This is a genomic window from Vreelandella sp. L-15 (genome assembly GCF_056857635.1).
This window is the reverse complement of the sequence record NZ_JBSXNN010000081.1, coordinates 1-57,671: the sequence shown is the minus strand read 5'-3', so window position 1 is coordinate 57,671 and position 57,671 is coordinate 1. Positions and strand designations below refer to the sequence as shown.

Annotated in this window: 50 protein-coding genes and 1 pseudogene (1 of these 51 running past the window's edge); 18 read left to right on the top strand and 33 right to left on the bottom strand. The window is 55.7% G+C overall.

The annotated features are described in order from the left end of the window. The 4 genes from phoR to AC13CY_RS12350 form a co-directional block, all read right to left on the bottom strand. A protein-coding gene (gene phoR / locus AC13CY_RS12365) for a phosphate regulon sensor histidine kinase PhoR (RefSeq protein ID WP_054640736.1) crosses the window boundary here: on the bottom strand, positions 1–459 show its beginning. Its footprint begins 834 nt before the window's first position; 459 of the gene's 1,293 nt are visible here — the first part of the coding sequence; its start codon is at positions 457–459; its stop codon lies beyond the left edge, outside the window. A 2-nt stretch (positions 460–461) separates the two neighbouring features. Next, entirely contained in the window at positions 462–1,151 is a 690-nt protein-coding gene (phoB, locus tag AC13CY_RS12360; RefSeq protein WP_054640735.1) for a phosphate regulon transcriptional regulator PhoB, read from the bottom strand. Between the two features lie 109 nt (positions 1,152–1,260). Beyond that, complete coding sequence (gene ubiA / locus AC13CY_RS12355) at positions 1,261–2,151, bottom strand: 4-hydroxybenzoate octaprenyltransferase (RefSeq protein WP_062374510.1); 891 nt, start codon at positions 2,149–2,151, stop codon at positions 1,261–1,263. A gap of 38 nt (positions 2,152–2,189) precedes the next feature. Further along, entirely contained in the window at positions 2,190–2,762 is a 573-nt protein-coding gene (locus tag AC13CY_RS12350; protein ID WP_062374497.1) for a chorismate--pyruvate lyase family protein, read from the bottom strand. An 87-nt stretch (positions 2,763–2,849) separates the two neighbouring features. Between AC13CY_RS12350 and AC13CY_RS12345 the strand changes: the two genes are divergently transcribed. The 4 genes from AC13CY_RS12345 to yccS all read left to right on the top strand — a co-directional run bounded on the left by AC13CY_RS12345 (position 2,850) and on the right by yccS (position 7,115). Then, on the top strand, positions 2,850–4,046 hold the full coding sequence (locus AC13CY_RS12345; RefSeq protein ID WP_483052598.1) for an NAD(P)/FAD-dependent oxidoreductase: 1,197 nt from the start codon (positions 2,850–2,852) through the stop codon (positions 4,044–4,046). Positions 4,047–4,141: 95 nt separating this feature from the next. Then, positions 4,142–4,414 (top strand): HU family DNA-binding protein, encoded by a 273-nt coding sequence (locus AC13CY_RS12340; protein ID WP_018918476.1) that lies wholly within the window; start codon positions 4,142–4,144, stop codon positions 4,412–4,414. Beyond that, positions 4,414–4,770, top strand: a complete 357-nt coding sequence (locus AC13CY_RS12335) for a hypothetical protein (protein WP_044629301.1) — start codon at positions 4,414–4,416, stop codon at positions 4,768–4,770. The genes AC13CY_RS12340 and AC13CY_RS12335 overlap by 1 nt, the downstream gene beginning before the upstream one ends. Before the next feature lie 137 nt (positions 4,771–4,907). After that, positions 4,908–7,115 carry a YccS family putative transporter gene (yccS, locus tag AC13CY_RS12330; RefSeq protein ID WP_483052597.1) on the top strand — a complete coding sequence of 736 codons (2,208 nt, stop codon included), beginning with the start codon at positions 4,908–4,910 and terminating at the stop codon, positions 7,113–7,115. Positions 7,116–7,142: 27 nt separating this feature from the next. Here the strand turns inward: yccS and recG are convergent, their stop codons facing one another. Both recG and AC13CY_RS12320 read right to left on the bottom strand, forming a co-directional pair. After that, the gene (recG, locus tag AC13CY_RS12325) at positions 7,143–9,221 is read right to left on the bottom strand and encodes an ATP-dependent DNA helicase RecG (RefSeq protein ID WP_483052596.1); all 2,079 of its coding nucleotides are present in this window, start codon (positions 9,219–9,221) and stop codon (positions 7,143–7,145) included. Continuing rightward, complete coding sequence (locus tag AC13CY_RS12320) at positions 9,218–10,147, bottom strand: LysR substrate-binding domain-containing protein (RefSeq protein WP_483052595.1); 930 nt, start codon at positions 10,145–10,147, stop codon at positions 9,218–9,220. Before AC13CY_RS12320 ends, recG begins: the two co-directional genes overlap by 4 nt. A gap of 149 nt (positions 10,148–10,296) precedes the next feature. Here AC13CY_RS12320 and AC13CY_RS12315 point away from each other — a divergent pair, with 149 nt between their 5' ends. Next, on the top strand, positions 10,297–11,178 hold the full coding sequence (locus AC13CY_RS12315) for an SDR family oxidoreductase (RefSeq protein WP_230834427.1): 882 nt from the start codon (positions 10,297–10,299) through the stop codon (positions 11,176–11,178). 91 nt (positions 11,179–11,269) lie between these two features. On the opposite strand, the gene AC13CY_RS12310 is transcribed toward AC13CY_RS12315, so the two are convergent. The 4 genes from AC13CY_RS12310 to gmk all read right to left on the bottom strand — a co-directional run bounded on the left by AC13CY_RS12310 (position 11,270) and on the right by gmk (position 14,893). Beyond that, positions 11,270–11,659 carry a RidA family protein gene (locus AC13CY_RS12310; protein WP_062363449.1) on the bottom strand — a complete coding sequence of 130 codons (390 nt, stop codon included), beginning with the start codon at positions 11,657–11,659 and terminating at the stop codon, positions 11,270–11,272. A gap of 93 nt (positions 11,660–11,752) precedes the next feature. After that, positions 11,753–13,885, bottom strand: a complete 2,133-nt coding sequence (locus AC13CY_RS12305) for a RelA/SpoT family protein (protein WP_058577367.1) — start codon at positions 13,883–13,885, stop codon at positions 11,753–11,755. A gap of 26 nt (positions 13,886–13,911) precedes the next feature. Then, entirely contained in the window at positions 13,912–14,172 is a 261-nt protein-coding gene (gene rpoZ / locus AC13CY_RS12300) for a DNA-directed RNA polymerase subunit omega (protein WP_044629295.1), read from the bottom strand. An 88-nt stretch (positions 14,173–14,260) separates the two neighbouring features. Further along, a complete protein-coding gene (gene gmk / locus AC13CY_RS12295) occupies positions 14,261–14,893 on the bottom strand; it encodes a guanylate kinase (RefSeq protein ID WP_044629294.1) in 633 nt (210 codons plus the stop codon). Positions 14,894–15,014: 121 nt separating this feature from the next. Here gmk and AC13CY_RS12290 point away from each other — a divergent pair. Next, positions 15,015–15,194: pseudogene (locus AC13CY_RS12290) on the top strand (extensin family protein); the annotation flags it as partial. 9 nt (positions 15,195–15,203) lie between these two features. Here AC13CY_RS12290 and AC13CY_RS12285 read toward each other — a convergent pair. Then, complete coding sequence (locus tag AC13CY_RS12285; protein ID WP_044629293.1) at positions 15,204–15,467, bottom strand: hypothetical protein; 264 nt, start codon at positions 15,465–15,467, stop codon at positions 15,204–15,206. Positions 15,468–15,574: 107 nt separating this feature from the next. Further along, positions 15,575–16,786 (bottom strand): MFS transporter, encoded by a 1,212-nt coding sequence (locus tag AC13CY_RS12280; protein ID WP_058577366.1) that lies wholly within the window; start codon positions 16,784–16,786, stop codon positions 15,575–15,577. 207 nt (positions 16,787–16,993) lie between these two features. Between AC13CY_RS12280 and AC13CY_RS12275 the strand changes: the two genes are divergently transcribed. Beyond that, positions 16,994–17,605: a DNA-3-methyladenine glycosylase family protein gene (locus tag AC13CY_RS12275; RefSeq protein ID WP_289095419.1), complete on the top strand. Its 612-nt coding sequence runs from the start codon at positions 16,994–16,996 to the stop codon at positions 17,603–17,605. A 28-nt stretch (positions 17,606–17,633) separates the two neighbouring features. Here the strand turns inward: AC13CY_RS12275 and AC13CY_RS12270 are convergent, their stop codons facing one another. Beyond that, on the bottom strand, positions 17,634–18,509 hold the full coding sequence (locus tag AC13CY_RS12270) for a pirin family protein (RefSeq protein WP_137093838.1): 876 nt from the start codon (positions 18,507–18,509) through the stop codon (positions 17,634–17,636). Positions 18,510–18,749: 240 nt separating this feature from the next. Beyond that, positions 18,750–19,790: a zinc-dependent alcohol dehydrogenase family protein gene (locus AC13CY_RS12265; RefSeq protein ID WP_474791149.1), complete on the bottom strand. Its 1,041-nt coding sequence runs from the start codon at positions 19,788–19,790 to the stop codon at positions 18,750–18,752. A 147-nt stretch (positions 19,791–19,937) separates the two neighbouring features. Here AC13CY_RS12265 and AC13CY_RS12260 point away from each other — a divergent pair, with 147 nt between their 5' ends. The 3 genes from AC13CY_RS12260 to AC13CY_RS12250 all read left to right on the top strand — a co-directional run bounded on the left by AC13CY_RS12260 (position 19,938) and on the right by AC13CY_RS12250 (position 21,588). Next, entirely contained in the window at positions 19,938–20,099 is a 162-nt protein-coding gene (locus tag AC13CY_RS12260) for an Lrp/AsnC family transcriptional regulator (RefSeq protein ID WP_474791150.1), read from the top strand. 33 nt (positions 20,100–20,132) lie between these two features. After that, entirely contained in the window at positions 20,133–20,417 is a 285-nt protein-coding gene (locus AC13CY_RS12255) for an Lrp/AsnC ligand binding domain-containing protein (RefSeq protein ID WP_228219276.1), read from the top strand. A gap of 124 nt (positions 20,418–20,541) precedes the next feature. Next, a complete protein-coding gene (locus AC13CY_RS12250; RefSeq protein ID WP_062363274.1) occupies positions 20,542–21,588 on the top strand; it encodes a PDDEXK nuclease domain-containing protein in 1,047 nt (348 codons plus the stop codon). Between the two features lie 70 nt (positions 21,589–21,658). Here AC13CY_RS12250 and AC13CY_RS12245 read toward each other — a convergent pair whose 3' ends face one another. Continuing rightward, on the bottom strand, positions 21,659–22,516 hold the full coding sequence (locus AC13CY_RS12245) for a protein NO VEIN domain-containing protein (RefSeq protein WP_167359366.1): 858 nt from the start codon (positions 22,514–22,516) through the stop codon (positions 21,659–21,661). A gap of 411 nt (positions 22,517–22,927) precedes the next feature. Here AC13CY_RS12245 and AC13CY_RS12240 point away from each other — a divergent pair, with 411 nt between their 5' ends. The 5 genes from AC13CY_RS12240 (at position 22,928) to AC13CY_RS12220 (ending at position 26,058) form a co-directional block, all read left to right on the top strand. Continuing rightward, entirely contained in the window at positions 22,928–23,776 is an 849-nt protein-coding gene (locus AC13CY_RS12240; protein WP_483052594.1) for a hypothetical protein, read from the top strand. Further along, the gene (locus tag AC13CY_RS12235) at positions 23,769–24,182 is read left to right on the top strand and encodes a hypothetical protein (RefSeq protein WP_231664585.1); all 414 of its coding nucleotides are present in this window, start codon (positions 23,769–23,771) and stop codon (positions 24,180–24,182) included. The genes AC13CY_RS12240 and AC13CY_RS12235 overlap by 8 nt, the downstream gene beginning before the upstream one ends. A 70-nt stretch (positions 24,183–24,252) precedes the next feature. Then, complete coding sequence (locus AC13CY_RS12230) at positions 24,253–24,642, top strand: hypothetical protein (RefSeq protein WP_483052593.1); 390 nt, start codon at positions 24,253–24,255, stop codon at positions 24,640–24,642. 120 nt (positions 24,643–24,762) lie between these two features. After that, positions 24,763–25,395: a recombinase family protein gene (locus AC13CY_RS12225; RefSeq protein WP_483052592.1), complete on the top strand. Its 633-nt coding sequence runs from the start codon at positions 24,763–24,765 to the stop codon at positions 25,393–25,395. Between the two features lie 312 nt (positions 25,396–25,707). Then, the gene (locus AC13CY_RS12220) at positions 25,708–26,058 is read left to right on the top strand and encodes a DUF7673 family protein (protein WP_474791155.1); all 351 of its coding nucleotides are present in this window, start codon (positions 25,708–25,710) and stop codon (positions 26,056–26,058) included. A 420-nt stretch (positions 26,059–26,478) separates the two neighbouring features. Here the strand turns inward: AC13CY_RS12220 and AC13CY_RS12215 are convergent, their stop codons facing one another. The 17 genes from AC13CY_RS12215 to mobI form a co-directional block, all read right to left on the bottom strand. Next, positions 26,479–29,754 (bottom strand): AAA family ATPase, encoded by a 3,276-nt coding sequence (locus AC13CY_RS12215; protein ID WP_474791156.1) that lies wholly within the window; start codon positions 29,752–29,754, stop codon positions 26,479–26,481. 11 nt (positions 29,755–29,765) lie between these two features. Then, the gene (locus AC13CY_RS12210) at positions 29,766–31,010 is read right to left on the bottom strand and encodes an exonuclease SbcCD subunit D C-terminal domain-containing protein (protein WP_483052591.1); all 1,245 of its coding nucleotides are present in this window, start codon (positions 31,008–31,010) and stop codon (positions 29,766–29,768) included. A 4-nt stretch (positions 31,011–31,014) separates the two neighbouring features. After that, complete coding sequence (locus AC13CY_RS12205) at positions 31,015–33,591, bottom strand: AAA family ATPase (protein WP_483052590.1); 2,577 nt, start codon at positions 33,589–33,591, stop codon at positions 31,015–31,017. 1 nt (position 33,592) lies between these two features. Further along, a complete protein-coding gene (gene brxL, locus AC13CY_RS12200; RefSeq protein ID WP_483052589.1) occupies positions 33,593–35,665 on the bottom strand; it encodes a BREX system Lon protease-like protein BrxL in 2,073 nt (690 codons plus the stop codon). Positions 35,666–35,677: 12 nt separating this feature from the next. Beyond that, a complete protein-coding gene (gene pglZ, locus AC13CY_RS12195) occupies positions 35,678–38,176 on the bottom strand; it encodes a BREX-1 system phosphatase PglZ type A (protein ID WP_483052588.1) in 2,499 nt (832 codons plus the stop codon). Then, complete coding sequence (locus AC13CY_RS12190; RefSeq protein WP_172515126.1) at positions 38,173–40,053, bottom strand: DUF262 domain-containing protein; 1,881 nt, start codon at positions 40,051–40,053, stop codon at positions 38,173–38,175. The genes pglZ and AC13CY_RS12190 overlap by 4 nt, the downstream gene beginning before the upstream one ends. 20 nt (positions 40,054–40,073) lie before the next feature. Further along, positions 40,074–41,762 carry a BREX-1 system adenine-specific DNA-methyltransferase PglX gene (gene pglX / locus AC13CY_RS12185; protein ID WP_483052587.1) on the bottom strand — a complete coding sequence of 563 codons (1,689 nt, stop codon included), beginning with the start codon at positions 41,760–41,762 and terminating at the stop codon, positions 40,074–40,076. Next, entirely contained in the window at positions 41,755–42,045 is a 291-nt protein-coding gene (locus AC13CY_RS12180; protein WP_475101987.1) for a hypothetical protein, read from the bottom strand. The genes pglX (AC13CY_RS12185) and AC13CY_RS12180 overlap by 8 nt, the downstream gene beginning before the upstream one ends. Beyond that, positions 42,042–42,725, bottom strand: coding sequence for a DUF2290 domain-containing protein (locus AC13CY_RS12175; protein ID WP_475101989.1), 684 nt, complete (start codon positions 42,723–42,725; stop codon positions 42,042–42,044). The genes AC13CY_RS12180 and AC13CY_RS12175 overlap by 4 nt, the downstream gene beginning before the upstream one ends. Then, a complete protein-coding gene (locus tag AC13CY_RS12170) occupies positions 42,722–44,881 on the bottom strand; it encodes a DEAD/DEAH box helicase (RefSeq protein WP_483052586.1) in 2,160 nt (719 codons plus the stop codon). The genes AC13CY_RS12175 and AC13CY_RS12170 overlap by 4 nt, the downstream gene beginning before the upstream one ends. A 69-nt stretch (positions 44,882–44,950) precedes the next feature. Beyond that, positions 44,951–46,759: a BREX-1 system adenine-specific DNA-methyltransferase PglX gene (gene pglX / locus AC13CY_RS12165; RefSeq protein ID WP_483052585.1), complete on the bottom strand. Its 1,809-nt coding sequence runs from the start codon at positions 46,757–46,759 to the stop codon at positions 44,951–44,953. A gap of 130 nt (positions 46,760–46,889) precedes the next feature. Beyond that, on the bottom strand, positions 46,890–48,557 hold the full coding sequence (locus AC13CY_RS12160; protein WP_483052584.1) for an ATP-binding protein: 1,668 nt from the start codon (positions 48,555–48,557) through the stop codon (positions 46,890–46,892). Between the two features lie 9 nt (positions 48,558–48,566). Next, entirely contained in the window at positions 48,567–52,136 is a 3,570-nt protein-coding gene (gene brxC / locus AC13CY_RS12155) for a BREX system P-loop protein BrxC (RefSeq protein ID WP_483052583.1), read from the bottom strand. A 43-nt stretch (positions 52,137–52,179) separates the two neighbouring features. Next, positions 52,180–52,791 (bottom strand): DUF1788 domain-containing protein, encoded by a 612-nt coding sequence (locus AC13CY_RS12150; RefSeq protein ID WP_483052582.1) that lies wholly within the window; start codon positions 52,789–52,791, stop codon positions 52,180–52,182. Beyond that, positions 52,788–53,402, bottom strand: a complete 615-nt coding sequence (locus AC13CY_RS12145) for a DUF1819 family protein (RefSeq protein WP_113879483.1) — start codon at positions 53,400–53,402, stop codon at positions 52,788–52,790. Before AC13CY_RS12145 ends, AC13CY_RS12150 begins: the two co-directional genes overlap by 4 nt. Next, complete coding sequence (locus AC13CY_RS12140; RefSeq protein WP_008174223.1) at positions 53,399–53,608, bottom strand: helix-turn-helix domain-containing protein; 210 nt, start codon at positions 53,606–53,608, stop codon at positions 53,399–53,401. Before AC13CY_RS12140 ends, AC13CY_RS12145 begins: the two co-directional genes overlap by 4 nt. Positions 53,609–53,857: 249 nt before the next feature. Then, entirely contained in the window at positions 53,858–54,460 is a 603-nt protein-coding gene (mobI, locus tag AC13CY_RS12135) for a conjugative transfer protein MobI(A/C) (protein ID WP_483052581.1), read from the bottom strand. A gap of 739 nt (positions 54,461–55,199) precedes the next feature. On the opposite strand from mobI, the gene AC13CY_RS12130 reads away from it, so the two are divergent. The 3 genes from AC13CY_RS12130 to AC13CY_RS12120 are packed head-to-tail and all read left to right on the top strand — an operon-like array spanning position 55,200 to position 57,371. Next, on the top strand, positions 55,200–55,400 hold the full coding sequence (locus AC13CY_RS12130; RefSeq protein ID WP_008174219.1) for a helix-turn-helix transcriptional regulator: 201 nt from the start codon (positions 55,200–55,202) through the stop codon (positions 55,398–55,400). Between the two features lie 11 nt (positions 55,401–55,411). Further along, on the top strand, positions 55,412–57,136 hold the full coding sequence (locus tag AC13CY_RS12125; protein ID WP_172515134.1) for a DUF927 domain-containing protein: 1,725 nt from the start codon (positions 55,412–55,414) through the stop codon (positions 57,134–57,136). Continuing rightward, on the top strand, positions 57,129–57,371 hold the full coding sequence (locus tag AC13CY_RS12120; protein ID WP_172515135.1) for a helix-turn-helix transcriptional regulator: 243 nt from the start codon (positions 57,129–57,131) through the stop codon (positions 57,369–57,371). Before AC13CY_RS12125 ends, AC13CY_RS12120 begins: the two co-directional genes overlap by 8 nt. Before the next feature lie 108 nt (positions 57,372–57,479). Here AC13CY_RS12120 and AC13CY_RS12115 read toward each other — a convergent pair. Then, on the bottom strand, positions 57,480–57,671 hold a 192-nt coding region (locus tag AC13CY_RS12115), incomplete at its 5' end, for a hypothetical protein (RefSeq protein WP_483052580.1).

Below are 57,671 nucleotides of genomic sequence, written 5' to 3'. Positions count from 1 at the left end.
AAAGTAGCTGATGAAACGCGGGTCGCGCAGCAGATTAGTAATGTGCTGACCGCGGTCATGGGCGGTTTGCAGGCCTAGCATGTCGGTGGCGGCACTGTTCCACCACTCTAAATCACCGTGGCGATCCAGCATCACGACGCTATCACGCATCGCTTCCGAGGATTCTTGAATACGCGCGAGGGTTGCTCGCAGCCGGCTTTGGGTAATGCGCTGGCTTTTTTGGTAACGGTAAAGGCGATCGAATAGCTCGCCCCACATGCCAGTTGCCGCAGGAGGCTCATCGTGCGGGTTGAGCGTTAGCCACTTGAACAGCGCCCTAAGCTGGCGGAGTTGATACACCAAACAGAGCGTTAGACCCGCGGCTAACCCGAAACCGGGGTAACCTAGCAGCCATCCCAGGCACATCCCTAGGAAAGCCAGCCAGATAATTCGCCACAGTTCACGGCTCCACAGACGCACGATTACACCCGAGCAGAGAAACGATACCCAGTGCCCCGCACTGTTTGAATCAGATTCTGATGCGCTTCACCTAGCGCTTTGCGCAACCGGCGAATATGCACATCCACCGTGCGCTCTTCTACATACACATTGCCGCCCCACACCTGATCAAGTAGCTGGCTACGGGTATAGGCGCGCTCTTGGTGAGTCATAAAGAATTGCAGTAAGCGGTACTCGGTAGGGCCCATCTCCAGCGCTTTGCCATGGGCGCTGACGCGATGGCTCACTGGGTCCAGTAGCAATCCATTGATTTCGATGGGGTCTTCCACACCGCGCGGGGTCGCCCGGCGCAGCACGGCTTTAAGACGAGCCACCAACTCGCGGGGGGAAAACGGCTTGGTGATGTAGTCATCCGCCCCCGCCTCCAGGCCCTGAATTTTATTATCCTCTTCGCCTTTGGCGGTCAGCATAATAATTGGCAGCTCAGCGGTGGCCTCTTCGCGCTTGAGACGACGGGCCAGCTCGATGCCGCTGGTGCCCGGCATCATCCAGTCCAGCAGCAGCAGGTCGGGCTGGTGGTCAACGACCATCGCATGGGCATCCTGGGCGTTGTCCGCTTCAAGCACGCGATAGTCAGCCATTTCCAGCGCCACAGCGATCATCTCGCGAATGGGTGCCTCGTCATCGACAATCAGTACGGTCTTGGCGGTCATCCAGGGCCTCACGGTGTTCTATGAAAACTCGTTTATACAAAACAGTTCAATGACATGTCTGTGACGATGACACCATGACTTAATGACAATTCTATGACACCCAGCATAATTAGCCAGCTGCAGGCCACCAGCTCAGAACAATTCCGGCAAATACCAAGAGCCCTGACCAGTGGTTATTCAGAAACGCCTGGAAGCAGCGGTCGCGGTCACAGTGAAAAATTAACCGCTGCTGATGAGCAAACGTCGCTGCCATGCCTACCAAGCCCAGCCAGAAAAAACCGCCTAACCCAACCCGCAACCCCACCCAGGTAAGCAACGCCAGCGTAGCAAGCTGCAGCAGGCCAATGATGAAACGGTCGGCGCTGCCAAACAGCACCGCGGTGGATTTAATGCCGATTTTCAGATCATCGTCACGATCCACCATGGCGTATTGGGTATCGTAAGCCACCGTCCACAGCAGGTTAGCGCTAAATAGCAGCCAGCCTTCCAGCGGCACATGCCCCAGTACCGCGCCAAACGCCATTGGGATCGCCCAGGAGAAAGCCGCCCCGAGCACCACCTGGGGAAAGTGTGTGTAGCGTTTCATAAACGGATAAATAAATGCCAGCAGCACACCCCCAAGCGAGAGCAGCACGGTAAACCAGTTGGTCAGCAGCACTAAAATAAAGGCGGCGGCCACCAGCGCCACAAATAGCAGCTGCGCTTCGGTTTCGCTGATCCGACCGGTGGCCAGTGGCCGCTGCTTGGTACGCTTTACATGGCCATCGAAGTGGCGGTCGGCGTAGTCGTTCACCACGCAGCCTGCGGCGCGCATCACATATACCCCGGCAATAAAAATCAGCAGTACATCGCGGCCTGGCACGCCCTCTGACGCGACCCACAGCGCCCACAGCGTTGGCCACATCAGCAGCCAAGTGCCAATGGGTCGGTCCAAGCGCATTAACTGTAAGAAATCTGCCAAACGGGCCCACCCGGTCGGGCGCAACAGAGAACGGTCCATGCTCATGCTTACCTCGTCAAAAAAGCTGCTGCGTTAGCCTAGCGCGACGGAAGGCCCAGCGCATCCGCCATGGTAGATAAAAAATACTCCTGAACCAGTAACGAAAGCCCACCATGTTCAAAGACAGAGCGCCGCCCCCATAAGCTATTGGCCGATAGCCCCGGCTGCTGGTGGGTAAAACGTGGCGGCGTCACCGTGGCTTCAAGCGGCCCGCGTACCAAGTCGGGCTGCTGAAATAGCCAGCTGCCTAACGAGCGCTCGCCCAACTTCCCCAAACCTTTTCCCTGTAGCTGGTGAAGCGGGGCCACCGAACGCGCTACCACCCACGGCGTTTCATCAACACACAGCGCCACCTCGCGCAGCCACGCGTAACGGCGAGGCGCGATGCCTAGGGCCAAGGCTTCATCGCGCTGGGGCAGGCCAATGGTTTGGCGCAGCAAGCGCACCCGAAATGTTCCCGGCTCGCCTGCTGCCATGAGGCGCGCGGTTAAGGAATCCGTGGACGCTACCCACTGCCACCAAGGCGCACTCATGGCTGGCTGAGCGGCTGCCACGGGCAGCCACTGAGGGAAGAGCGAAAACGCAGGAGTGGATAACACAGGGGCGGTCACCTAGGCCTCCAAGGCGGTCAATTCAGAGCGGGCTAGTGTAACATGGTGGCTTTACAGGCTTTTGTTCCACCGACGTTTGGTGACGGTATGCCCGACTCACACACGACATCTTCCAGAACACCTCACCACCACGCCGCGCTGGTGATTGTGGGCACCGGCATGGCAGGCGTTGGCCTCGCTCGCGCGCTGCGACGCCAAGGGGATACGCGCACAATCACGCTGGTCAGCGCTGACAGCGGTGATGATTACAGCAAACCGCTGCTGTCGACAGGCTTCGCCAAGCGCTTGAGCCCTGACAAGCTCGCCCAGCGCAGCGCTGAAGCGCTCGCCGATGAATTAAACGCACAGATCGTTACCCACACCCTCGTCACGCAACTGGATGTGGATAACCACGTACTGCAACTCAGCAGCGGAGCAACGCTTGGCTACGATGAGCTAGTGCTCGCCACCGGCGCGGCCCCTCACACGCCGTTTCGCATACCGAGCGAGCTGGCCGAGCGCTGTTTTACCGTCAACGACTTGGATGACTACCGCCGCCTACACGGAGCACTCAACCAGCCTACTCGCGTCGCGATTATTGGCGCCGGATTAGTCGGCTGTGAATTCGCCAACGACCTACACGCAGGTGGGCACCAAGTCACTGTGATTGCACCAGAGAGCACCCCTTTGCCGCGCCTACTCCCTGAGCGGCTGGGTAGCGCACTGGCCGATGCGTTTCAAGAGGCTGGTATTCGTTTAGCGCTTGGACGCACCTTAGAGACATTATCCCAAGATGCAGACAACGCTTTGACGCTGCAACTCGACAATGGCGAGCGCCATACGGTAGATATCATCCTATTCGCGACCGGTTTGGCACCTCGCACGCAGCTTGCTAAAGCGGCAGGGCTGAGTGTTAGCCCCAGCGGCATTCAGGTTGACCGGCAACTACGCACCAACCAGCCGCATATTTATGCGTTGGGCGATGCCGCGTGTATTGACGGGGTGAATGCCATGTATGTGCAGCCGCTGCAAGCAAGCGTCAAAGCCCTGGCAGCTACCCTTGGCGGCACCCCAACGCCTGTTAGCTTCGGCGCTTGGCCAGTCGTGGTGAAAACCCCACTGCTACCCGTGGTGGCCTACCCTCCCACTCAGCCCCCAGAGCGCTGGCGGATTGAGGGCGACGGCAATGATTTCACCGCGTTAGCGGAAAATAAAGACGGACGTTTGATTGGTTTTGCGTTGACAGGCGGCTGCGTGAGAAGGAAAGTGGAGCTTTCCAGAGCTGCCCCAAGCCTGCTAGGCTGATTTTCGCCGCATTCACGACTAGGCTAAAGAAGCGCTGCCTGCTGGGTAGGCTACCAACAACATTGATGTTTGTTTTCCACAAGGGAGATTCCTTTATGCGCAAACCTGAACTCGCTGCAGCCATCGCTGAAAGTGCTGACCTTTCCAAAGACAAAGCTGGCCAAGTCCTCAATGTCATCCTGGACGAAATCACCAACAGCGTTGCTAAAGGTGAAGATGTAGCGCTGATCGGTTTTGGTACGTTTACCGTTCGCGAGCGCGCTGCCCGTACCGGTAAAAACCCGCAAACCGGCGCACCGCTGCAGATTCCGGCCAGCAAAAACGTGGCATTCAAGCCAGGCAAAGCGCTCAAGGACGCCGTTTCCTAATGAAGCTTTCGCTGACGCTGTGGCTACTGGGCTTTATGCTCAAGCGAGCCCTGCGCCGTAAGCCGCGCTTTCGTGAGCAGCTCGAGCGCATGCGCGGCCTCGACTGGGGTGTCGCTACGGAAGACTTAAGCACCGCCCGCTACTACCGGATGGCGCCTAACGGCATCACCACCGGCAAGGGGTTGCCCGTCGATCTAGACCTTGAGCTGCGCTTTCGCGACCAAGACGCGGCGCTGCGTATTCTCAAGAAGCCTACCCAGCAGGCGTTTCTGGACGGCATGGTGGCAGGAGACGTCCGCCTCGTCGGCGACTCCTCCGATATGAACAAGCTGCAAAAATTGTTGAAGTATTTGTAGCGCCATACGCCCAGCCGCAGGCAACCTGCTCCCCGCAGCCAAACGCTGCGGGGTTTTTCGTTAACGGCACACCATAGCCACGTACCGGCACACTATTTATACTAAAGTCTAACAACAGCAAACTCACAAGAGCCTCTATGCCTCTGACCCATTCCCTGCGCCGCCTTTGGACCCTAGATAAGTTCGCCTACAGCCTGCGGGTGTTTATCGCCTTCAGCGGGGCGCTGCTGTTTAGCGGGCTGGCGGGGGATGTGGCGCTGGTGATTCCGCTGTTTCTGGGCATTATTGCCAGCGCTCTCTCAGAGACCGACGATAGCTGGCAAGGGCGTTTGCAGGCGTTGGTGGTCACGCTGCTCTGCTTTGCCTCGGCGTCGTTCGTGGTGCAGTGGCTGTTTCCGTGGCCGTGGCTATTTGCGGTGGGTTTGGCGGTGTCCACCTTTACGCTGATCATGCTGGGGGCGATTGGCCAGCGTTACGCAACCATTGCCTCCGGCACGCTGATTCTTTCGATCTACTCCATGATCAATATCGAGCAGCATGGCGGCGTGGATGAGGACGTCGCCTCCCGCCAGCTGCTGCTGTTGGCCGGTGCCGCCTGGTACGGAGCGATTTCGGTGGTGTGGTGCGCGCTGTTCTCCCGCCAGCCGGTGAAACAGAGCATGGCACGGGTGTACAAAGCCCTGGGTGAGTTCTTGATTTTGAAATCGGCGCTGTTTGAGCCGGTACGGGGCGTTGATGTAGAGGCCCGCCGCGTGGCGCTCGCTCGCCAGAACGGCAAGGTAGTGGATGCTCTTAACCAAGCAAAAGAGATGATCTTTCGCCGCCTGGAAGGCCAGCGCGGCAGCCGTAAGCTCAACCGCTACCTGAAAATTTACTTTATCGCTCAAGATATCCACGAGCGGGCAAGCTCCACCCACTACCCTTACAGCGCACTTACTGACGCCTTTTTTCATCACGACGTACTGTTTCGCTGCCAGCGGCTGCTGGACCAGCAGGGCCGTGCCTGCCGCCAGCTAGCCAAGTCGCTGCTGCTCAACCGCCCTTTCAGTCACGAGCAGAGCGAACAGGCGCTGGCCGACCTACGCGCTTCGATTGATAATCTTAGCGAGCGCGGCAAGCCCGAGTGGCGGCCGCTGATACGCCCGTTGAATGCGTTAGCGGACAACCTCTCCACGCTAGAAGCGCAGATTGCCAGCGTCCACAACCCGGACACCGGCAGCGAACGCCGGGATAGCGCGCTTTATGACCGCTCGCCCTCTAGCCTGCTGGAAGCCTGGAAACGGGTGCGGTTGAACTTCACGCTGGGTTCGCCCACCTTTCGCCACGCGGTGCGCCTAACCACCGCGCTAGTGGCGGGCTATGGGCTGCTGCAGTGGCTCGACCCCCAGCAAGGGTTCTGGATTTTGCTCACCACGCTGTTTGTGTGCCGCCCTAACTTCGCCACCACCCGGCGCTTTCTCTCCCAGCGGATTCTGGGCACGGTGCTTGGGCTGATTGCAGGCTGGGCGTCTATCAGCCTGTTCCCCCAGCCACTTATCCAGAGCATGATTGCAGTGGCGGCGGGCGTATCGTTCTTTGCCAATCGTGAAAAGCATTACGTGATCGCCACGGCCTCGATCACCCTGCTGGTGCTGTGCAGTTTCAATCAGGTGGGGGATGGCTTCGACCTGATCTGGCCGCGGCTGTTTGATACGTTGATCGGCTCGCTGATTGCGGGACTGGCGGTATTTTTCATTCTGCCGGATTGGCAGAGCCGCCGCCTCTACCGTGAGGCCGCCAAGGTGCTGACCAACCACCGCCGCTACTTGGACGAAATCGTCCACCAGTACGAAGAGGGCAAGCAGGACGACCTAGCTTACCGCTTGGCGCGGCGCAATGCGCACAACGCGGATGCGGCGCTCTCGACCCTGCTTACCAACATGCTCCACGAGCCGGGGCACTATCGTAAGCAGGATGCTGATAACGGGCTGCGCTTTTTGGTGCTTTCCAACACGCTGTTAAGCCACCTCTCCGCGCTGGGTGCCCACCGCCATCGGCTGGCAGAAGATGAGGACGATGCCGCTTTTGTGCCGCTTGCCAAGCGAATTAGCGCCCTGTTAGAGCAACTGGCCGAGCAGCTGGATAAACGCCTACCCGTGGAGCCGCTGACCGCGCCTGCCAACGAGCTGCTGAGTCAGTTAGAGGAGCAAAGCGGCACAGCGGAAGAGAAGGCCGTCACGCTCTATCGCCCCATCCAAAGCCAGCTGCGCCTAATTGCCAGCCAGCTTGGCCCGCTGAGCGATGCCGCCAACCGCTTAACAAGCCCCAGCGCCGAAAAGCTCCACGAACCTAACGCAGCGGCTTAGCACCGCGCGCATACCCACGCCCTGCCGCTACACCTGCCCGTAGCGGCCCGCCGCCTCGCCCAGCCAGCGGCGCACCAGCACGGCCGTCACCTCGGCATTGCCCTGGAGCGCCTGAGCCAGGGCGGTGACCCGCTCTAGCTGGTCGGCATCGCGCTCTAGATCGGCGATTTTCATCTGGGCGAGGCCGGTTTGGCGAGTCCCTAATACCTCGCCAGGGCCGCGGATTTCCAAGTCTTTTTCAGCAATACGGAAGCCGTCGGTGGTTTCCCGCATCACGCCGAGCCGTTCCCGAGAGCTTTTGGAGAGCGGCGGGTGGTAAAGCAGCACGCAGAAGCTTTCGGTGCTGCCGCGTCCCACCCGGCCGCGCAGCTGATGAAGCTGGGAAAGCCCCAAACGCTCAGGGTTTTCGATGATCATCAAGCTAGCGTTGGGCACGTCGACTCCCACCTCAATCACCGTGGTGGCCACCAGTAGATCCAGCTCGCCGCTCTTGAAGGCGTCCATCACCTCGGCCTTTTCCGCAGCTTTCATGCGCCCATGAATCAGCCCAACGGCCAATTCCGGCAGCGCTTGGGTCAGCTCATCACGCGTTACCTCGGCGGCCTGACATTGGAGCACCTCGGATTCCTCAATCAGCGTGCACACCCAATACGCTTGGCGACCGTCACTGCAGGCGTTGCGGATGCGCTCGACCACCTCGGGGCGACGCTCGTCAGAGACCACTACGGTTTTTACCGGTGTGCGCCCTGGCGGCAGCTCGTCGATCACCGACACATCCAGGTCGGCGTAGGCGCTCATGGCCAGCGTGCGGGGAATCGGCGTGGCGGTCATGATCAGCTGATGGGGGGTTAACCCACCCGCTTCGCCCTTTTCACGCAGGGCGAGGCGTTGGTGAACGCCAAAGCGGTGCTGCTCATCGATAATCGCCAGCCCCAGGCACTGGAAGTGCACATCACCTTGAAACAGCGCGTGGGTGCCCACCACCATACGCGCTCGGCCATCGGCAATGGCGGCTTTGGCATCCAACCGAGCCTTGCCCTTCAGCTTGCCCGCCAGCCACGCGACTTCGATGCCCAGCGGCTCAAACCATGCCTTGAACGAACGATAGTGCTGCTCAGCGAGGATTTCCGTCGGTGCCATCATGGCCGCTTGGCAATTGCCCGCCAGCGCCGATAGCGCCGCCATGGCGGCCACCACGGTTTTGCCGGAGCCGACATCCCCCTGCACCAGCCGCAGCATGGGTGCAGGGCGTGCTAGGTCGAGGGCGATCTCTTCCAGCACCCGACGCTGGGCACCGGTGAGCGCAAACGGTAGCTGCGCCAGAAAGCGCGTTTGCAGGCTACGCCCGGAGGGCAGCTCTGGCGCGCCGTCAGCCTGAATACGCAGGCGCACTTCCCGCAGGCTAAGCTGATGGGCCAGCAGCTCTTCCAAGGCGAGCCGCCGCGTGGCGGGATGAAGGCCGTGGGCAAGCTGCTCTAAATCTACGTCTGGCGGCGGCTGGTGCAGTAGCTGCAAGCTCGCGTGAAGCCCCGGCAGTTGGAAGCGCTGACGCAGCGCATCGGGAATCACATCGGGCAGCGTTTCGGGGGCTTGCTCTAGCAGGCGCAACGCTTGCTGGGTCAGCGCTCGCAGGCGGGTTTGGTGAAGCCCCTCGGTGGTGGGGTAAATCGGCGTGTAGTACTCCTCGACCGGCGTTTCGCTACCGCCGCTAAGCCGATACTCGGGATGATAAATCTCCAGCCCCGTGGCGCCCGCCCGCGCTTCGCCAAACGCCCGAACGATGACGCCGGGGCGCATCTGTTGCTGTTGAGCGGGCGAGAAGTGAAAAAACCGCAGGCTTAAAATGCCGCTACCGTCGCGCAGGCGAATCAGCAGGCTGCGCCGCCGCCCCTTAACGATATCGCAGGCAGTGACTTCGCCCTCTACTACCGCTTCATGGCCCGCCCGCAGCAGGCCAATCGGGGTGAGTCGCGTACGGTCCTGGTAACGCAGCGGCAAGTGGAACAACAGGTCGCTGATGCGTTCCACGCCGAGCCGGGCGAGCTTAATCGCCAGCGCTTCCCCCACGCCCTTCAGCGCCGTGACCGGTGCAGACAGCTCACTCATGAGGGAGCATTCTTCTTATGCACCGGCTGTTGGCACTGGCTAATCGCCTGGGCCAGGGCATCAATGGCTTTGGGCCGCGGGAAGCTGGCCCGCCAGGCAATCGCCACGGTGCGGGAAGGTGCCGGGTCCACAAACGGGCGGCTGACCAGCATGGCGTTTTCGTACTGGTCGGTGCCAAGTGCCGACTGAGGCAGCACGGTAATCCCCAGCTTAGAGGCCACCATATGGCGAATGGTCTCAAGCGAGCCGCCTTCGGCAATCAGGGTATTATTGGGGCTATTCAGCTTTTGGGTAATCGCCGGGCAGGCTTCCAAAATTTGATCGCGGAAGCAGTGCCCTTCCCCTAATAGCAGCAGCCGCTCTTCTAATAAGTCTTCTTTATGGATCGCCTCGCGCTCGACCCACGGGTGGCTGGCGGGCATTAACACTTCAAAGTGCTCGTCGTAGATCGGCTTGGTGACCACGTCGGTTTCGGTAAACGGCAGCGCGACAATGATCACGTCCAACTCGCCGCTACGCAGCTTGGCCCGCAGCGTGCCGGTCATGCCCTCTTCGATATAGAGCGGCATTTGCGGCGCGGCGTTGGCCAGCGCAGGCACCAAATGGGGAAATAAGTAAGGCCCGATGGTGTAAATCGCACCAATGCGCAGCGGGTTCGCCAGCTGGTCTTTGCCAGCACTGGCTAACTCATAAATCAGCCCGCTCTGCTCCAACACACGCTGCGCCTGAGCAACAATTTTTTCGCCCAGAGGGGTGACTTGCACCGTGGATTTAGAGCGTTCAAATAGGGGAATATCTAGCTCATCTTCGAGCTTTTTCACTGCGACTGAGAGCGTCGGCTGAGAAACATGGCAGCGCTCGGCGGCGCGACCAAAGTGGCGCTCCTGGGCAAGGGTTACGATGTAGCGAAGTTCTGTTAAAGTCATAGCGGTGCCAGTGGCATCCTCTCGTTGCAGCTCGTGACTAGTAATGGTGTTAGCGAGACGGAAAAGGACAGACAAGCCTTATTGAAGATGGCACATCTCATAGGGACTTTGTATCTGATAGGGAATATTAATCAAGAGGGGTGAGCAAGTTGAAGCTAACGATACTGATTATCGGCTGTGGAGACATCGGCGTCACGCTTGGACAAGAGCTGCTGGACGAGGGGCATCGGGTGATTGGCGTGCGCCGCCAAGCCAAGGCATTAGAGCATACCGGCATTGAGCCGTTAGCCCTTGATCTCAGCACCTTGGAAGGGGCCGACGCTAGCGCACTGCCCCAAGCCGACTACGTGATTTACACCGTCAGCGCAGACCGCTTTGAAGAGAGTGCTTACCAGAGCGCCTACCCAGACGGTCTCAAGCGTGTTCTCAGCGTCATGGAACAGCACGAGAAGCCGCCGCGCCGCATCTTCTTTGTCTCCTCTACTAGCGTCTATGGTCAGCAAGAGGGCGAAGTCGTTAACGAAGAGAGCCCCACGGAATCTACCAGCTTCTCCGGCAACCTGATGCGCGAGGCGGAACAGGCGCTGCTCAACCATCCGCTGCCGGGTACGGTGGTGCGTTTTTCCGGCATTTATGGCCCGGGGCGTGACCGTTTGATTCACCAGGTTGCGGAGGGCCGTATTGCCGCCGTGACACCGGTGATCTACTCCAACCGCATCCATCGGGACGACTGCACCGGCATTCTGGCGCACCTGATCCGCTGCCAGGAGAGCGGCACACCGCTGGCCGACCTTTATCTCGGTAGCGACTGCGAACCGGTGACCCTGCACAACGTGATGGCGTGGTTGGCCAAACAGTTGAAGGTGGAGTCCACCGACACCATGCAGTCGCCGCTGCGCCGTCGTGCCAGCAAGCGTTGCGACAACCGCCGTATTCTCGAAACCGGCTACACCTTCCGCTATCCGACCTACAAAGAGGGCTATGCCCAGGTGTTGAAAGAGGGCGGTTTTTTAGAGTTGCAAAAAGCCTAGCGCCCTAGCCGCGAGTCGATTAGAACGCTAGAAAAGGCAAAGAGCGAGCCTCATCGGCTCGCTCTTTTTGTATGCGTCGGTGTCACGCCGTTTAGTCGCCGATCACCATTACGGCTTCGGCTTCTACCTGGCTGCCTTTAGGCAGCGCTTTAACACCCACCGCCGCACGCGCCGGGAACGGCGTGGAAAAGAACTCTTCCATCACCTTGTTGACGATCGCAAAGTTGTCCAAGTCGACCAGGTAGAGGTTGAGCTTGACGATATCGCCCAGCGAGCCTGCGGCTTCTTCACACACGGCCTGTAGGTTGGTGAACACCTGACGCGCCTGGGCTTCGAAATCATCAGAGACAATTTCCATGGTTTCCGGATTAAGCGGGATCTGGCCCGACAGGTAAACCGTGTTGCCCGCTTTGATAGCCTGGGAGTACGGGCCGATGGCGGCAGGGGCTTTTTCTGTGTTGATAACCGCTTTATTGCTCATGGGGTGTCATGCTCCTGTATGAATGAAACGTTGATTATTATCACCATGGCCTACGCTGCCAGCTTGAAAAGCCAGCGCTAGGCGCATAAGCGTTTAGTTTGCAGTACGGGTAATTTTGCCAACGTTGGGCAGGTTGCGAATGCGTTTAATAATACGGGCGAGGTGTACCCGTCCTTTCACCGACAGCGTGAGATTGACGGTGGAAAGCCGAGCATCGCGCTCCTCAATGCCGATACGTTCGATATTGGCATCGGCATCGGTCACTAGGCCTGCCAGTTCAGCAACAAGGCCACGGCGGCTTTCAATTTCGATGCGCAGCGCCACAGGGAAGTCCTCATCAATATGCTCGGACCACTCCAGGGCAAACAGCTTTTCAGGATCGTTTTTACGGTCAGCGAGGTTTTTACACTCGCTACGGTGTACCACCAGCCCTTTACCGACCGACAGATGCCCTACCACCGGGTCGCCGGGTAACGGGTGGCAGCAGCGGGCAAAGTTAAGCACCATGCCTTCGCTTCCGCTAATCACCACAGCCTTATCGCTATTGTCGGAAAGCGTCTTATCAAAGCTATCGCCATGCGCAACATCGACCAAACGGCGGGCCACTACGTGGGCCATGCGGTTGCCTAACCCCAACGATTCGAGCAAGGCGTCCAGCGACGACACATCCAACTCTTTGAACGCCTGTTCGAAGACACTCTCGTCGAGCTCTTCCAGGCTCGTTTCGAACGGTGCCAGCGCCTTGTTGAGCAGTCGACGGCCCAGCATCACCGCCTCCGCCTGCTGCTGATGCTTCAACGCATGGCGAATAGCGGAGCGCGCCTTGGCGGTGGTGACAAAGTTCAGCCACGCAAGGTTCGGCCGCGCGCCGGGGGCGGTGATAATTTCCAGCGTCTGACCGCTTTCCAGCCGCGTGGAGAGCGGCGCGAGGTGGCGATCGATCCGGCAGGCGATGCAGTTATTGCCGATATCGGTGTGTACGCTGTAGGCGAAGTCGATCACCGTGGCGCCCTGGGGCAGCTCCATGATGTCGCCTTTTGGGGTGAACACGTAGACATCGTCGGGGAACAGGTCGTTTTTGACGTGTTCGATAAACTCCAACGAATCCCCCGCGTGGCGCTGCATCTCCAGCAGCCCTTTCACCCAGGCACGGGCGCGGGCATGGCTGCCTTCAGCAATCGGATGCGCCGTCTGCCCGGCTTTGTAGAGCCAGTGCGCGGCAATTCCGTTATTGGCCATGGCTTCCATTTCACGGGTGCGGATCTGTACTTCAATCGGCATGCCGCGATGGCCAAACAGCGTGGTGTGCAGACTTTGGTAACCATTCGCCTTGGGAATCGCGATGTAATCTTTAAAGCGCCCCGGTACCGGCTTATAGAGGTTATGCACGACGCCAAGGATGCGATAACAGCTGGCCACGTCTTCGGTGATAATGCGAAAACCAAAGACATCCATAATCTCGGCAAACGGCTTGCGCTGGTCGCGCATCTTTTTATAGATCGAGAGCAGATGTTTTTGGCGGCCAATCACCGTGCCTTTTAGGCCTTCGTCGTCCAGGCTCTGCTGCAGCGAGGCCTGGATTTCCCGCATGGCGCTGCGGCGATTGCCCCGCGCACTGGCCACCGCGCGTTTGATACGCTCGGCCCGCATGGGGTGAATCGCCTGGAACGAGAGGTCTTCCAGCTCCACACGAATGGTGTTGATCCCCAGTCGCCCTGCAATACGGGCGTAGATTTCTAACGTTTCACGGGCAATGCGGCGTTTTTTATCGGGCCGCAGTGCGCCCAAGGTGCGCATGTTGTGCAGCCGGTCGGCCAGCTTGACGATGATGACGCGGATGTCCCGCGACATTGCCAACACCATCTTTTGAAAATTCTCCGCCTGAGCGACGGCTTTATCTTCAAAAGTGATTTGGGTCAGCTTGGAGACGCCATCTACCAACTCAGCCACAGGCTTGCCAAACTGCGCCGCCAGGGCTTTTTTAGAGACGCCGGTGTCTTCAATCACATCATGCAGCATGGCGGCCATCAGGCTCTGATGGTCCATGTGCATGTTAGCGAGAATATTAGCGACCGCCAGCGGATGGGTGACGTACGGCTCGCCAGAGCGGCGGCGCTGGCCATCGTGGGCCTGCTCAGCGTAGTAGAAGGCGCGCTTGACCTGCTGGATCTCATCCGGGGGTAAGTAGCCGCCGAGTCGGTCAGCTAGGTCATCAATGGTGAACATGTACCGCGCCTCTAATCGGTGCTAGCTTAATCATCGATTTGAGCGCTAGGCGTCATAGCAGGACGCGCACGCACAGGAGCTTCAACTGGCTCGTCCAAAACGGTGTGGTCGACCAGGCCAGCGGCGATTTCACGCAACGCCATCACGGTCGGCTTGTCGTTTTCCCAGGGCAGCAGTGCATCGCGGGAGCCGCGGGCCAGCTGGCGAGCACGATGGGTGGAAATCATCACCAGTTTGAAGCGGTTTTCTACATTTTCCAGACAATCTTCAACGGTTACGCGAGCCATGGGGCCTTCCTGTAATGACGACGCCGGGCCGGCGTTGTTGAACAACGTCGCCGACCCAGCGAAAAGAGTGGTGATAGGACCTGATAGATTACTCGACGCTAGGCGCCTGTGACAAGAGCGCATCGAGCAAGGGGGCGTGGCGTTCTTGCATTGCAGCACGCGTGAGGCGGCGGCTGATCACCAGCGACTGCAGCTCTTGCAGGGCGGTGGTGAAATCGTCGTTAATCACTAAGTAATCGTACTCATCGTAATGAGACATCTCGCTGACCGCATCGCGCATGCGCCGAGCGATCACCGCGTGTTCGTCGGTGCCACGGCTGGAGAGACGTCGCTCCAGCTCGCTACGCGATGGCGGTAGGATGAAGATCGACACGGCAGAAGGCATCTGCTCGCGTACCTGCTGCGCGCCCTGCCAATCGATCTCTAGGATGACGTCTTGCCCCGCGTCTAGCAAGGTTTGGACCGACTGACGCGACGTGCCATAGTAATTGTCGAAGACCTTGGCATACTCGAAGAAGTCGCCGCGGTCGATCATCGCTTCGAAGTCAGGCACTTGGGTAAAGTGGTAGTTGACGCCATTGACCTCACCTTCGCGTTTGGCACGCGTGGTATGCGACACCGACACCTGAATGCCGTCCAGGCTTTCGATCAGCTCACGAACGAGGCTGGTTTTACCCGCGCCCGACGGGGCAGAAACAATAAACAGCGTACCCTGGGACATGAAGCGCTTCCCTAGTTAGTCAAAATGGTCGTTCGTTATCACGCAGGCCGGCCACTGCCGGCGTTATTGGGTGCGCAGTATCGCACACCCCTGGCAGGGACTGTAGGGGTTCAAGAAACCACACGGAGGTCAGATTACGCTGATTCGCGACTGGGATGACGAGGGAGAAATGGGAGAGCTCTTGCGGGCAGCGCGGGATGGCGCCTGCGATACCTTCGGCAATGTACTGGGGCCTGAGTACAACGCCGCGCATGCCGACCACTTTCATTTAGGCATGCGCGGCTTCAGGCTTTGCCGCTAGTGGGGCGAGTTAGTCGAGGTTGATATCGTCCTCATCGGTGGCGGCACCGGTGGCAGCACCCACGCCACCGCCAATCACAGCACCTTGGGTGACGCTACCACCGGTGACCGCAGCGGCCCCAGCACCAACAGCCGCCCCTACGCCAGCACCACTGGTAGCACGCTCGCTAGTGGTCGTTCCACAGCCCGCCAGCGCCAGAGTCATCGCTGCAATAGCACTTAATGTTACGAGTCGCGGGGTTACAACGCGCGATGTCTTCACTAGGTTATGCATAGGTCACCTCCTTATGGATTGCACCTTTACACCCTAGAAACGATAAGCGTTTTTTGCCACTTTAAATGCTCTAAATATTTATTTAGCAATCACTTATTTATAGCGCTTTATTTGTAGTTCTGAGCCACCGACGGCTCCGCGGGATAGGTGCGTTTTTCCAGCCAGCGCCCCCAAGCGAAAATCACTAGGCCACACAGCGCAAGCCCGGCCCCTACCAGCCCCGTACTCGACCAGCTAAATCCGGCGCTAATCGCCAAGCCCGCCAGCCACGCCCCCAGCGCGTTCGCCCCGTTAAAGGCCGCATGGTTCATGGAGGCCGCCATGGTTTGGGCGTCTTCGGCCACGTCCATCAGGCGGGTTTGCAGCGACGGCGCAAGCGCCATGCTGGTGCCCACCAATCCCACGAACAGCAGTCCCGACCACACCTGGTTGGCAGCAAAGTAGAACAGCCCCTGCACCACCGCGCACCACACCAAAATGGTAGGAATGGCCCGCATCAGGTCTTTATCCGCCATGCGCCCGCCCACCAAGTTACCGGCGATGGAGCCCAGGCCAAAAATGACCAGCACCAAAGGCCCCAGCGCTTCGCTCATGCCCGCCTGCTGGGTCAGCGTCGGCATCACATAGCTGAAGATCGAAAACATACCGCCGCAACCAATACAGGCAATCGCAATGGTCACCAGCACCCGCTGCTTCACCAGTGCAGATAGCTCTCTTAACGGGCTCGCGTGGGCATCAAACGGCTGCACCGGCACGCATAACCGAATGAGCAGTGCCGTTAACAGCGCAATCACTCCCACACCGGCAAAAGCGATTTGCCAACCAAAGACGTTACCCGCCCAGGTACCCAACGGCGCGCCAATCAAAATGGCTACCGTAAGCCCCATCATCACCCTTGAAATCGCCCGCGCCCGCTGGTCAATCGGCACCGCTCCTGCAGCGACCAGCGCCGCTATGCCAAAGTAAGCGCCATGGGGCAGCCCCGCCAGAAAGCGCAGGCCCACAAACGACCAAAACCCCGGCGCCATAGCGCTGGCAATATTGCCCACGGCAAACACCAGCATCAGCGCAATCAGCAGCGCCCGCCTGGGTACCCGTGCGGCCAGCGCAGAAATCAGCGGTGCACCCACTACCACGCCCAGTGCGTAGCTACTAATCGCATAGCCTACTTGGGGAACGGTCACGGCTAAATCTTCCGCCACGCGGTTCATCAGTCCCATGATCACGAACTCGCTGGTACCAATGCCGAACCCACCCAGCGCCAGTACAAACTCTGCCAATCGCGGGTTACGCGCCAGCCCCGATGACGACTCTTGCATACCTCTCTCCCCAGGCGCTGGATAAAACGCCTGCTTATCAAAACGGTCTTAGATTGTGTCAAATGATGGCAAGATTAGACGAAAGTAGGAATATATGATGTTAAAAAAGTTAGCGTGCAAAGGGGTAACCCGTGGACACTGACGCGGCAGCAACCAAGAGGCAACTGCTAGGATGTGAGGATTATCTTTTCATTAAGAGGGCCGGTTATGACCTCCAGCACCATCGAGCACGCCATGCAGGCACTGGCCAATGCCGACCCCGACATTGCCCGCGCTTACCCCTTAGTCGGCGCGCCCAACCCGCGCCAGCGCGATCCAGGTTTTGCGACCTTCTTCTCGACCATCGTCAGCCAGCAGATCTCTACCGAGGCCGCTCGGGCCATCATGGGCCGGGTGAATACGCTGCTGCCGGAGCTGCACGCCAAAGCGGTGATGGAGGTGGAAGGCCAGGCGCTGCGCGATGCGGGGCTATCGTGGCGTAAAATCGAGTATGCCAAAGGGCTGGCAGAGGCGGAGCTGGCGGGCACGTTTAGCGCCGATGGATTGGCGCACCTCAGCGATGACGAGGCGATTGCCGCGATTACCCAGCTGCGTGGGTTTGGCCGCTGGAGCGCCGAGATCTACCTGATGTTCTCGCTCAAACGCCCCGATATCTTCCCCGCCGACGACTTGGCGTTAAGAGTGGCGCTGGGCCGCCTGAAGGGCATGGAAAACAAACCCACGCCGAAGCAGGCGCGCCAGATGGTAGAGCACTGGGCACCCTGGCGCAGCGTGGGGTCGCTGTTTTTATGGCACTACTATCGCGGCGAGCCGGTGTAGCGCGGGCGTTTAGAGCATTAGCGGGTCTTTAAAGGGTAAGCCCGCCAAACTTGCCGTTCTGGTAATCCTCTACCGCCTGCACGATCTCGTCGCGGGTGGTCATCACGAAGGGGCCGTGGGAGTAGACCGGCTCATCAATGACATCGCCATGGCCAAACAGCAGGCGCGCATCGCTGGCTGCCTCGATGGCAAGGCTTTCGCCGTCACGGTCGAGCTCGATCAAATGGTGCGCTTTGGCAGGCTCGCCGCCCACCGTCACGTCACCACTCACCACGTACAGAAACACCTGCCGGCCAGGAGCCACGGGTAGCTGCTCACGCGCGCCCCCAGGCAGCGCTAGCGTCGACATGAACACGCCGGTCAGCGATTCAATCGGGCCTGTTTGCCCCTGCCACTCCCCGGCAATCAGGTTGAGCGTACCGCCGCCCGACAGCTCAACAGCGGGGATGCCCTCTTGCTGCAAGCCCACGTAGCGCGGCTCGCTCATCTTCAGCCGTGACGGCAGGTTGACCCACAGCTGCAAGATTTCCAGCGGGCCGCCCTCGCGCAGAAACTCCTCCGGCGAAATTTCCGCATGGACGATGCCGCTACCGGCGGTCATCCATTGCACACCGCCTGCGTGAATCACGCTCTGGTGCTTGGCGCTGTCGGCATGGGCCAGCGAGCCTTCTAAAATAAACGTCACCGTTTCAAACCCACGGTGCGGGTGCGGCCCAAAGGGCAGCCCGCGGTTGTTGGCCGGGTAAACCTGCGGGCCGTGGTGATTCAGGAACAGAAACGGATCGAGCTGATCCACGCCAGGCCCCGGCAGCGGCCTGCGGGTGACCAGGTCACCGATATCGTCCCGATGGGCAGGATGCTGAGCGACCACACGGCGAACGGATGGAGTATTGGCTGATGTCATAATGCTCTCCTTATCAATACGCCCAGCGTAAAACCTCAATTGACGGATGAGGAGCGAATAATTTGCCCCGGTTCATTGAAGGAAATGAATAGAACGCCTTAACGGCTGGGAACGCTCAGCCGCCCCACCACCGTGAAGCTATCCTCTTGCGGGCGCACGACCACCATTTCCCCAGAGCTAACGCCCCCACCGGTCAGCGCCGTGATACTCACCTGATGCGTTATCAGCAGCCCTCTTTTATCAGAATTCCGTGACGACGGTGACCCCCACGCCTTCAAACTTATCCATGTTGATCAACGCCTGCACCGACTCCTCTAGCGTGATGCGGCGGCCAATCAGCTTTTCCGGCGCCAGTTTGCCCGACTGAATCATCGCCAGCATGGCATCGTAGCGATGGGCCTGCATGCCATGACTGCCCAGAATTTCCAGCTCATTAGCAATCACCTTGCTCATGGGAATGGCTGGCGTGCTGTGATCTGCCAGCATCAACCCTACCTGGACATGCTTGCCGCGCTTTCGCAAATTGCTAATAGAGTTGAAGCAGGTGGTGGGGTGACCCAGCGCATCCAGCGAGACGTGCGCGCCCCCTTGAGTGATTTCCACCACCGACTCCACCACTTCGGCCTCTTGGTTGGCATTCACCGTGGCCACCGCCCCCAACTGGCGCGCCAAAGCCAGCGCCTGCTCGGAAATATCCACCGCCACCACGTTGGCGCCGGCTGCGCTGGCAATCATGATGGCCGACAGCCCCACGCCGCCGCAGCCGTGCACCGCCACCCACTGGCCCGCCGACACGCGGCCCTGGTCTACCACCGCACGAAAAGAGGTCACGAACCGGCAACCCAGGCTGGCGGCAGTGTCGAACGCTAGGGTATCTGGCAGGGCGACTAGGTTCACATCGGCGTAGTAAATGCCCACATACTCGGCAAACGAGCCCCAGTGAGTAAACCCTGGCTGGAACTGGCTATCGCATACCTGATGGTGGCCTGCGTTACACTCCGGGCAAGTGCCGCAGCCGCCCACGAACGGCACGGTCACACGATCCCCGACCCGCCACTTCGTCACGTCCTTGCCCACCGCTTCCACCACGCCGGATAGCTCGTGCCCCGGCACATGGGGGAGCCGAATATCCGGGTCGTGGCCCATCCAGCCGTGCCAATCACTGCGGCATACGCCGTTAGCCATCACCTTGACCACGACGCCGTGAGGTTCGGGAGTCGGATCCGGCACCTGCTGAATAGTGGGCGGGGTGGAAAACTGCTCAAATACGACGGCTTTCATGGGCCACTCCTGAACGTTTAGGCTGCGGATTCGCTAACGCTACTATAGCGAGCCTGACCTGAAATGAGCTTTCCATATCGTGGACAACACTGACCAATGTGAAGCACTCTTTCTCTTTATAGTGTTGATAAGAAAGAGACTTGCAATATGAGCGCATTGGATAAAAAAGACGCCAAGTTAGCAGCGTTACTCCAGATTGATGGCAGAATGCCCAACGCGCAACTGGCCGAACAGCTGCACCTGAGCGAAGCCACCTGCTGGCGACGGCACAAACGCCTGGAAGAGCTGGGAGTGATCGAAGGCTACTAGGCCATCCTCAACCGCCGTAAAGTGGGCGCCAGCGTGCTGGCCTTTGTGCAAATCACCTGCACCCAGCACAGCGAAGCCGCAACGGCGGAGTTCGAGCGCATCATCCAGGCCAGCTCCCGCGTACTGAGCTGCCACAACACCACCGGCGAAGCCGACTTCCTGCTACAGGTCGTCGCCAAAGACCTGGACGACTACAGCCACTTCGTCGAAACGGTACTGCGCCAGCTGCCCGGCGTGTCGAGCATCCGCTCCAACCTCTCGCTGAGGGAAATGAAGGCGACCAGTCACTTGCCGGTTGAGGAGTTGTTGGGGCTGTGAGCGAGGCAGTTGGCTATATGCACTGTTGATATGATCGCCATCACCAACTCTTCCTATCGGCAAAATTTGATATTGTTAGGCCTCAGCCAGCTGACATTACTCTATAACGCCAGGGGTTAAGCCTATGACGGAGCAGAACCAAACCGCTTTTAGCCGCCTCGTTAGCGCAATTACTCAACAGATAGAGCAAGCACGCGGGCAGGTTCGCCAAGCCGTGAATACGGCCATGGTACAAAGCTACTGGGAAATAGGCCGTTTAATTGTCGAACACGAACAGCAAGGCAATCGTCGTGCTGAGTATGGTAAGCAGCAGCTAAAGCAGCTCTCACAACAGCTCACCGAGCGGCTGGGGAAAGGTTTTGATGTCACCAATTTACGCAATATGCGCCAGTTTTATCACGCCTTTCCAATTCGCGACGCAGTGCGTCTTGAATTGAGTTGGACTCACTATCGCACCCTTCTGCGAATAGAAAACGCCCAAGCCCGCGACTGGTATTTGCACGAAGCGATCAACCAAAGCTGGAGCGCCAGAGCTCTAGAACGCCAGATTAGCACTCTCTACTACGAGCGACTTCTGGCCAGCCAAGAAAAATCCTCGGTGGCAGCAGAAGCCCAGCAAAACACCCAGCCACTGGCAGAAAGCGCTAAAGACTATCTGCGTGATCCCTACATTCTGGATTTTCTTAATCTGCAGGATAAAACCTATCAGGAAAGCCAGCTAGAGCAGGCCATTATCAGCAACCTGCAGCAGTTTTTACTGGAATTAGGCAAAGGCTTTGCCTTTGTGGAGCGCCAGCAGCGCATTCGCTTTGACGACGAAGATTTCTACATCGACTTGGTATTCTACAACTTCAAACTGAAGTGCTTTTTGCTGGTGGATCTAAAACTCGGCAAGCTCAGGCATCAGGATATCGGCCAAATGGATACCTACGTGCGCTTATACGATGAGCAGCGCAAAGGCAGCGACGACAACCCCACTATTGGCTTGGTGCTGTGCAGCGAAAAAAGCGAAGCCGTGGTCAAGTACTCGGTACTGGCCGAGCAAAAACAGCTGTTTGCGGCGAAGTACCTGCCGTATCTGCCCTCTGAAGATGAGCTTAAACGCGAGCTAGAGCGCGAACGGGCTCAGGCCGTTGAACAGCTTCAGCAGCACGAACGGAGCGATGAGTGAACGATAGCTTCACGAACAATCTCAGCGGCTGAAGTTTTGATTTCTTGAAGCAGCTCCCTCTTTTAAGCTATTAACGTACTCCCGCCCGGTAGCTATTTGGCTCCAGCCAGAGCTGTTCGTGGAGATCACCTTTCAAGAAAAAAAGCTTCGGCCCCTTGCGGAAGTTGAACAGTCGGAACAAATGATAGTGTTCCGAATGGGCACGCGAGCATTCGAGCTCGTTGGGCGTAATAAAAAACGCACTCTCTTTGGCAAAGGCGGTGGTTTTGACTTCAATCAGCCGATCACTGCCGTCGGGCTCGAAGGAACGGATATCGAACCCCAGCCCGTCACCCTGAGTTACCGCAACGTGCTCGACCCTCTCCGCCAGCTTATCGTACCCAGCTTGGATCAGCCGGTGCTGCTCGAACCGAATCACTAGGTGCTCACCGGCTAGCCCAAGCTCGCGGTTGCGGGTTTCCCGGGCCAGGTAGTCCCGTTTTTGCGGCGGGCGCACTGAATAGTCGGCGCGGAATTCTCGAACGCCTTGTTGCGGCGGTGTCGTTCTAGGAGGTTCGACGATAATGCGCTCGTCTACGATGCCAGTGGTATCAATCACTGGAAGATCAGCGGCCAAACGCGCTGCGCGATCAACAAGCTCGCTTCGCAACAACAGCCCCTCGACAGCTTCAACTAGGCTTTGTTGATAGTTGCTACGCGGCTTATAGCCATCGACATAGGGGCAGTTGGCATCGCGTAACACTGCGCTGATATTGCAGTGCTTGAACTCTATGGCACTGGCCGAGCGGCCATCAAGCTGTATCATCAGCGCTCGATTAAGTGCGCGCTTGTTAGAACTTTGCCCGCTCAGTTCTGCTACTAGCATCTGCCGGTAGGTAGCAATGGTTGCCTCTACCTCGCCAGCACTCCAGGGTGTCGCTCGACTCATCTTCATCACTCAATATTTTGCACCTGCTCAAAGAATAATAAATTAAAATCCTTTAAAAACAGATGTTTACATTATTTTTTGCATCGATATTCGCCCAGCACTACCCATTTTACTACCCATGGATAGAAACTTTATCTCTGATCGGCCCAATCGGTTACTACCCACGATTATAAACTGGGATAAGTGGGAAACTGGGAATTTCTGATCCTTTTCCGATTTACCAACACCTCGCCTCAACCGAAAAAATCCTGCTGGCAAGTCTAGCAAGAGCGACACTCCCGATGCACCACCGCTGATACACCGAAGTTTGTACTGACAGTACAAACTATTGATTTTATTAAAATTTTTTTTAATTCCCTCTTGCGTATTTGCAACTTCATGCGAGTATTTTAGAAAACGCAGGAGTTCAAAATGACCAAGTTGAAGACCATTTGTTTTGCTGTAACTACAGCCGTGCTCGCGGGTTGCGCTGCCATGCCTCGACAATATGACGACGAATCATCCCGCGCACTGAATCTGGCCCGTTCCGGGGGCATCTACGACCAGGACCTGCGGGACTCACCAGACGGCACCCGCTCTTATCGCAAAAGCCTGGTGATGGGCGCCCTCGACCTGGCCAGTCTGGCTACCTCATTAGATGCACCACTCCGTCATCTTACGGGCACCCAGACACTGCTATTTAACGCCACTGACATCATGATGACGCCGGACAACCCTTCGGCGCGACCCAGCCTGATGGGCTGGATGCCGGAATCACTGGCGGCGAACGAGGATGACGCCTATGACCACTATGTTGCAGTCGTAGATGAGGCCATCACCCAGGCCGCCGAGTCGATGGCGATAAATGTAACGAAGCTCACAGACGTGAAGACGCCGGAGATTGATGGGAACCCGCTCATGCTGTGGTCGGTAACAGTCGAGCGATATGGCTGTGCCGATAGCAACTGCATCATCGCCTATAACATCCAACAACCGAATCACTGGAAGACACCAAGCTATGTCATCGGCCGTGAAGCAGCCAGTTACAACATCGCTGCCAACCATCCCGAGAAATATTCCCGACTGGTATTTCGGCAGTCCGGCCATGAACTCACCTTTCCTGTAGATGAATTCTATGGCGCTGTCAGCGCCGGCATGCCTCCCTGGATAGTGATGTACTTTCCACCGAACACCGTGATCCAGGACGGCGAGCCGCTCCCCTATCCGGTGTTGTATGAACAGGGCCAACAGCTGATGTTCAGGGAGCCCGACCATGAGTGACTGGCACGATGAACTTGAGTTGGCACTGCTGCCGCTGGAGGACCTGAGAGTCGATAGCGTCTACATGACTTTTGTGATCAGCAATGCCCTGACCGAGCGAGGCATTTTCCATCAATGCCGGATCGGATACGCGGAGGACCGACTGAGCCGAATGACCACCGCTCCCCATTGCTGGGTCGAGCTCGAACAGGGCTGGTGTATCGATCTCCGGCTGAGACAGTGGCTGGGTGATGAGGACGACCTCCCTCATGGCGTATTCCAGCCAACCAACTACCCGCGAGCTCGATACCAAGGCACTGCGTTGGTGGTTCCACACCTGGACGTGGAAGATTTGAGGGCGATGACGAACGATGCCTACAGCAAGGTGAAACCGCCGTGGCTGGCCGGGCAAGCCGCAGCGGCCTGACGCCGGGAAAAACTTGCATTTTCTCAGGTTCTGGTAGCTTCGAAGTAAAGAACTATCGGGGACTGAGGCCATGGTAAGAGTGGCAAAAATCGTAACAGTGGGGCTCGCCGGGGTCGGCGTTGTGGAGCTCGCCTTTAGGGGTACCGATGCAGCGCTTTACGCATGGTATTTATTGTTCGTGCTCTGGGTGGTCGCACTGTTCATTCGCTTCGCACTGGCCGTAGTCGATGCCTACAAGACGGTTTTCGCCAAGGGACCCGATGGGGAAATGACGTTTCCTGAATTCGAACAAAAGATGGCGTCGTTCAGTCGAGGCAGTGATGAGGAGGCAACCGGCGCGGGCAACAAGGCAACTTCCGGCAATGGGAGCAATGGCGGTACAGAGGGTTTCTTCGATGACGGCAGAATCAACCAGATTTATCGAGCGGACGATCCGTTCGGGGAGTTTCTCGACTCTTGAGGTGGTTCCTTATGGGTACAGATCAGGAGAACCAGGTGTTCGAGCCGGGTAATGGCCACCAGAACCACCTAAACCAGACCGGCCAGAGAGAACCACTTATAACAGACTGAGGAACCGACGATGTTTATTCGAGCCTACCTGCGGGCATCCACGCAGGAACAGAACGCGGAGCGAGCCCGGGAGTTACTGGTACAGTTCGCAGCCAACCACGGTCAGCGTATTGCCGCTTTCTACGTGGAGAATGTGTCCGGCGCTACCCTGCACCGCCCCGAGCTGATGAAACTAATCGCAGATTCTGGCGAGGGCGACATCGTTCTGGTCGAACAAATTGATCGGCTGGCTCGCCTCAAACAGAGTGACTGGGACTCCCTCAAGCAAAAGCTGGCCGCCAAGCGGTTAGCCATCGTCTCCCCGGAATTACCGACCAGTTGGCTCGCCCTGGAAAAGAAGGACGACACCGGTTTCACCGACTCCATTCTACGAGCGGTCAACGCCATGATGCTCGACATGCTGGCTGCCGTGGCCCGCAAAGATTACGAAGACCGCCGGCGCCGGCAGTTCCAGGGCATCCATAAAGCAAAAACGGAGGGTAAGTACCAGGGGCGGCAGCCAGACCTGAAGCGCAGGCAACACATCGCCAGCCTACTACGCAGTGGTCACAGCTACAGCGAGATCCAGGAGATGCTGAGTTGCTCGCGGCACTTGATTGCGTCTGTCGCCAAAGAACAAAGACAGGCCGATGCTGCGGCCTGAAACCAACAAAGTGCCCTGAAAGGGCAATCAACTATTGGAGACCTGAATATGCTAAACCTATCTGCCACACTGATTGCATTCCTGAGCTTTGTCGCGGTCGTACTTTTTATCTGCGTTATGGCCTACCGCAACGCCGATCGGCTGGAAGCGTTCCTGGAGCGAAAGTTCCGAAAAAGATCACCCCGACACAATGGCGATCTGAAATAAATTCGGGGCAAACCGGTGTTCCTGCCCAAAACGGGCAGTTTGAGAGCCGTGCCTACTGCGTCGTCCATGGCAGCATAATCGTGAAGTCGATATGAGGTTATGCACGTGACGGACAAAACAGCCATGCTTCCCGGAGGCTTTCTATATTTGCTAGAACAGGAAGAAAAGCGGAGGCAGCAGCGGGAGGAGACGGGGCTTCCGGCTCTCACAATACTGATCGACGCCGCTCATAGTGGAGGCGGCCAGGCCCGGCATATCCGGCGATTCCTGCTTGGCCTTTATAACGCGAGCCACTGGCCATTCGAGTTGAACCGGTTGAGGGCCTTGGATACCGAACTGCAACAGGCAGCCTTGCAGGTTCTGGCGCTGGATTGGAATGGCCGGGAGGTTCACACCTATTTGCCGCATGGTGATGAGTTATTTCAGTCCTGGTGGGAGCGGGAATCGGAAACTTGATAGCTGCTGGCCTACGTGGTTTGAAATTTACCCAACCAAACAATAGGCGTTACCTCACAGCACTGGGCTGAGCGCAGAGAAACTGGAAGGGGTTTCTCCCTAGTCGTCGCGACGTGGCGGTTGAAACTGAGGGTGTCGGGACGGCGACTACGCAAGCCTTTCGCGGTGCGTTCGCCACGAGAACACTATTTCTAGGTATCGATTGCCAAGTTGCTTTTCCATCATACGGAACATGGCATTATGTCCGTCAGTATAGGCCCCGATCAGGATCAAGGACGCAGAGCGGTACTGGCTCAGCCCGCTCATACTCTACGGCACTACCATTGCCGGTGGATGACCTTCACTCCAGCTGATCAACTCAGAGCTTTCCGAAATGTTATCCTGGGTGTTTGGGGTATCGCCTGTTGATTCATTTTCAAGTTAACCTGCCTCTACGGCCCGCTCTGTAGCGCTCAACCCGCCGCATCCCGGCCCCGATATCTGGCTTCTCCCGCCAGTTTGAGGTGTAACCTGGATCTGCGTGCTGATACGCTCCTTCAAGGCAGGCACGTGTGAAATAACGCCGATCAGCTTGCCGTCCTGCTGCAGACCCGAGAGAGTTTCCAAGGCAGTATCAAGGGCTTCATCGTCCAGCGTGCCAAAGCCTTCATCCAGGAACAGCGAGTCCACACGGACATTCTTGCTGGCCATATGGGACAGACCCAGAGCCAGGGAGAGACTGACGATAAAGCTTTCACCACCGGAAAGATTCTTCGTGGGCCGAATCTCCCCAGCCTGGTAGTTGTCAACCACGTTGAGCTCCAGGGGCTGAGCATCATGACGGACCAGCAAGTAGCGGTCGGTCATTTTTTGCAGTTGTCTGTTGGCGTGGCCAATCATCATTTCGAAGGTCAACCCCTGGGCAAAGTTTCTATACTTTTTACCGTCTGCGGATCCGATCAATTCGTGCAGGTTTTCCCACCTGCGACACTCTTTGCCCTGGGCCTCAATAGCCGCTTGTTTCTCTTTTATCCTCTCTTTGGCGGCCGTATTTTCGCTCAGCTTGTGCTTAAGACCGGCAATGATGTCCCGCAACTCCCTCAGAGACTCCTCGTACTCCTTGAATTGGGGTTCGAGCTCTTCCAGAGATTTGTCGGTCACTTTTCGGGCCATCTCTGTGGCCAAGCGCGTCTCCCGATCCTTTTGCCTGGCTTTCAGATCTGTTTGACGCTCATCCAGTTCATTGGCCTTAACCGCCAGCTCACCTCTCCGCTCAGAGGTCAATCTGGCTCCCAGAAACTGTTCTTCATCTGAAAAACCAACTGGCGTAAGTGCTTCGGAGAAATCAGTTTCCATCCTTCCCAGTTCCGGCTCTCGCTGGTCGATCCGCTTTCTCAGGGATTCGACATGGGCCTTTGCGGTATGCCACCTTTGCTGTAGTTGATTATGCTGATCTCTGGCCTGCCTCTCGGCAACTTCGGCGTCAAATACCGTCTTATTCAAACCGCGCTCTTCTTCGTTGGGATTCCTGTCGTCGTAAAGTGCTTTGCGCTCATCATTTCCTGCGGCAAATTCCGTTTTCAGTGTTTCCAGGCGCTCCCGTTTTTCGGCAAGGGAAGTGCTTTGGGTTTCGATAACCGCATCCAGTCTCTTGATCTCACTGTCGAGGTCGGCAACCTGTTTCTCGATGTCTGCCTTCTTCTTGACTTGGGCCTGCCATTCCTTCAGCCGTGCTTTGAGGGTCTCGAGCAGCGATGAAATGTCCGTTTCAGGGATGTTCTCAATACCAAGCGGCAGGAGCCTGGAGGAAACGGCGTGCCTGCGTTCGGCAAAGTCTGCACGGAGCTTTTCCAAGCTGCCCTTTACCTCGGCAAGTGTTCTTTCGGCTGCCTTTTTGTCATTAGCCGCCGCTGACTCCAGCTTTTCAGCCTCCGTCAGGTTTTTACGGGCCAAGCTTTCAGCTACTTCGAGCTTCTTGATGGCGGCTTCCTGATCCTCGGCTTTGTTGATCAGTTTGGTCAGCGCTTCAATCTTCTGTTCGGCTTCATCAGAGGCAGGCACATTCCCTTCCGCGAAGGGATGCTCGGTGGCCCCACAAAGTGGGCAGGGCTTGCCGTCTTCCAGTTTCGCCCGGTGATCTTCAAGCTCCGCTATTTTCGTCAGGAAGGCCATTTCACGCAGCAGAGTTTCCTTCTCCGTGCGATATTCGCGCAGCAAGCGGCCCCCCAGTAGCTGGCTCAAAACATCTTTGCCTTGCTGAAGCTGCTTTGATGCGTCCTCCAGCTCCTGCTTCCGAATGCCGGATTGCTTCTGACAGTCGTCGAGTGACGTTGTCGCCTGTTTCAAAGCGTTCTCGGCCGTTTCTTGATCGCTCTCTTTTTGAAGGGCTTCGCTTTGCCTAAAGAGCAGGCCTCTCAACTGCTCTTCAACACCAGCCAGGCCGCCGATCAGCCATTCATCCCGGGCATGCTCCTTGAGATACCCTTCAACAAGCTCCAATGCCTGTTGGGCCTTAATACGCTTCTCCTGTTCCTTGAGCCGGGTTTGTGTATCTGCGTCAATCTTTGCCGAATCCTTCTTGCAGGCCTCATCACCCGCCGTAACTGCCTTTTCCTGATCGGCAAGCTTCTGATCGAGGGAGCGAACCTTTTGCAATATCGGTGCGGCCGCTTTCAGCTCTTCTTTGGCCCGAGCGGTTTGTTGCTCAGCCGCGCTCATCGTCTCGGCTTGCTCCTTGGCGGAGGATTCCAATCCAGGGAGCGCCTCCTCCTCAGTTTTCAATGCCTCTCTGTCATCTGCCTGCTGTTTGCGGGTGGCCATAAGCGTTGCATATACGCCATCAAGCGAGGAGGCACTCAAAGCCCGGTTGAGCCTTTCACGATCGGGCTTGAACGCCCTAATATCAACATGCAGCTTGCTATCCTCATCGGCAAGATTGACGATTTCCTTCTTTAATCCATCGATGATGGAGAGCCAGGCAATGGCCTTTCCGGCCTCGGCGGACTTGGCGGCGAGGTCTGTTTCCTCCTTCTGCCTTGTCTCGAGTGTCTGCGCAATCTCTTGTTCCTGCTCCGGCTCGAGAATCGCGATGCCTGCTGTTTCAGCCTGCAGTAGGCTCAGCTTTTCTCGCTCTTCTCGCTGTCGCTCATGGACGCGAACGGATATCTGGCTGTAGATCTCTGTGCCCGTGATCTGCTCCAGGATCGGAGCCCGATCATCCGGTGCCGCCTGAAGGAACGCGGCGAAGCCGCCCTGGGCAAGCAACATGGAACGGGTAAAACGATCAAAGTCCATACCGGTAGCCGACTCGATCTGGTCGGCTACACCTCTCATCTTGGATTCGAAGATCTCGCCGGAATCAGCATTGGCAATTTCATGTTTCGGAGCCTGGAGCTCGCCATCCGGCTTCTTGCGTGCCCGATGTTGGCTCCAATGACAGCGGTAACGCCCACTCTGGGTTTCGAAGGTCACCTCGGCAAAACATTCGCCGGTCTGCCGGGACATGATTTCGTTTCCGCTCTTGGTAACCTTGTTCAGGCGAGGCGTCCGCCCATAGAGGGCAAGACAGATAGCATCGAGGATCGTAGTCTTACCCGCGCCGGTCGGGCCGGTAATGGCGAAGATGCCGTCAGACGCGAAGGCTGGGTGCATCAGGTCGATTTCCCACTCGCCTACCAGGGAGTTCAGGTTTTTGAAGCGTACCTGCAGTATTCTCATCGACAGCCCCTCTATTCCGCTTTCACGTCGTCTTCATAGAGAGACGAAACAGTTTCCTGGTAGGCCCGTAGCAGTTCAGGCCGCTGGTCTTCAGGCACTTCATGAACGGCTAGGCAGCGCTCGAACACGTCGTTCACATCCAGGTCGTCGAGTGTCTCCTCTTCATGGATTTGTCCCAGCACATGGTCGATGATGCGGTTGTTTTTGATCCGGAGGATCTCCACTCCAGTGCCAGAGACGGCGGTCTCCAGACGTTCGCGCAGGTCGCCAATGACCTCCTCACCTTCGTAGATGACTTCGACCCAGCCTTGAAAGTCTGTTGCCGACAGCTCGAGCATACGGCTTGAGATGCTCTCCCAGTCTCCCTTAACGCGCTCCAGCTTTTGAAACACTGGCACGTCGATCAGTTGCACGGATGGCGGCTTGCCCTGGCCCTCTTCATGATTAAAAACAACCAGGCAAACGCTCTTTTGCTGTTTTGCCTCCCCGAACCCCATGGGCAGAGGGGAGCCACTGTACCTGATGGTCTCTAGGCCATTCACCTTCTGAGGGACGTGGAGGTGTCCAAGCGCCAGATAGTCAAAGCTCGCTGGAAAAATCCCGGCCGTCACATGAGCCAGGGAGCCAACGTAGAGTTCGCGTACACCATCACCATCGATGGTTTGTCCGCCGGCAGTAAACAGGTGCCCCATGGCCACAATGGGAATATCCACTCCGAGTTCCTCACGTTTCTGCTCAGCGAAGGCGGCGACTTCGGCGTAATGAGACCGGATCCCCGCAAGTAGTTTCCGCTCCTTGTCCTCGACACTCTCACCCGCCTCCGCCACCCGGATATCCCTGTCCCGGAGGTAGGGCACGGCGCAAACAATCAGCTCCGGAGCGTTCAGCTCACTGCGGAGCACCAGCACTTCGTCTTCCAGGGACTCAGAGCTACTGCCGACCACGTGGACATTCAGCGCTTTGAGCAGCTCCCTGGGGGCATTGAGAAAAGATGGTGAATCGTGGTTGCCCGCGATAACGACAACATGCCGGCAGGATGAGGCAGCCACCCGGCACAGGAACCGATAATAGAGCTCCTGGGCACGATTGCTCGGAGCGCTGGTGTCAAAGACATCACCGGCCACCAGAAGAGCATCGATTTCATTCTGCTGAATCGTCTCCGCCAGCCAGGTCAGAAAGGAATCGAACTCCTCGTAACGTTTTCTGCCGTAAAGAGTTCGGCCGATATGCCAGTCGGATGTGTGGAGGATTTTCATACTGCTACCCCGCCACCGCAGAGGCGAGGCGCTTCGCGTATTCTTCACGCCAGCTTTTCAATGAAGTCATGTCGGCCAAAAGATCATCTGGCTTCGGCAGCTCCACAGGTGATTCTGTCGGCTGCGAGTGTTCAAACCCGGAGTACTTGGTCATGAGCGAATCAAGGAGATTGCAATCCGCGTCCTTCAATTTGGCCAGATCCTTGAGCTTTAACGTATGGACCGGTCGTTGGAATCTTTGAACCACCCCACACAGCAGATCATTTTCAATAGAGCGCTCCACCAACGTCCTGAAGTCGCTGCATATCGACTTCAGCAAGATTTCGGCATGTTCAAATTCGCCGTTCTCACTTGCCTTCTTTGCATCCTGATACCGCTGATTCATGAGTGTGTTCAGGGCGGATTTGATGTCACCCTGTGAAAGTGGAATGGGGGCTGGCTCTCCGGTACCCCAGTCCGCAGTGCGAATGCTCACCACATCGGGCTTAATGGTCTTTTTCTCGGCAAAATGCCTGACCGTTCCCAGCAGGGACAGGCGGTGAGTAAAGACAATGACCTGTTTATCCTGAGACAACTCGATCAGCCTTTGAACCACGGCCTCCTCATAGCTTTGGTCAAGCGAGGATATTGGATCGTCGAAGATAAACGGGGCTTGGTTGCTCTTGCCGGTGACGTCGGCCAAAAATGCCGCAATGGAAACGATCCGATTTTCTCCCTCGCTCAGGACATCGGCGAGCCCATTCTGAGAGGCCCCTCGAAGCTGGAGCTTATGAAGGACGCGGCCCTTGGAGACTTTTGATTTCACGAGCTCAACTTTAACCTGAGACGCGCCCAGGGCCTTGAGCTCCGCGTTGAACCTTTGCACGAACGCATCCGTGATCAAGGCTTCTGCCAGCTCCCCTTTCTTTTGGGACAGGGCTTTGGTGTTGGTCGACTTCTTGGCTTCCTGAATCTGGTTCAGTAGCTTCAATCGTGTGACTTCTTCATCAATGGCGGCGCGGTGCTCAGACAACCACTTTCTGGCCTGCAGGCTGTTTAGCTTTTTCTTGATCTCCTCTCGATTGTCGTTTTTGGCGTCTTCGTCATATTTTGCCGCGAGTTCACCGAGGCTTTGTGACTGGGCGCTGGCTTCTTCGATCCAGTTCGGTGAGAGCAAAGGATCGGGAATGGCTTCTTCGGAATCGATTTCAGCCAGCTGGTCTTTCCTGGTCTGCAATTGAGCAAAGAAATCCGTAACCTGGTTGGCGACTTCATCCTGTGGAATGCCTGCCGCATCGATACGCGTCTTAAGCGTCTCCGATGTCGGTAGCGCCTCGATAGTTTGACTGGCGGTTTCATATTCCTTGGCCGCATCCGTTGCGGCTTTCTGCATTTCGCCTTTCACGAAGTTTTCGAAGGAGATCAATCGGTCCTTGGCCTCCTGGGTCAAAGTCTGATGGCACAGGACGCAACGGGAACCATCAGATACATTAGGGTACTCAGCTTCTTTGTAGGCAGCCGATACGGAGTAGTTCCGGGCCGCTTCCCATAGCTCTTTCCAGACATTAGAGCCAATGCCTTCCAACTCGCTGCCGGAGAATACCTTTTCCGCCGCCGTATCTGCCGCTGTTTTCTTGAGGATCGACTTCTTCTTGGCAGCAATGATCCGTCGGTAATTCTCGTCCGATAGTTGCTCCAGATACTTTTGGGCATCCTGAACCAGAGTGTCGATATGCTGTTTCTGTTTTCTTAGCTGCTTCGCTTTTTCCGCTGGTGCCTGTTCAGCAAGGCGCTGTTGCAGCGTTTGCATCTCGGTCTCGTCAGCGCCACCAAATGCGCAATGTTTGTCGATGTCTTGGATGGTGGTCTTGGCGCTGATGGCCTCGTACCAGATGCCTTCAGGAGTTACCTTCTTGTCAGCGGGGATATTCGGCTTTTTGGACTGGTGCCGGTTGGCCTCAGTGTCCAAGGCCGATGCGACCTTTTCGCATGCGAGGATGAGCGAGCTGAAAAACGATAATACCGGCGGCTCATAGCTCACCTCGTCTTCGCTGCTGACAAAGAACTTGCCAAACGAGGTGTCGAAAATATCAACGCTCTTGAGGTCATCGCAGACACCTTGTCCTGACCAGGTATGAGTCTTCAGTACGCCGTCCTGCTCAAACGAAATGCAGGCTTTCTGTGCGGCAGCTCCGGGCTTATAGACATTGCGGTGAAGGGTACCCGTCTCGCGGGCACCGCATACATGCTTGAGAAGCCTGACGTAACCGGATTTGCCTGACCCGTTGTTGCCATAAACAATCGTGATATTGCCCTTACCAAACTCAAGTGGTTTTTTCGGGGCAAGGGCGTTTACTCCTTCGACATCACTGATTGAACACAAACGCAAGGTGCCTGCTGTGCCCTGGGAGAACGCGGTAGCGGGAAAGGAACAGGTCGTTTTGGGCAATGTCCCGTTAGCCTCCTGCTGGCACAGGGTTGCGAGGTCAGAGACGTCTTTGTCAGTAAGCTCAGACTGCTGGAGTAGCCGAGTAGCCGCAATCTGGAACCACTGGGCGCGCCCTGAAAACCATTTGGTCAGTGATGCCGTTACGCTGCTCATGTTATTCCCCCTCAGTTCCATTCGGCTTTTGTTTAATAAACGTTACCTCAAAGGCCTTGCTAGACCGAAACTGCTGCAACCGGTTGGCAAACGCGAAGGCTTCATTCATCTCGTAGTGCTGGAAGATGTCCAGCCCTCGATCCAGTGAAATCTTCCAGCCGTGATCTGTAACGATATGACGGGCGTGAATGGTGCCGCTTTCATCAAACTCCCAGGTGAAGTCGATGCCCACGGTGCGAGCGGATTCCTGGATTTTTTCAAAACTCTCGTCTTGCAGGTCACCCTTGAACTCGTCCCTGACGGTGACGAGGTGAACCTCCACTTCATCTTCTTCGGCCTTGTTCTTCACGATGGCTTCGAGAAACTCCATGAAATTGCGGATCTGGTAGAAAAGCCGGATGTAGGGGTCTGTGACGGTGATCTTGCTGGCTCCTTTCAGGTATGCGCCAAACAAGCCGTCGAATGAGATGCCCTTCTGATTTTCCTGGAAGGTCAGGTGCTTTTCTTCCAGTACTGGCTCGGGGGCATTCAGCTCTTCTGGCTCGACACCTTTAACGTCCGCTGTTGGCTCGGGTTCTACTCCCTCGTCATCAGGAGTCGAGACCGTCTGGTGGTAGTAGCCTGGGTACTCTTCCTCCTCAAGTGTCGTGACCAGTATTTCCTGGCCTTGTTGATCCTGATAGGAAAAGCGTACTTCGCCGTAGGTGGTATCAATCCGCTGTAACTGGTCCTTGACCCGCTTGCGCCCCTCAATGGCAAAGCGCAGCACTTCTTCAACCTCTTCCCTGGTCGCTCCCCCCTGGGGGAACAGGATCTTCATCAAGCCGGAAAAGGTCTTGTTAATACCGTCCCGATCACGGGTCGAGATATCCGAAGAAAGGGTAAAGTGCTCCTTATACTGGTCGGAGTAATCGTAGTTCCGCATCGAGCGCAGGATTTCTGCAAGGTAGTCCACCACGAAGCCATAGCCGTCGGAGAACATCTCGCCCCGGATGATGTCGACCTCCCATCCCGGAATATAGAAGTGGATCCGGTCCAGAAAGGCAGAATCGTAGAACTTGTCCGGCAGTTCATCGAACAGGTCTGAATGCTTCAGCATGTAAGGAACAGTGTGCCGGGTGTTCCCCACGAACACCATGGACGCCTCGGCGCCCAGGGTTTCCACGCCACGGGAGAAGGACTTGTTGGCCATGTAGTTCTTCATGATGTCGACCAGGGCCTTGTCGACTCGCTTCTGTTTACCGGCGAATTCGTCAAAGGCCACGCAATCCCAGTAGCCCACCAGGCCGATTTTGCCGCTGGAGTTATTCACAAACAGCTTGGGTACGGTGACTTCACCACCGGAAACCAGGATCCCATGGGGCGAGAATTCGGAGTAAACGTGGGATTTACCCGTCCCCTTGGGGCCAAGTTCGATAAGGTTGTAGTTCCGCTCGCAGAACGGAATCAATCGGACCAGTTGCGTCAGCTTGCTGCGCCGTCCGAACATCTCCGGGTTAAAGCCGATACTCTGGATCAGCAGGTCAATCCACTCATCGGTGCTGAACTGCTGCCGCGCGGCAACGTAGGCGTCGTAGTCGAAGTGCGATAGCTGAATCGGCTTGAGGGTGGACAGAATCCAGGGGCTGACGTTCTGGTCTTCAGAAAATACGTATTCGATGTCCGCAATGCACCATACGCCGCTTACCAGCAGTTTGGGGTGGGCCTTGACGGTCCCAGAATCCACCAATACCTTCTTGATTCCCAGGTTGGAAAACTGCGCCTCGTAGGCATCCGTCTTCTCATTCAGGGCCACACTGATCTTGTCGATAACCTTGTAGCGCCCCTTTTCCTTGATATTCGAGCGCACCAGTCCGGCCTCGTTCCGGTGGACATAGTGCTTGGCCAGAATCTCCTTGACCGTTTCAATCCCTGTTTTAATCGTGGCCTCGTCGTTAGTGGCGCAGTATTGGCCGAGCAGATACTCCAGCACGTATGAGGGAACGATGGCGTTGCCCTTGACCGTTTTCACCAGGTCTTTGCGCACCACCAACCCGGGGAAGTGTTCGTTGATCTTTTGGTCAAGCGTACTCATTGGCTATAACCCTCAGAAATCAAAATCGCTGGTAAAGGACCGCCGCATCAAATACCTGAGCGACTTGTATTCCTTGTAGTGGGAGGTGCCGGCGTGCTGTTCTTCCAGCTTCAGGAAAACCTCCTGGCCGTTGGCCTCGTCCGCCTTGCGGCTGAGCACAAAGCGCACCTGAAGCTCCCGCTCGCGGGGGTTCTCCGAGGTCAGGTCAAACGACAGTTCGTGACTGTCCGAAATCAACTCCCCTGACTGGGTATAAATCCCAGCCCGCAGGTGGCGAGGCTGTACTTTCTCGGTAACCGGTCCGGACTGATACAAGGTGACGGCCAGTTGGCCGGAAGTGATCACCGAGCTGGCCCCACGCAGGATGTCCACCTCAACGGCGCTGACATCACTCTGGCGCTTCTTGTTAACCTTCAGGACTGGAATCACAACCTCCTGAAGGGATGCGCCGCCATGCACAAAGCGGCTGCCAGAGCCTTTAAGACGCAGCCGGTTGATGGACTTGGGAATCTGCACTTCCATATCGCCATCCAGCCCAAGCTGCTCAGACGAGAAGTGATGGAAGGCCGGAGAGGCGGACAGCCCCTTACCCAGCACGAACCGACGGTCCCGGTAGCGAATATCATCGCCAGAAACGGCATCGCCCAGGAAATCACTCTCATCCAGCTCACGGTTCTGGTAAATAAAGCCATGGTCAGCGGTGATCAGCAGGTTATTGGCGTTGGCCGCCGTGAGCTTCTTGATCAGTCGAATCAGGTCATCCAGGGTTTGTTCTGCGGCTTCAAAGGCCTGCCCCTCTGAATGCATCTTGTCGCCGGTGTGATCGATGCGGTTGTGGTAGATGTACAGCACATCATTACCCTTGAGCAGCTCACGGCTGTCTTCCCGGTTGAGCTGCATAAAATCCTCCGCCTTGACGGCCTGGCCCCGACCATCCAAGGCGGCCTGCAGGATTTTGGTACGGTTGACCGTGCCCTGTGAGCTTTGGCCATCCACCAGTACCGTACCGGTATCGTTGTCGGCGATTGCCAGGGACTTGTTGGGCAGTAGCGCCGCCATACCGAGCTGGGTATAGCTGGGAAGGGTCGAGAGTGCCGGTTCAAGCTCCGCGCTGTAGCGATCTTCCTGCCGGATAAGGCCCAGCAGCTCATCACCAATCTCATAGCGCATGGCGTCGGAAATGATCACGCAGATCCGTTTGTCCTTGCACAGGTACGGGCGAACCCAGTGCTCGAAAAAGGCTGTTTGCTGAACGACCGGATAGGCCTCCCAGCGCGGCGCGGCATCCACGTGAACCTGGAAGCCGTCGCCCAGCTTGAGCAGGTAGTTGTTGGAATACAAATTCTCCACCTGCTCACTGAGATCGCCCATTAACGATGCCTGGCCGGACATGCGCACATGGTAGGTAAATTTGCGGTAGAGCTGATCCAACTGGAACCAGGAACGGCTGTATCGCTGAACGCCGTCGGAGAGGCTGTCCATGGTGAGACGAGCCTCACCGAGCATCTGGACAAAACGGGCCGCAAACTCAATGGCTTCATACAGGTGGCGGAACTCCCCGTACCAGTGGCCCTGGCGCCGCTGCCGTACCCACAATGCCACATCGCCACTAGTGACCGTGCGGCCTACCACCGCCCGCACCAGGTCACTGATAATCTTCTGGTCGATTAGCCGGAAGTAATCCAGCTCAACCAGGTCCCGGAAGTCCCGCTTACCCAGATCCTGCTCAATGCCCAGCACCTCGGCACACTCGGCAGACAGGGTTTCAAACCCCTGCTCGAACTGCCGGCTGTCTTTCCAGCGCTTGAGGAACACCAGGGCGTCGCCGGTCAGTTTGACATCGCCATCGGTACCCATGGCGTAGCAGGACTTGAACAGCTCGATCACGAAATCGCGCAGGCTGGGTTCACTGGCCTCGTAGCCGTAGAAACGGGTCAGTTGCTCCCACAGGAAGCTGCCCAGACCACAGCGCTCAATCAGCCGGATGCCATCATCACGGTCTTCAGCCAGTTGCTGCAGCAGGGTTTCCACCACCGAGTCCATACGGGGCTCGCTACCGGCACACACGGCCAGCATCTTCAGGCGCAGCTGGCCGGCGGTATCGTCCGGCTTCAGCAACTTCTTCAGTGCCTCCTTGCGCTTGATCGCCTGAAAGAACTCCGTATGGGCCTGAGCTATCTCGGCGAACTCCAGGCCCAACTCCAACTCGGACAGCCAGATGGCCACCTGGTCGGTCCGGAACTCGCCGTGGGCCAGCTGTACGTCCAGCAACCAGTTGTCCAGATCCTCCGGTTGTGGCCCTTCTTTGTACAGCAAGAATTTCTGTTCCGGTGCCTCCCGCAGGATGCGATGTTTCAGGCCGTACTCGTTGTTGGCGATCTCCAGCTTCTCCACGTCCGGAATGGAAACCGCCTCGAAATCACCGCGCAGCTCTTGCTTGGTGTCGTACCAGAAAATGATCCGGTGCTTGTCAAACAGTCGCGTCAGAGCCGTTTGAATCTGGCTGCTCATGAGACCACCTCTTCCAGCTCTTCGTCTTCACTGTCAGCCACACTCTCCGCCGCCAACGGCGCGGACATGTAAACTCGGGATATCAAGCGCTGTTTTAGGGCTTCTCGCCTTGCCAGATAGAACGCCTTGAATGAAATAAATTCCAGATCCACATTCTCGATGAGCAGATCACTAGGGGTCAGGTGCACATTCTGGTCAGAAAGCCATTCCTTCAAAGGGCGGTCTTTCTTCGCAAGGTTTTGCGAATGATTCAATAGGTGAAGATTGGGGATCGCATTCCAGTGGACCGGATTACGATAAAACGCCATCAAATGCTCGTCATCCTGTAAGAAGCTAGCTTTATTTAGCAATTTCTTGTCAAAAGCTGCCCTTGGGTGAAGGTGATCAATGTGAAATACCTCTGAAACGTTCATTTCCGGGAACAGCAAATGCAGTAACGCGCGGCAGCGCCCCTCTCCGTGCTGCGTTTCCAGCAGTTTATCGAGGGTTTCTTCATCGAAACGCAGATCCTTGTTCGTCGCCTTGTAACGCTTGATGATTGCCGGTAACGGGAAGGTATCGTCGGTGAGGTGTTTTACTAGAACATCCCTCATGCTGCTTAAAATGGAGTCGGCTTGACCGCCGAAGACCCCTTTCAACAGCGCCATGTAAAACCACTGGCTGATTACCGCACGTTGCTCATGGCATTTCGCCAGATTATTAATTTTCCTGAAGAGCGGCTCTCCTGCTGAGCACTTTTTATACAGGTAATAGCAGATCGGAATGACAGCATTCCTGGAGGTCAGGGATTGCGGCGTAATGCCGAACCTCCGCACGAGGCGGAATGTTTCGGTAATACACTCTTTGATATCGGGCCACTCTTGCTGGATTCGAGCAACCTGCTCGCCCTTGAAATTTCTCACTTTGAAACGGACATCGGCTTCCGTGAGCATCAAGCAAGTTTTCAACAACCAGTCACGCTCTATGTAGAAACCCATCTCCGTGTTCTGATGGATGTGCTGGGTCAAGTCGTCAAGCTCTTTCCGAAAATCTCCATCCCAGTGGGCAACGGCAATCGACATCAGCAGGTCAGAAAAGTCCAGCTTGGTGCCTCCGCTGTTGGTGCGGATAAATACATCTAAAACATGGTCAATTTCCTGGCTGTTCTCTTTGAAGTAGTGAATCACTCTCTGTGAGCGAAACGCATCGTAGAGTTGCCCAAGCGTATCCAATGAATATTCATTATCTTCAAGCCCGTGCTGAGTCACGTATGGTTTTACAACTTGACTCCAAACGTGATGCGCACCATCGACATGACTAAATTTCAGAAGATCGTGCATGCAAAACCAGTGGTGCTTATGATCCGCTGACGCCAATGACTGTTGATACTGCTGATCCGTTAAGAATTTAAAGTTGTAATACATCAGGGACTCATCGTCCTCAGACTCTAATGGCGCCTTCAGGTCAAGATACAGCTTGCGGGGTGGCAAAACCTTGTCATCGCGAGTGCTCGGCCACCAAACCCTTGGTTTTTTGTATGCGTATGTACCGCAGAGACCAATGTAGAGGGATGTAAGACGCTGCTGACCATCGATGACAGCTCTGAAATCCTTATAACTGGCATTGGTAGGAACGTGGGGGTTCTCCTCACTGAAACGCTGGCAGTAGGATTTCAGGAACTCGTAGAATTTATAGTCGTTCTTGATGCTATCATCCTTGATTTCCCACATCATGAATGTGTTGATGGGGTAACCCCGCATGATGGAGTCGAACAGCACGCAGATCTGATGGCTGCTCCAGACGAACTTCCGCTGTATTGCCGGCAACAGATAGTCTCGCTGATTAATGGCATCAATCGCGTCTTTGATAGTAATGGCTTTTTCGTACTCACCTGCCATGCCGACAGCTCCTTACTGCTTCAGGACAAGCCTGGAATTTTCTTCAAGGCCTCGCCAAATTTCGGATAATTGGCCTTCACCCCGTCATCGAGATCAATTTCCACCTGTTCGGTGGCCAAGGGATAAAGTACATCCCGCTCGTAGTCATCCAACTCGGCTAGGATTTTGTTGATCTTCTCGATCTCTTTCAGGGCCTTGGTCTTATCACCCTGGGAGGCCCCGGCGCTGATACTGACGGCCTCCAGATGGTTTTTCCGGGCTTGCAGCTTCTCGTCTTTGAAATCCCGCAGGTACTCCAACACCGTGCCCACGGTGTGAGGCTGGTAGCGATGCATGTAGATCAACGCATTGAATGAGCCTTTGGGTGAGGAGAACAGCCAGTAAATGGGGCGTTTCTTGTAACGGCGCACGTGGTCGTTGTAGAAGTCCTTCAGGAAGTACTTGCGAATGTCTTTGCCCAGCGCCTGCTCGACAAAGCGGAGGTTTCCCTCATAGTGTTCTTCGCCAAAGGCGATCCGCAGGAATTCACGGAAGCGCTCGGTGATGTCGTCGTTGAACCAGTCACCGTCAAGCATAGGGATGACATTATCCTCGTCCGCCGGGAAGCTCGGCTCTGGGATCCGCTTCAGGTAGTCCTCGATGGTCTCGCCCTGATTGGCCAGGATCAGTCCCGGTTCTTCCAGGGCATAGCGACCGAACATGCAGCCTACGGCATAGGAGACCAGTTCGCGCATGGTGTCAGCCAGCAGAAACGCCTCCAGCTCCTCCTCACTTTTGTTGTTGCCATAGCGGTAGTGAGGGTTGCAGGTCAGAGTGACCTCCTCCAGCGGTACATCCGGCGTCAGCTCATCCTGGAGACCGTAAGCGTCAATGAAGGTGCGGTTGTTTTCTTCTTCCAGCTGCTGCATTCCATCCACCATGCCCTGCCAATGGGCGCGGAGGCGGACATAGGCACCCTTCAACGTCTCTGTGCGATGATCGGGTGAAAGCAGCGGGAGAGTGGTGAAATCCCAAGAGGTTTCGTAGGAATCCCAATCCCTTTTTGCGAGAGCTACACAGTCATCAGACACAGTCTCGTCAATTTCTTTAATGTATGGCAGGTTTTTAGCAGTTCCGACAGTTACGTTGACTGTGCTTCCTTGTATTTTCATCAATTGACTAATTGCACGACTGTTTAAAGCAGATAAAAGCACGTTCAGCTCTTCACCGAAAGCAGAGGGAGAGGCATCAACAAATGCATACTGTGCAGTACGCAACCGAAAAGAAGGACGCCCTGTAGCAACCTTCCCCCAAGACACGGCATCTCTGAAGAAGTACTGTGTGTTTCTTGGGACTGATTTCTCAAAATTTCTTATCTCAAAACCATCGTTCTCCCAATTCATTACGGTCCCATTGCTTCCATACCATTTCCTAAAACCGCCGGCCTTATCAGTTGGAACCCATTTCTCACTCCCCTCGGGATGAAATCTGATCTTGAAGCAGTCGACTTCCCAAAAGCTCCTAAGAAATCGAGGGTCATCCCTGGTTCCAAGCCCCTCTTTCACCTCAAAAAACTCCGCAACTTTTGGAATATTAAATGCTTCTCGAACTTTTTCAGATAACCAGTATGCAATCGGAGCTTCGGGAATTTTTAGAAAGTCCGCCGCTGAAGATCGAAAGAAGTATTTTTCAATGCTGTGCTCAGCTTTACCCGCCTTATCATTATTCATTATTATTCTCCGAATTTTGCTCCTTAACAGATGTGTTGACCTGCTGCCAATCACCCGCAACCACTTTCCAATCCAATTGGCGGTCCACCGTCTGACCATTGCTATTCTGACCTGACCACACAGCCCAGAAATCAGAGTCATCCGATTTTGGCCGATAATGCTCAGATAGTTGATTCATCCGCATTAGTACCGGCAATTCAGATACCCAGCCGAGCAAAATGGCGTGTCGGGAGGGGAGTGAAGATAGCTCCCTCAAGAGACAGTCAGAAAATACAGTTTTCATCGAACCACCTGATACGGAACGACCATATGCATCAGGTTTTCCTCATTAGCGGTGATAGAGGCTGGCAACTTAATTCTGTGACGTGGCAATCCCCTCACAAAATCATGGTGCTCCGTCTGATAAAAGTTTCTCAGAATGAATTCTATAAACCATCGAGGTGTTAACGGCGCTGATATAGGGATTCGGCAACCTTTCACATCACCCAATGTGAGGTGACTCTTGGGGTGGGTTACGTCAGCATACACGCCATCTCTTGCATCAAAATCGAAACGCAGGGGAAATGGAACTATTCTCCGCTGGACAATCTCAAGAAATAGATCATCACGCATGTAAGAATCTGGATCATCCTGAAACGGAAGCAAGCTCGGCGATGGATAAAATGAGAGCCGATGCTGTATCAACGCATTTTTCTTTATTCGATACATTAATTGAACAAGGGCGCCATCAACAAGTTTCATGTTGTACGAACGTTTGTCAGCAAGTTCGCTGTAAATCTCAGCATATTCTATATTGCCCAGCGCAATCGAAATGTGTTCCGAACCGCTGAAGGTAACATCCACTTGGTTACCATATGACCGGATCGCAGAAAAGTTTGCGTCGTCACAAATCCCTTTGCCGATCAGCTCAGAAATCAGACCATCAAGATCTTCTTTTATGCATTTCGGATTCAGAACTCTCATTCACGCCCCCCAAGTAGCTTTCGGAGCTTCTCGCGAGTCGCCTCATCAAGGTCTTCCGGATGTAGCTCACCGCTCTCCAAGTCGCCCAAAAGGTCAGCAAGCTGATTCTTTCTCTGCTCAAGGCGCTGTTTTTCTTGCGGGGATAAGTCTCGGTGAACAATGCGCAATTTGCTTAAAAGGTGTTCGTCGGGGTAATTGAAGTCTAGAACAAAAGCGTTTTGCTTAAGAACTTCAAACTCGTCGATCAAGGCTTGCATCCCGGGGCCATATCCGATGACACGAACCCAAGCTTTGCTTCGAGTAATAGCGGTAAAAAGGCGATTGCGAAGATTGGCCAGGCCAGGGCCGGAACCATTACAATCCTGAGCATTAATGACATACACCATACCGCCCTCATTTCCTTTGGCACGGTATATTCCAGTGAATGTCACGGATGGCGTATCGGTGCGGAAAAACACATCCGCGTCGGTATCCACACCCGCCAAGTGAGTCTGAACGCCTGACTCAAAGAGCTGTTTACGGATGGGCCCCGTACGACCACGGGCAGACCGAGGATCCGGATGAATTACGATGATGTCGTCATGGCGAAGCTCATCTTCGCTTAGATTGTGCTGTATCTGTTGAACAAGCCATGCATTCTGCGCCGCCTCATCTTCGAAACTAATAAATTGGACGAGATCATCAATATCAAACTGTTCCTCCAGAAACCTCGGGCTCGTCTCTGCAGTGCGCTCCAATACAACATGCTGACCTTTCGCCAGTTGCCCATCCTTAACCTTGTAACCAATTTCCTCCCATAGCGCTGGGTAATCAAACATCTGAACCAAGCCGGTCTCTGTATCTTGCGGAGCATTTCGGTATATACCGAATCCAAGGCCGTGGGCGGATACCAAAACCGGGCGTGAGTTTCGATAGCATTTTTGCAGGATTACGTCTCGCCTTCGATCATCACCGAAAGTGACCAATGGTTGCCCACGCTCATTATCTCCGAAAATAACCTCTGGCGGCGGAAGAGAAATTCCGGAAAGATTTTGAAGCTCGTCATACGCATAGACCAACCGTTTTGGCGGCTTTAGCATTGAGTAACAAAGCTTTAGAAAACTTGGTGCAAAGTCCTGTGCTTCATCCACAAGAAATGCATCGTAGAGATAAGCTTCATCCGAAGCATTTTGCAATGCTGCCTGACAAGCGCCATCGAAGGCGCGTTCGTTCCCGCCAAATCGGTTGGATGCACTTCTAAAGTCGAGAAATTCAGTCCCAGTTGCCCGACAATATTCGTAGTAAATACCGTCTCGGGCATCCCCCCCGGGCGCGCCCCATGCGTTGACGATTCGTATTTTTGTCCAGTCCGGCTCCTCACCGCTCTGCTCAATACAAAAGTTGTTGATCAAGCGCCGAAACTGCCCTTTGAGGGAGCGAGTATGGAAAGTTACAGCAATACGCCAGTCCGGGTACTGTGTGTGCAAATAAGCGGCCTTGAGTGCCAATACGATGGTTTTGCCTGAACCAGCCAGCCCCCGGATACGTTGAACACCATCTACCGTTTCGATGACGGCTTTGTTCTGACGATGATCGAGCGTCGCGATGGAATCTTCCAGCTGCTTGAGTTTCGCTCCACGTGAATCAGCCCGATGAACCTCTCGTTTGGAACGGCTTTTCCGAATACTGCTGAGGCTTTCGATGGCCGACAATGTCAACCGATAAAGATCTTCGCTGCTTTCAGGCCAGTCCAGCGTATTCAACACGTTAGCAAGGCCATGCTCATTGACAAGAGGGTAATCAGGTACTGCAACCGACTCGATATTGTCGATGCCAGGCGCGAACGAAATGACCCAAAGTGGTACCCGCAAATGACGCCCTTTGACCAACTCACGATGCAATTTCAATCGTGCCTCGATCTTGTTTGCCAAATCATCCTGGCGCTCTGTGTATTCCCCGACCTCTGGCCCCTCTATGAGATCGAATAGTACGATGCCTTTAGATGGGCTCACCAGTGTGGCATCAATCGAGTACTTGCCATCAGGTGTCGCAATCAGTGGGTATCCAGTGAAGGCTTCGCCCTCTAAATTTTGCAAAGCTTCGAGGCTCTGCTCCAGCACGTCGGTTGAGACTGGTTTCTTGTTTATACCTCTCGTAATCGTTAACTTATCTGCCATGTTCGACTCCTGATTCTTTAAAGACACACCGCTTGTGGGTCCTGCAAAGCTTGAGATATGGGTTGCTGGTCATGCAGATCTACCCTGCGCAATAGCCTGTGCCATCATGGCCATCTTCTCAGCTTCCGAATTGCCATCGACCAATCGGAGAAACGCGCCTCTATAGTTCGGCTTATGGGTGTTCTCGAGCACGAAAGCAGTCGTTGAGACCACTTCGCCACCGATGCTGTCAAAGGCTCGCGCGCCCAGATGAGCCATCGACAAAATAGTGTGTTGATTGAGAATGCGGCCGCGCAAAGCTTCAAAGGAAGACAGAAACATCCAGCTTTGCATCGTGATCATGGCGACAGCGCCGCCAGTTACCGCCATATCCAGATTACGTTCTATGAACATTGCAAACAGGTCGGACTTGCTCTTTGGGTAGTTCTCCTTGGCCCAGGCGCCAAGCCGTCCATTCATACCCTTGCCGCCCATATAGGGCGGGTTGGCGACGACCACGGCGTAGCGCGGGCTCAAGGCTTCGGCCATGCGCAGTACTTTCAGTACTTTGCTGTGCGTGTCGGCCAGGAACAGGTTACTACCCAGATTCTTGGTCTCCAGCTCGGCCAGCACGTCAGTCACGTTGGTAAGCTTGGGCAAGATCAGGGAGCCGAAGTTGTCAGCCTCCTCGAATTGTTGCAAGGTTTCACGTAAGCCCTGGGTGAACAGGTCGCGGCCCACGGCGCTCATGTACTCTTCCAGTTCATCTGGAGTGAAGCTAACTTTTTCCAACACGCAGATGTTGGGCTTGATGCCTTTGTTGAAAAAACGCCGCTGACGCGCTCGGGCTTTCATGGTCAGAGCGAAGGCGGCCAGCTCACCGGCGCGCTCATCCAGCTCAATACCGTAAAGGTTGTGTGTCAGAATCTTTTCCGGGATTTCGGACGGCTCGTAGCCTTCTTCTTCATAAATGGCGTAGAGCAGATCGAAAGCATAGGTCAGCATATGGCCGGAGCCGCAGGCTGGGTCGCAAACCTTGAGCTCTTCCGGGCCTTCGATTTTCAGAAAATCGGCCTCAGTCTCCTCCGGAGGAATGTAATACTCCATCTGGTCCACCAAGTCTGAATTTGGTCTGTTAAGCATCCACAAGCGGCCGAGCGAGTTATCCACCAGGTATCGCACAATCCAGTGCGGCGTGAAAAGCTGGGTGGCGGCGGGGATATTGGCCGGTGTGATTTTCTTATTCTTCTTCAGCGCCTCGAATACCTGATCCTTTTTCTCAGAGATATAGAACTGGTACAGCCAGCCAATAACCTCGACATCTTCACAGGCATCCGGCGTCATGGCTTCGCGGGTGTAGGCCAGAATCGAGTTGCCGGAGAGCAGGTCATCCGGCATTAGCAGCTCGGTGTAGTCGTCGATACGCTCGAACAGGAACGGCATGGCGCTGTACCAATAGTTACAGGCGGCCACCACCAGCAGCCGATAGGCTTCCCCCTGCGGGTCGCGGCTGGGCACCTTGCCATCCAGCAGAGCGAAGATCTTTTCGCGGGTTGGCTCCGACACCATGTCTTCATCGATATGGCCCATCTTGGCATCCGCCAGGATCTCGGGCTGAAACTGCCCCTCAGCAGGGGAAACAATGCCAATGCGGTTGTAACGATTCACGTCCATAAAACGCAGGGCGCAGAAGCGGTTGAACCAGATATAGGCCACCCGCTCGATAACCTGCTCTTTGCCTTGGTCGGTTACCGCCTCTTCCAGCTTTTTAATCGCCAGCGGCCTTTCTCGCCGGGCAGGACTCTCATCAGCCAATACCAGTTTGAGCTTGGCTGTGACCTGTTCGAGGAGGCTGCGGCGAGCGAATTGGGCGAATTTTTTAAGTTTTGCAGTTTCCATTCAATAACCTGCTGAATTGCTTTTGAACGCAGAGCAGGCGCTCTGTGTTGTCGTTACGCTTTCGCATGCAGCGCATATATGCTCGGTGAGCATATATATGCTCGGTGAGCACATGTTGCGCGCAAAAAGCTTAAACCCGCTCATAAGTAGCGCCTTTCTGCTCACCTATTTGCTTGATTTGTTTGGCGCCTTTCATTCTGGTTAGCAGCCGGTAAGCCTGATTTCTATCGAGGTGGCAGAGCTCCATGACGTCCGCGCGTTTAATGCTTCCGTGAGTGTCAATAAAGCTCAGTACCATCTGCTCCTGCTGGATGGCATCGAACCCGGCTTGACGCACGTAAGCCACCTTTTGGCCCGCCCCCTGGTATACCTTGGCGCTCAGGGTATAGCTACGGCCACGACCAGTGCCGTGAGCCTCAACCAGGCCAACCTCGAGTAATCTTTCGAGAATAACCCGGGTTTGCGGCTCACTTTTCTGTAACGCTGGTGCCAGTTCGCCCGTGGTCAGTCGGCGCTCATCTTTCAGGCGGGCAAGTGCGATCAAGGGCTCAACATGCGAGTTCCCCAGCTTGTCATGCTGTTCGACCACCATCCTCAGGAAGTCTCGATCTGCAGCGATATTGGCCATGAAAAGATTGACAAAGTAGGCCGTGGACAAGGTGTAATCGGGCTCGGGCCGGCCATAACGCAACATCCCCTCGTAAATACGGTCGATGCCACGCCCGGTACGCTCAGCCAGACCAATTCGCTTGATGATGTCAGCCAGCAGGGGGTTGCGAGATTGTGGTGGGGCCACCAGCAAATTATTGAGATTGACCCCTTCGATAAAGCCGCCGGGGCTGCTGATATTCAGACCGCTGTCATCCAGTTTGACATGGACTGCCCCGAGGCGACTAAAGTCCCGGTGGACGAGCGCGTTGACGAAACCTTCCCGAAAGGCGCGCCGATCGTAGTTGGGGATCGGTACGCGAAACAACCCGACTTCCAGCTCTTCTTCTATTACCCACGGCTTGAACTGAAGCTCTACTTGTTCGAAGGTTTCCAGCAGCGGCTTGCGGTAGAACTCGTTAACTCGTACCTCGGTGCCGTGCAGTACCTGAAAGGCGACTTCATAGGCCGGGAGGTGCTGCCGCAACAATGCCTCAGATCCCAAGAGCAATAGGCCTGCAACAGTCGGCTGTGGTTTGCCATTAATGGTTTTGACTAAACCCAGTGCTCCATCCAGCTCTTCATCCGACAGGGCCAAAAGAGACTGCTCACCACCGTATTTTTCAATGGCATTGCGAATGCGCAGACGTTGCAAGGGATCGAGTTGGTCGGTGCTTATTTCTTCAAGCACCATGGCTGAAGGGTCCATAAGCCCCATCGATGATTGGCGTTGAGTGAACTCATGGGGATAGAACGGCACGGCCTCCGGGGAGCCATCGACTCTCAGGCGCCGGCGCTGCAGCAGGCCATCCGAGGTGGATATCAACTGCCGTGATTTGGGTACGTGGATTCTGGCAACGGGCTTCCCCTGCAGCTCAAGGGCTTCAACACGCACAGCCAGCGATGGGATGGTCTTGTTGGCAATCAGTGCTGGCAGGCCAGTGAGGTTACGGTGGTTGGCGTGCAGCCCGGTCGGCGTGCCATCGTCTTCAACACCCAGAAACAGGTCGCCGCCCTCGGTATTGGCCAAGGCCACCACTGCGGCTATCAGATCCCGGTCCGGCAGGCTTTTGGCATCGCTCTTGAACTCGACGGTCAGATTTTCACCGCCGCGAATTAGCTCAAGGAGATCCCGCTCTATATCGTTCATAGCCATCTCTTATATTTGCACCTTGCGGCCTTGCTGGATTTCTTGCAGCAGGGCTTCTCGCAGAGATTCCAGGTAACGCTCCACGTCGGCTTCACTGGCCAGCCAGGCTTTGTCATAAACAACCTGAAGATTACGCGCCTGCACGTAATCCGCCGGTGATTCATTGACTTGAGGCGGCTTCCCATCGCTTTCGCTTGAGCCAGTAGGTTCTGGCGTTTCCTCTGGCGCCGCTTTCTGGTGGGCCATAGAGACCATTCGAGCGAGAACCTTCTGATAGCCTTGGTCTTCAAAAAAGCGCAGACGATCATTGATCACAGCAATCAAGCGCTCCTGCCCGATGTAATCGACCAGATCTCGGAAGGGTTTGTTGAGCTCATCCTGGCGCGGTTCCGGCAGGGTCTGATATTCGTCCATGCTCTGCATTCGCTCCTGCATGGTCTTCAGGGAGGTTTCTGCCTGAGTTCGGGTTTGCTGCACTTTCTCGTCGATGCGTTCCTGCAGGCTATCCAGTTGGCCCTTGAGTTGCTGAATGCGATTCCCTTTGTAGCAGTTGGGGTCGTTCAGGATGGTGCGAATCTGCTCGATCTCGTCCCCGGACACGTAGATGAAGTTGGGCTCCTGGCTCTGCAGGAAGGACCGAGCCTGGTTGTAGATGTCTTTTTGTGCCCCCCCCATAAACTTGCGGATGGGGTCGATGACATCTTCTTTCAGGTCCAGCAGCTGGTCTTCCTGCTTACCCAATTCCGTCAAGTGCCAGGTATAGGGCTTTCCGGCGACCTCTTTCAGCGTCTCCAGGGCAGGTTTCAAGGCATTGAGAAACGGGTACTGATCGACCTGCGCTATCCGCCGATCCAGGTCGTGGTACATGTCCTGGAAGGCTTCGCCGGCCTCTTTACCCAGGGCCTTGGCTTCGCTGCTGCGGGGCGGGCTGTCGAAGAAGTCCTCGTAGAATGACTTGAGGGCTCGGACCTGAGAGGCGGTGAACTCAATCTGTGGTTCCAGCACCACGTTGCCGTGGCCGTGAGTGTTACGCAGGGCGCGCTCCAGCTCGCTGTCCTCCAGGATATTACCGTCGAGACGAACTTCCACCTTGCCACGGGCACACAGGTTGGCCAGGGTGCAGAGAATCGCGGCGTAATACCAGCCGTAGGGTTTGCGTTCGAACTTTTCCAGCAGGCTCTTCAAGGTGGTGCGGACACCGCCCCGGTTGTTGCTCTGAATGAACGCCAGCACCTCCTGCTCGGATTCCGCCAGGGCCGTGGCGTCGTTACCGAAAAGGCCATCGTCTGTACGGTTGAGGCAATTGCTGATGTCGCTTTCCGTGTAGGAAACGCCGCGCAACATGCGGAGGTTGGGGTAAGCCCGTGAAATCAGCTCATGGAAGCCCCGGATAATGCGGGTCTGGGGGTCCTCATTCGCCACTTCCACATCGGCGCCGCCAATGAGCAACTTGGACTTGCCAATGAGGGTCTGAACCTGCTGCCGGAGCCTGGCCTCGCGCTCACGGTTCTGAAAGCCCTTGTCATTCAGGATCCGCTTAACCGCTTCCTGCTGGGTAACGGAAATGTTCTGCTTGATGTACTTCTCGGTGCGCTTGAACATGAGCAGATCCCGCACCAGGCGCTCGTCCGACAGCATGAGCACGAACAGCTCGTCCGCCTTGTAGGTTGAGGCTGTACGGAGCATTTGCTCGTTGTCAGTATGCTCGTGGAACGGGCTGATGACATTGATCGAGAGCTCGTATTCACGCCCATGCAGACGATCATCCAGTTTGCGCGAATAGGAGTAGTCCTGCCCCTGGTTTTGGGAGGAGCCGGCGTCATAGCGGATTTTGCGCTGTTTTATAACAAAGTCGAAAACGATCTTTTCCAGCTCGTCCGCAACGTCCGATGACTCAACCTCCGTGTTCTTGATCTCCTGCTCGACGTCCTTTTCCTCGTCCGTCAGGTACTCGTACTGGTCGCCGTTGCGCTGTATGTAGGTCTGTTGCTCCAGAAGGCTCAGGGCTTCTTCGACCTTGGTGCGAAGTGCCGGTAGATCCTGATCGAAGGCATCCAGCATCAGCACGCAAAGGTTGCGCACCGTGGGCTTGAATTCCTTGACATATTTGACCAGGAACAGGGCCTTCAGCAGCCGGATGGCGAAGGCATTATCGAGGTGGTTCTCGGCCTGAATAATCGCCCGCTGTATTTGTGATTTCAGTGCAGAGCGGATGCCTTCAAACATCAGGTCAAAGGTGGCCAGCTGGCCCACCTCATGGTTGCCGATGTGGATGGCCACCTGCTGGAAAACCCCCAGCATGGAGCGCTCACCGACGGAGCTGTGCTTACCCTCGAAGGCGTTGTGCTGTGACAGGTTCTGGATCGCCGATTGAAACAGCGCGAACTGGTAGGGGACGAAGGGGTAGCTGTGGATGAAGTGGTCCCTGTCCCGGAAGTTCCGGTAGGTGGCCGATCCATCCGCGAAGTCAAACAGGGTTTTGAAGTTGTTTGCCTGCGCGTGATAGACGTCCGACAGCTGATTGACGCCTTCTTCGGTCTTGGTTAGCAGGCGCTTCTGGATGACCTCCGCCACGTCCGCACTGGACAGCTTCATACGATTATTGAACCGCGCCTGAATTTTCGAGAAATCGTTGCCCTGCTGCTTGCCCATTTCGCCAACCACGTTTTTCATCTCTTCCTGGGCGGTGACGATAATCCAGGCCCGGCCCCGACACTTGGTGGCGAGGCTCTCGGCAATGGTTTGCAGGTTGGTCATCAGCTTGGTGTTGTCGGCAATGTACTGGCCGACCTCGTCCACAAAGAAGTTCAGGCGGAACTCTTTGTGGCCACCCTCTTTTGCCTGCTTCTCGATATAGGCATTCACATTGTCCGCGAAGTCTTCAATTGAAACGCGGTATTCGCTGCGGTACTTGTCCAGAATGCCCGCTGCCGACTGCGGGTCGCCACCGGTCACAGCGGCGTAGGCTTTGGCAATATTCGGGCCTTCCAGAAGGGCTTGCTCCCGGCCTTTCTGCCAGGGGCGGCCGGCGATGGTCTCGTACTCGGCTTTGAATTGTTCGTACAGGCCACGGCCGTCCAGATCGCGCTCAAACTGGGCAATGTGCCCTTGTTTGCCGTAGTAGCCGCACATTTCGTCGAAGACTTTAACGAACACGGCCAGAAGCGCATCGATTTGGGTTTTGCTGATGACATCGGCTTTCTGGTCGATGTTGAACAGAATGCTCTTCGCCGGAATTGAGACAGCTCGCTTCAGGTCGCCCCGGAGAATTTCATTCTCACTGCACTTGGGAAGGAACAGGTCCAGGGTAGTAGCACCGTCCATCTCCCGGTTTTCAAGCAGAAGGGCCAGCATCTTGAGGAGGTGCGACTTACCTGAGCCGAAGAAGCCGGATACCCATACACCGTTGGCCCCTTCGTAATTGTTGTAAGCGTCCAGGAACTCTTCGAGACGCTTCTCGACTTCGTTGGTCAGTACGTATTCTTCAATTTCGAGGCGAAGACTGGCTTCATCGTCGGCTTTGATAACGCCTTCAATGGGGCGGTCAACGGGCTTTAGAAAAATGTTCTTCAATGTCATTGCACTTTCCCTTAATAATTACGCCTCGAATCGTGTCGTCTGCTCAGGCTTCGTAATGAAAGATGTTGAACGCACGGTAGTACTTGTCGTCATGCAACCTGCCGAACAGGTCCAGTGATGCACCGGTTTCCAGCGAGTGGGTATAGGAGCCCGGGAAGAACATCACCGTTGGCTGGTCTTTGGCGGTGCTCTGCAAGTTGTTGAGCACGTTATGGGAGCGTATGTAGGGGAAGACCTCCCCCACCCCTGAGAGAAACAGCACGTCAAACTCAACGGACTGGAGCTTTGCCGCAATAGCGGGCACCAAATGGGCTTCCGGATCCAGCACTCCCTGCAACAGTTCTTTCAGTTGATCCTTTGAGACAGTGGGCTCAAGTTCCAGCACCTGGTCCCAGATGTCTCTTTGCTTCAAAAGATCGACGGCCAGGTCATACAGATTGATGCTCAGGATCCGGATGCCCGCCTGCTCCAGTCGGTTAACCAACTGCCGCTGAAGACGCTCCATTTCGACCGCTTCTTCAGGCCGGTAGGGACAGATGAAGAAAGGCACTTCATTACCCAGCCCCTGTTTGTTCAGGAATCGCTGGCCGGAAACCACGCTGAACAGGTGCTGTAGTCGCTCCTGCATCGGCATTTTGGCAATGTCCTTTGTCAAGCTGACATCCCCCTGATATCGGATTCATAGACTGGGAAGTAAAAAAACTCGTCAGGATTGTTCTGACGCAGCAACTCAACCAGCCTGGGGTTTAGCAGTATTGCGTTTATGGTTTTGTCCTTAGCTAACAACCCTGCCTCCCGCAGCATTCTGAACAGGACCTGCCGCAATTTATCGCGCGTTGAGGCACTGGCATTATCCAGTTCGTCATGCCATTCCGATTTACGATTGTAGAAGGCATCGAAATCCTCAAAACTGAGATCCAGCTTCATCGCGACAAACCGTTCGTGTAGCACTTCCACCGCAAAGTCCGCGATAAAGCGGTACAGGCGGCACACGGCAACCCACAGAAGGTGAGCCTGGTCCTGGTGGTTTGCCTCGGCCAGGAAAGTCAGTTCGCTTTCGGTCAACGTCTTCAGGCGTGCAATCGCCTCTCTACAGGTGCGCTTTGCCGTGCTTTCTGTTCTGGCCTGTAGCAGGTTGTCATGTAGAGCTTGAGTCCGCACATCTTCCCAGTCACGGAGCGACAGGTACAGCTCGGCCAACTTCACCGATTCGCGGTGATACAGGCTGCCGGACGTGAAGGAGATGCGATACCGGCCTTGGGTCATTCGGAACGCTCACCTTTGCTCGTCTCAGCGGCTCCACCGCCCTTGACCCACTCATCCACTTCGACTTTTTTGAACTTCCAAAATCGCCCCATGCGGTGGGCGGGCATTGCGTGCTTGTCGATCCAGCGGTACACGGTGTCATTGCTGACACCGAGGTGCTTGCCAATTTCGTCTACGGATAACCAGCGATCTTCCATCTCGGCCATGTTTTCGCTTCCTATGGGCGATGGTGTTGCCACCTTATCTGAGGCGGCACGGTCTCATGGGCGGAACAGCCCTACACTACATTGACTGATCAATATATAGAGGTACCACGCTGCATTCAACCGATTTGACCCGGATAGACCAGCAAAGAACGGCATATATAGCCACCTGAAATCTGGGCGATCCCATCAATAGCCCCACGCAATCAACACCTGCGGTGTGAGCGGCATGCCTTTTACCGCCAACAGCCCTCATCCCTCCTCGTTGGAGGGGCTTGAACTCCCGCTGGTCGCCTCCTTCAGTCCACCGAGGTGCTCCTCCAGATTTTTCAGGAGGCGCTCGCTTTTCCGCACGATTCGACAAAGCTCCGCCTGGTTGGCATTGAGCCTTCGCAACATTTCAAAACCGTCCTCAGTTTCCATGATGAGCGGTTTCTCCCAGTCCTGTGCCCGCGTGAAGGCCGGTTTGTGATAGCGGAACCGACCTTCTTTGCGGATGTACTCACTGAAAACTGATCGGCCCTCGCCACTCTTCTTCGGGATAAAGCGGTTGTAGTACCAGGACAATTCCAGTTTTCTTTTTCTGAGTCGAACGCGGCAGCCGAAGTGCCCGGGATAGCCGGGTGTCTTGTCGGTACGATGAGCCATGTTGTGGGACCAGAAGTGATCACAGAGCCGCTGCGCCAGATAGCGGTACCTTGCTTGCTCCACGTCCGCTTGCTGGTGAATCGCCGTCAGAAACTGACGGCATTGCGTTATGGCGGCTTTGATACCACGTTGGTGGTTCACATTTTGGGCTCGGCTGACCGCCTCCCACTCTGCGCAGATTTCCTGGTGAGTCATTCGTTTGCTCATGGCTGGCTCCTCGCTATGGATTTGCCAACAATCGTAATCCGTCGAGTGCTTTGAGCTGCCATGTGCTTTTGCCCTTTTTGGATACAAAGGCGGGGGCGGAGCAGATCCTTTCCTCCAAGCCATGGGACCTTTCCAATTCCTGTCCACGTGACTACCTGATTTGGGACTTTCGCGTTGCGTTCCCCCTGCCCGACGGCATAGGTAGCATGGGCTGAAAGCGTCGTGCACCGGTATTTATTTGGGACCCTGGCCTCCCACCTCAGTGAAAACACCGGTATCCGGTGGCTTGATGGAACCGGACTGACTGTCGTCGCTACGACAATTCCCGCTACTTCCTCGGGGCACTTACAAAGGGCTTGGAAGAGACCTTTTGGAGCCCCGTTGTGATATGGACATGCCCCGTAAAATAACAGGGCCTCGAAAAGGCTCTTTAAGAGGCTGTTTTGATCACGTCCAGCATTGACTTTCACATGTGAAAGTCAATGCGCATTACCGCTTCACAAAATGATGCCGTGATGGTGGCGGCTAGCGGAGACTGTTCACATTTTCGCCAGAATTTGTCCAAAAACCGATGGCCGCCACATAGAAAACGCCTAAACCCTAAAATTTATCCTTTAAATTCAGCGTTTTAATATCTTTTTCTCTTTGCGCCCAAATTGGCCAATTCCACGGTTCTGGTGTGAATTCAGGACTATTCATAATCACTCCTGTCCGTTAAACAACGAATCAGGAGTGGATTATGCAACGACAGTATTTCAACGAGACGAATGAGCGTTTGCTCACCTATGAAGAGGTTTGTGCCGTCACCCAGCTTTCGCAAGCCACGCTTCGACGGTACGTGAAAGCCGGTCGTTTCCCTGCCCCCATAAAGCCAAGCCCGCAAGGAAGGGCCGTCAGGTTCCGGATTCAGGATGTTCGTGACTGGCTAGATCGGCTGTGACGGAGGTGCAAATGAAATTTCAGCTGAGGGATTCCGGCTTGTACAGCTACGGCTCTGAGCAGTGGCACTGGCTTGGCGGCTGGCTAGAGGTTGTCGCCCGGACTCGTCTTACCGGAAAGAAGCACGGTCACGGCGTGCTACTACAATGGAAAAACTTTGATAACGCCATGCTGAGGGAGGTGGTTTACGCCCGCGACCTGCATGGTGAGAACGCTCGTCAGATAAAAGAGCTTTTTGTCGACACGGGTTATCCGCTTAAGCCCGGCAACGCAGCTTGGTCGCAGATACTGCAATATTTGCTTGAGGCGATGGCAAAAGCGCCGCCTGCTACCACTGTAGACCGCACAGGCTGGCACGGGAAAATTTTCGCGACGAGTGGCTGGACTGCCGGTCAAGCGGGCGAACCGCACTACTATGTTGGGCAGTTATCAACCGACCACATTTTGTCAGAAAAGGGCTCTCTCCAAGATTGGCAGGCTCACGTAGGCCGCCTTTGCGCTGGAAACTTTTTAGCGGTATTCAGCGTCGGCGTGGCATTGGCTGCACCACTGTTGCAACCCGCTGACCTTGAAAACGGTGCTTTTCACTTCGCCGGCCACTCCGGATGTGGAAAAACTACTTTATTGCAAATCGCTACCAGCGTTTGTGGCGCCCAGACGTTCATGCGTAGCTGGATATCGACGTCCAACGGACTGGCGGCAGTATCTGCAGTGCATAATGACATGCTGCTGGCACTCGATGAGATCGGCTTAGCCAAGCCTGAAGATGTTGATGTAGCCACTTATCAAATCCTTAACGGTACGAGCAAATTACGCGCCCAGAAAACCGGAGACCTTGCCCCTCAAACGCACTGGCGAACGCTGGGCCTCAGCTCGGGAGAAATCTGGCTTTCAGAGATTTTTCAACAACTCGGGAAGCCTGTAAGAGCGGGGCAAAAAACTCGCCTGGTTGAAATACCCGTTTTTGGGAAGTATGGCGCTTTTGATGATTTGCATGGGCTTCCGAGCTCTCAGGAGCTGGTAGACACACTAAAAAAGCACACGAAGAAATACTACGGTGCGCTATTCCGAGAATGGATAGAACGCCTGACCGACGACATTGATGAGCTACCTATATACATCCAGCGGGAAACTAAAAAGCTGCTGGACACCTGGGTCACTCCACATATGGCTTCCCAGGTAATCCGCGTGCTCAAGCGCTTTGCTCTCGTAGCCATAGCATTGTGTCTAGCCTGCAGAAATTATCTGCTGCCTTGGACGGAAACCAGCTCAGTGCAGGCAGTCGAGAGAGTCATAGCTGCATGGCTTCAGCGTCGTGGACATGTTTTTGACGCTGAGGAACATAGTATCCTGATTCGTCTACGTGACGCAGTCGAGCGCTGGAACCACAAATTCTCAAAATTCGAACGCGGGCACTATGGGAGAATGTTGGGCTTTAGGCGAGAAGTAAGCGGCGAGCGCCAATGGCTAGTCAGAAGGGAGACTTTCCTCAAAGATCTAGGCTTACCGAGCCGGTACAGGGCCGACATTGAGCCCCTTTTTCAGAGGGGTTTTCTGGAGACAAACGAGCAAAATCGTGGAACACTGAAAGTCACGCTTCCGGACCGCTCCGAGCGCTTTTTTGCCGTCTGGCCCGATAGAGTGCGAACGTACTGGCAGAGCGTTCCAAATGGAGACACCCTTTCCCAGTTTCCCACTTTTCCCAGCGACAACCCGGAGGTGGTAGAGGATGAGTGACAAAATCTTCAGTCCGCCTTCGGAAGAGGTGCGCACTAAGCTTCTGGCTCGTTCTGGACAGTGTGAGCGACTGGTCCGGGAGGGGGATCGCCGCGCGATTACCGGCGTCAGCCGGACTCAGTGGTGGACCTTGGAACGAAAGCGAGCGGCTCCGGCACGGCTCAAGCTGGGCTGCAACTCGGTGGCGTGGCGGCTATCGGATCTGTTGGCCTGGATCGAACAGCAAGGGGCTTGATTTGGCCCCTTTTACTCTCCAGAACTAACTTCACCTCTCACGATGGGCGCTAACCATTCGCAGAGCGCCTCGTGAGCCTTTCTTCGTTCTTCAAAATACGCATGCTTGTTATAAACCCGGTCCGTCCGGTTCCCGGGCAGCTGATTCAGGCAGCGTTGGTGCATATTCCGCCCTATCGTGACCGCCCATTCCGTTTGAACGTGACCGCCTATTCTGGATGATGGTGACCGCGCATTCCGTTTTATCGTGACCGATTTTGGGCAATTTTCCGGAATCGCTGGTCACGTTGCCGGAATCATC

What these genes read in the sequence shown, in the direction of transcription:
- phoB (WP_054640735.1), bottom strand. Translation starts at nt 1,151, where the DNA reads ATGACCGCCAAGACCGTACTGATTGTCGATGACGAGGCACCCATTCGC.
- ubiA (WP_062374510.1), bottom strand. Translation starts at nt 2,151, where the DNA reads ATGGACCGTTCTCTGTTGCGCCCGACCGGGTGGGCCCGTTTGGCAGAT.
- AC13CY_RS12345 (WP_483052598.1), top strand. Translation starts at nt 2,850, where the DNA reads ATGCCCGACTCACACACGACATCTTCCAGAACACCTCACCACCACGCC.
- AC13CY_RS12340 (WP_018918476.1), top strand. Translation starts at nt 4,142, where the DNA reads ATGCGCAAACCTGAACTCGCTGCAGCCATCGCTGAAAGTGCTGACCTT.
- AC13CY_RS12335 (WP_044629301.1), top strand. Translation starts at nt 4,414, where the DNA reads ATGAAGCTTTCGCTGACGCTGTGGCTACTGGGCTTTATGCTCAAGCGA.
- yccS (WP_483052597.1), top strand. Translation starts at nt 4,908, where the DNA reads ATGCCTCTGACCCATTCCCTGCGCCGCCTTTGGACCCTAGATAAGTTC.
- recG (WP_483052596.1), bottom strand. Translation starts at nt 9,221, where the DNA reads ATGAGTGAGCTGTCTGCACCGGTCACGGCGCTGAAGGGCGTGGGGGAA.
- AC13CY_RS12320 (WP_483052595.1), bottom strand. Translation starts at nt 10,147, where the DNA reads ATGACTTTAACAGAACTTCGCTACATCGTAACCCTTGCCCAGGAGCGC.
- AC13CY_RS12310 (WP_062363449.1), bottom strand. Translation starts at nt 11,659, where the DNA reads ATGAGCAATAAAGCGGTTATCAACACAGAAAAAGCCCCTGCCGCCATC.
- AC13CY_RS12305 (WP_058577367.1), bottom strand. Translation starts at nt 13,885, where the DNA reads ATGTTCACCATTGATGACCTAGCTGACCGACTCGGCGGCTACTTACCC.
- rpoZ (WP_044629295.1), bottom strand. Translation starts at nt 14,172, where the DNA reads ATGGCTCGCGTAACCGTTGAAGATTGTCTGGAAAATGTAGAAAACCGC.
- gmk (WP_044629294.1), bottom strand. Translation starts at nt 14,893, where the DNA reads ATGTCCCAGGGTACGCTGTTTATTGTTTCTGCCCCGTCGGGCGCGGGT.
- AC13CY_RS12285 (WP_044629293.1), bottom strand. Translation starts at nt 15,467, where the DNA reads ATGCATAACCTAGTGAAGACATCGCGCGTTGTAACCCCGCGACTCGTA.
- AC13CY_RS12280 (WP_058577366.1), bottom strand. Translation starts at nt 16,786, where the DNA reads ATGCAAGAGTCGTCATCGGGGCTGGCGCGTAACCCGCGATTGGCAGAG.
- AC13CY_RS12275 (WP_289095419.1), top strand. Translation starts at nt 16,994, where the DNA reads ATGACCTCCAGCACCATCGAGCACGCCATGCAGGCACTGGCCAATGCC.
- AC13CY_RS12270 (WP_137093838.1), bottom strand. Translation starts at nt 18,509, where the DNA reads ATGACATCAGCCAATACTCCATCCGTTCGCCGTGTGGTCGCTCAGCAT.
- AC13CY_RS12265 (WP_474791149.1), bottom strand. Translation starts at nt 19,790, where the DNA reads ATGAAAGCCGTCGTATTTGAGCAGTTTTCCACCCCGCCCACTATTCAG.
- AC13CY_RS12260 (WP_474791150.1), top strand. Translation starts at nt 19,938, where the DNA reads ATGAGCGCATTGGATAAAAAAGACGCCAAGTTAGCAGCGTTACTCCAG.
- AC13CY_RS12250 (WP_062363274.1), top strand. Translation starts at nt 20,542, where the DNA reads ATGACGGAGCAGAACCAAACCGCTTTTAGCCGCCTCGTTAGCGCAATT.
- AC13CY_RS12245 (WP_167359366.1), bottom strand. Translation starts at nt 22,516, where the DNA reads ATGAGTCGAGCGACACCCTGGAGTGCTGGCGAGGTAGAGGCAACCATT.
- AC13CY_RS12240 (WP_483052594.1), top strand. Translation starts at nt 22,928, where the DNA reads ATGACCAAGTTGAAGACCATTTGTTTTGCTGTAACTACAGCCGTGCTC.
- AC13CY_RS12235 (WP_231664585.1), top strand. Translation starts at nt 23,769, where the DNA reads ATGAGTGACTGGCACGATGAACTTGAGTTGGCACTGCTGCCGCTGGAG.
- AC13CY_RS12230 (WP_483052593.1), top strand. Translation starts at nt 24,253, where the DNA reads ATGGTAAGAGTGGCAAAAATCGTAACAGTGGGGCTCGCCGGGGTCGGC.
- AC13CY_RS12225 (WP_483052592.1), top strand. Translation starts at nt 24,763, where the DNA reads ATGTTTATTCGAGCCTACCTGCGGGCATCCACGCAGGAACAGAACGCG.
- AC13CY_RS12215 (WP_474791156.1), bottom strand. Translation starts at nt 29,754, where the DNA reads ATGAGAATACTGCAGGTACGCTTCAAAAACCTGAACTCCCTGGTAGGC.
- AC13CY_RS12210 (WP_483052591.1), bottom strand. Translation starts at nt 31,010, where the DNA reads ATGAAAATCCTCCACACATCCGACTGGCATATCGGCCGAACTCTTTAC.
- AC13CY_RS12205 (WP_483052590.1), bottom strand. Translation starts at nt 33,591, where the DNA reads ATGAGCAGCGTAACGGCATCACTGACCAAATGGTTTTCAGGGCGCGCC.
- brxL (WP_483052589.1), bottom strand. Translation starts at nt 35,665, where the DNA reads ATGAGTACGCTTGACCAAAAGATCAACGAACACTTCCCCGGGTTGGTG.
- pglZ (WP_483052588.1), bottom strand. Translation starts at nt 38,176, where the DNA reads ATGAGCAGCCAGATTCAAACGGCTCTGACGCGACTGTTTGACAAGCAC.
- AC13CY_RS12190 (WP_172515126.1), bottom strand. Translation starts at nt 40,053, where the DNA reads ATGGCAGGTGAGTACGAAAAAGCCATTACTATCAAAGACGCGATTGAT.
- pglX (WP_483052587.1), bottom strand. Translation starts at nt 41,762, where the DNA reads ATGAATAATGATAAGGCGGGTAAAGCTGAGCACAGCATTGAAAAATAC.
- AC13CY_RS12180 (WP_475101987.1), bottom strand. Translation starts at nt 42,045, where the DNA reads ATGAAAACTGTATTTTCTGACTGTCTCTTGAGGGAGCTATCTTCACTC.
- AC13CY_RS12175 (WP_475101989.1), bottom strand. Translation starts at nt 42,725, where the DNA reads ATGAGAGTTCTGAATCCGAAATGCATAAAAGAAGATCTTGATGGTCTG.
- AC13CY_RS12170 (WP_483052586.1), bottom strand. Translation starts at nt 44,881, where the DNA reads ATGGCAGATAAGTTAACGATTACGAGAGGTATAAACAAGAAACCAGTC.
- pglX (WP_483052585.1), bottom strand. Translation starts at nt 46,759, where the DNA reads ATGGAAACTGCAAAACTTAAAAAATTCGCCCAATTCGCTCGCCGCAGC.
- AC13CY_RS12160 (WP_483052584.1), bottom strand. Translation starts at nt 48,557, where the DNA reads ATGAACGATATAGAGCGGGATCTCCTTGAGCTAATTCGCGGCGGTGAA.
- brxC (WP_483052583.1), bottom strand. Translation starts at nt 52,136, where the DNA reads ATGACATTGAAGAACATTTTTCTAAAGCCCGTTGACCGCCCCATTGAA.
- AC13CY_RS12145 (WP_113879483.1), bottom strand. Translation starts at nt 53,402, where the DNA reads ATGACCCAAGGCCGGTATCGCATCTCCTTCACGTCCGGCAGCCTGTAT.
- AC13CY_RS12140 (WP_008174223.1), bottom strand. Translation starts at nt 53,608, where the DNA reads ATGGCCGAGATGGAAGATCGCTGGTTATCCGTAGACGAAATTGGCAAG.
- mobI (WP_483052581.1), bottom strand. Translation starts at nt 54,460, where the DNA reads ATGAGCAAACGAATGACTCACCAGGAAATCTGCGCAGAGTGGGAGGCG.
- AC13CY_RS12130 (WP_008174219.1), top strand. Translation starts at nt 55,200, where the DNA reads ATGCAACGACAGTATTTCAACGAGACGAATGAGCGTTTGCTCACCTAT.
- AC13CY_RS12125 (WP_172515134.1), top strand. Translation starts at nt 55,412, where the DNA reads ATGAAATTTCAGCTGAGGGATTCCGGCTTGTACAGCTACGGCTCTGAG.
- AC13CY_RS12120 (WP_172515135.1), top strand. Translation starts at nt 57,129, where the DNA reads ATGAGTGACAAAATCTTCAGTCCGCCTTCGGAAGAGGTGCGCACTAAG.